Genomic DNA, 57,671 nt, shown 5'->3' on the forward strand with positions numbered 1-57,671 from the left:
TGACAACGGTATCTTCCCTGATTAACGGTGGAAATCGTGTGACTCCGCATTTTGGTGTGCGGACGGCAGACGAAAGTGGAAATACTGTGGAAACGTTTTCCTATGAGACAAAGAAGGAGATATGCAGTGAGCAGACCTCAGAGACCATGCGGTATCTCCTGGAAAAAGTAGTGTCAGAAGGAGGTGGAAAAAACTGTAAGATCGAAGGATATGAAATTGGCGGAAAAACAGCAACTTCACAGACGCTTCCAAGATCTGAACATAAATATATCGCATCCTTTTTGGGTTTTGCTCCGGCAGATAATCCACAGGTACTGGTGCTTGTGATCATTCGTAATCCGCAGGGGGTGTATTATGGAGGAACGATCTGTGCACCTGTTGCAAAAACAGTTTTTGAAAATATTCTCCCATATCTGGACATTGAAAAACAGAGTGTGGAGAGCAGTGAAACCGATGAGCAATCCAGATGAAAACAATGCGGTGGAAAACTTGAATTCTATACAGAAATAACGTATACTTAATTAATTGTAGACGGAGGAATAAACATATGAATCTAGCAGAAAAAAATGTTCTGGTTGTAGGAACCGGAATCAGCGGAATTGCCGCATGTGAATTATTATTGGATAAGAAGATCAGGGTCACATTATTTGATGGAAATAAAGACCTTGACCTTGAAAAAGTATACGAAAAAAGTGAGAAATTAAGAACTGTTCCTGTTATTCTTGGAGATCTGACAGAAGAACAGATGGATCAGTTTGATGTGACCGTATTAAGTCCGGGAGTGCCAACGGATATTCCGATGGTAAACCGTATGCGTGAGAAAGGAATTGCCATATGGGGTGAGATCGAACTTGCATATTACTTCTCCAAAGGACGGATTGCCGCAATTACCGGAACAAATGGAAAGACAACAACAACAGCGCTTACCGGCGAGATCATGAAGAACTATTATAAGGATGTAAAAGTTGTTGGTAATATTGGAATTCCATATACATCGGTTGCTGCAGATACAACAGATGAGACAGTAACTGTTGCCGAGATCAGCAGTTTCCAGCTTGAAACGATTCATGAATTTAAGCCGGAAGTTTCCGCAATCTTAAATATTACACCGGATCATCTGAACCGCCATCATACGATGGAATGTTATATCCGAACCAAGGAAGATATTACTAGAAATCAGGGAAAAGATGAGACCTGTGTATTAAATTATGAGGATGAGGTCCTGCGTAAGTTTGGGGAAGGATTAAAGACGAATGTCATCTTCTTCAGCAGTAAAAGAGCACTGGAAAATGGATTCTATCTTTCGGATGAGAATATTTATTATGCAAAGAATGGGGAAGCCTCTCTGGTGATCAATATTCATGAGCTGAACCTTCTTGGTAACCACAATTATGAGAATGTCATGGCAGCCTGCGCGATTGCGACAGCTTTTGGTGTTCCGATGGATAAGATTGTAGAAGTTTTAAAAACATTCACGGCAGTGGAACACCGCATTGAATATGTGTGTGAAAAACGCGGAGTAAAATTCTACAATGACTCCAAGGGAACCAATCCGGATGCTGCAATCCAGGGAATCCGTGCAATGAACCGGCCAACATGGCTGATTGGCGGAGGATATGATAAACAATCCGAATATGACGAATGGATCGAGGCATTTGACGGAAAGGTAAAAGGCCTTGTACTGATTGGCCAGACAAGAGAAAAGATTGCAGAGTGTGCAAAGAAACATGGATTTGAAGATGTAGTCTTATGTGATACATTTGAGGAAGCTATCATGTATTGTTATGATCATTCTGTATCCGGCGACGCGGTATTGTTATCACCGGCATGCGCAAGCTGGGGAATGTTCCCGAATTATGAGGAAAGAGGAAGAATCTTTAAAGATATTGTCCGTGGCTTAAAGGAGTAAATATGAAAAAAAAGACGACGAGCAGAAAGGGCGAAAGACAATCGAGAGATGGCAGGCCGAAAGAAATAAAATATTTTGATTACAATCTGTTGTTTATCATTATCTTTTTGATCTGCTTTGGTCTTGTTATGTTATACAGTACCAGTTCCTATACGGCAGCAAGCAAATTCGGGGATGCGGCATTTTATCTGAAGAAACAGGTCATGGCGATGATGATCGGATTTGTGTTTATGTTTATGCTGGCATCGATCCCGTATACTTTCTGGAAACAGTTTGCGGTACTGGCGTATGCGGCCTCCGTTGCACTTTGTGGAGCGGTTATCGTTGCAGGACGAAATTATAATGGATCCCAGAGATGGCTGCAGATCGGACCGATTTCGTTTCAGCCGTCGGAGTTCGCCAAAATTGCGATGATTGTATTTCTTGCAGCTTTTATTGAACGGATACCGAAACAGATTGCAAAGTTTTCCGCAATTATCAAGGTGCTTGCAATTATTGCTCCGGTACTTATCATTATTGCAATCAGTAACCTGAGTACTGCAATTATTGTAGCCGGAATTGCAGTGTGTATGATGTTTGTTGCGAGTCCGAAGTACAGTCACTTTGTGGCACTTGCACTGCTCGGAATCGGAGCAGTCGCTGTATTTATTATGATCGAAAGTTACCGGCTGGATCGAATCAAGGCATGGCTGCATCCGGAAACCGCAGGGGATGACGGATTCCAGACGCTTCAGGGATTGTATGCGATCGGTTCTGGTGGATTATTTGGAAAAGGACTTGGTCAGAGTATCCAGAAGATGGGATTCGTTCCTGAGGCACAGAATGACATGATCTTTACGATTATTTGTGAAGAACTTGGGTTATTTGGAGGAATCTGTGTAATTTTGCTGTTTCTTCTTATGATCTGGAGAATGATGATCATTGCGAACAATGCAAAAGATCTTTTCGGAGCACTTCTTGTTGTGGGCATTATGTCGCATATTGCATTACAGGTGATTCTGAATATCGCAGTTGTTACCAACACGATTCCAAATACCGGTGTTACGCTGCCGTTTATCAGTTACGGTGGTACGTCAATTATGTTCCTGATGGCGGAGATGGGGCTTGCACTCAGTGTTTCCAAGGGCATCCGTCTTCAGAATATTGAAGGATAAAAGGCTGGAATATTATGATTAAAGAAGAACGCAGAAAAAAGAAAAGAAGGAAGATATCACTTACGGTTATACTGGGAGTCCTTATTGTACTTGCAATTGCTGCGCTGATTATCATGAAAGTGTTTCGGGTCAGGGATGTTGAGGTAGAGGGCAATAAGCTTTATGATTCCAAGATGATTGAAGATACGGTCCTGAATGATGAGTATTCATGGAATTCTCTGTATGTTTTTCTGAAATATCGTTTTACGGACCCGAAAAGTATTCCTTTTGTGGATACTATGGAAATAACACTCAAAAATCCGCATACATTGCACATAACGGTATACGAAAAGGGAATTGTGGGTTATATTTTTATTCCATCCATTAATGAGAATGCATATTTTGATAAAGATGGATTTGTTGTGGAAACTTCGTCTGATGTCATCCCGGATATTCCTATGATTCAGGGAATCAATTGTGATCAGGTTGTTTTGTATGAACAGCTTCCGATAGACGGGGATACATTGAAAGAACTGCTTTCGCTGACACAGACATTAAAGAAATACAACCTTATTCCGGATTCAATTACATACGGCGTTGACAATGCGCCGGTTCTTGCATACGGAAGTATACAGGTCATGATCGGTGATACCACACAGCTTACCCCGAAAATTGAACGCGTAAGTAAGATCATGCCAAATCTTGAAGGACTTAGCGGGGTGCTTCATATGGAGAATTGGACAGAGAATACTACAAATATAGTATTTGACAAGACAGAATGATCAAAATCTTGTGCTATTTCTGATAAAAATAGTATTTTACTGTTGATTATTTCACGGAAAAACTATATTATAGATTATATGGATGTAAAAGAGGAGGAAGAACCTTGCTGGAAATAATGACAAACGAAGCTGATGCCAGTGCAAAAATTATCGTAATTGGCGTAGGCGGGGCTGGAAATAATGCAGTAAACCGAATGATTGATGAGAACATTGGCGGAGTAGAATTCGTCGGTGTTAATACAGATAAACAGGCTTTACAGTTATGTAAAGCACCGACACTGATTCAGATTGGCGAGAAACTTACGAAAGGACTTGGAGCAGGAGCTCAGCCGGAGGTAGGACAGAAAGCTGCTGAAGAAAGTGCAGAAGAATTAGCTGCAGCAGTTAAGGGCGCAGATATGGTATTTGTTACCTGTGGAATGGGTGGCGGAACCGGAACCGGTGCTGCACCTGTTGTTGCCAAGATCGCGAAAGAGCAGGGAATCCTTACTGTTGGAGTAGTGACAAAGCCTTTTAAATTTGAGGCAAAGCAGCGTATGATCAATGCGGTTTCTGGAATTGACCGTTTAAAAGAGAGTGTTGATACACTGATCGTAATTCCAAATGATAAATTATTAGAGATTGTAGACAGACGTACAACAATGCCGGATGCATTAAAGAAGGCAGATGAAGTATTACAGCAGGCAGTTCAGGGAATCACAGACCTGATCAATTTACCTGCACTGATTAACCTTGACTTTGCAGATGTTCAGACTGTTATGAAGGACAAGGGAATGGCTCATATTGGTATTGGTAATGCCAAGGGAGATGATAAGGCAATTGAGGCTGTGAAGTTAGCAGTTGCTTCTCCACTTCTTGAGACAACAATCGAGGGAGCATCTCATGTAATCATTAATATTTCCGGAGATATCTCTCTGATGGATGCAAATGATGCAGCAAGTTATGTACAGGATCTTGCCGGAGATGATGCCAACATCATCTTTGGTGCAAAATATGACGAGACGATGACAGATGAAGCAACAATCACTGTAATCGCAACTGGACTGGAGAATGCTTCAAAGAGTGCACCATCTATGTCTAATATGCTGAAATATCAGTCACAGGGCGCAACTGTAAGACCTACGGTAAGTCCGGTAACAGGACGTACAACAGCAGGATTACATACGGCTCAGCCAAATGTGGCAAGACCAGTTGCACCGGTACAGAATAATACCAATCCGACATTCAGCGGTATTCAGAGACCACCGAAGCCGGAAAGTACGGTAAAACCGGTAGAGATCAGCATTCCTGATTTCTTAAAGAAGAAATAAATTAACGTCATTTGAATGATAAGCAGGACAGACACGAAAGTGTCTGTCCTTTTTTTCTATGAATTCTGTCGATAACTTCTTTTTTTTCTCACACAGTATCTGATAAATTCCTCGCAGATTCCTTTTGTATAATGAACCTGTTCCGGACATGGGAGACAGGGGGGAATAACTTTGTATGTATTTTATGCAGATGTATTTGTAATCCAGAATTTTCTGGTAAATCTGATCGTACTTATGGGAGCAGCACGTTTGCGGAAAATACATGGATTACGTCGGATGGCAGGAATCGGGATCGCGGCACTGATCGGAAGCGTGCTGGAATTGCTGTTGCTGCTTATGAACAATGATCACGTGGTGTTTCTGGGATTGTCCGGTCTGGTTGTTTTGCCTTTTGTTACAATGCTTGCACTGAAGCCACAGAACATACGCGAATGGAGCATAGAGTATGGAATCTGCATGCTTTTTATGATGCTGCTTGGCGGAATTTGTGAAGCGGTCGCAAATATGTTTGGACTGCATAAACTTCCGTTTCTTGTAATCCTTGCAATCGGGTTTTTACTTGTTTCTGGTGTTACATATGCTGCAAGATATCGAAAGCTTCGAACTACTTTATTTCAGGTGATGCTGGAGGATGCAAAAAACCAGGTGGAGGCGTTGGCGTTGTATGATTCCGGCAACCGGTTGAAGGAGCCATACGGAGGAAGAGCAGTGTATATTGTGGCACCGGAGATCGCGGATCAGTTGGGAATCTTTGCATCTGAGGCAAAACATGCACTAGTCATTCCATACTGTTCGCTCGGGGGCTCCGGACTTTTACAGATTTATACCATTGATTGTATCCGGATCAGAGAGCAGAACAGGGAATGTCTGGTTGAACCGGCTGTGATCGGGATTGCACAGCCTGGACTAATGAAAAATAAAACATATCAAATTATATTGAATCAGGAAGTGGACATCGTATGAATATTTCGGAAAAATGGAAGACAGTATTATTTATCTTAAGAGGAATCCGGGGAGAACGGGATGTTTTTTACATAGGTGGATCGGAGGTCCTTCCTCCACCGCTTGAAATGGAGGAAGAACAAAAATGTCTGTCGGCGCTCACAGGAAGAGAGAACAAAGAAGCAAAGGAAAAGCTGATTTCACACAACCTGCGTCTGGTCGTGTATCTTGCAAAAAAATTTGAAAATACAGGGGTTGGAGTGGAGGATCTGATATCGATCGGTACGATCGGACTGATCAAAGGAATCAACACGTTTAACCCGGAAAAGAAGATCAAACTTGCAACATATGCGTCCAGATGCATTGAGAATGAGATTCTTATGTATCTTAGAAGGAATAATAAAACGCGGCTTGAGGTTTCCATAGATGAGCCGTTAAACGTTGACTGGGATGGCAATGAACTTCTGTTGTCGGATATTCTTGGAACGGATGAAGATATTATTTATCGGGACATGGAAACAGAAGTCGAAAAAAGGCTGTTGCGAAAAGCGGTCGAAAAGCTGGATTGCAGAGAGAAAGAAATCATTGAATTAAGATATGGAATCAATCAGCCAAACGGAAAAGAAATGACACAGAAAGAAGTTGCGGATACGCTGGGAATATCGCAGTCTTATATATCGAGACTGGAAAAGAAGATCATGAATCGTCTGAAAAAGGAAATTCAGAAATTTGAATAAAAATAAAGTGATTTTTGTGAAAATATTATACAATATACTCGAAATGTGGTAAAATATAAACATAAAATCAGAACATAAACAGGAGATGAGAGAGTATGGTATTGGAGTTTTTAGGAGCTGACCATGAGGTAACGGGCAGCTGTCATTATGTTACATTTGGGGATATTCATCTTTTGGTGGACTGCGGTATGGAACAGGGACCGGATATGTATGTAAATCAGGAAATTCCGGTGAATGCATCCAATATTGATTATGTTTTTGTGACGCATGCGCACATTGATCACTCGGGACTTCTGCCTCTTTTATATAATCATGGATTCCGTGGACAGATTTTTGCGACAAAAGCGACATCGGAATTATGTGGAATCATGTTGAAAGATTCCGCCCATATTCAGGAGTTTGAAGCAGAATGGAAGAATAGAAAAGCAAGACGTGCAGGCTTGCCGGAAGTTACGCCGTTGTACGATCTGAATGATGCAGTAAATGTTATGCAGCATTTTGTGCCGTGTGAATATCATGATGAGATCCAGGTATGTGAGGGATTGAAAGTCCGCTTTGTGGATGCAGGGCATCTGCTTGGATCTTCTTCCATCGAGATGTGGATCACAGAAGATCATGTGACAAGGAAACTGGTCTTTTCTGGTGATATCGGCAATGGCAACCGCCCACTGATCCGTGATCCGGAATATATAAAAGATGCAGATTATGTGATTATGGAATCCACCTATGGAGATAAGAATCATGATACACCGCCGGATTATGCGGTGGAACTTGCAAAAGTCATGAGTGCGACCTTTACCAAAGGAGGAAATCTTGTCATTCCTGCTTTCTCAGTTGGACGTACGCAGGAGATGCTCTATTTTATGCGACGGATAAAAACAGAGGATCTGCTTCCGGAATTCCGGAATTTTGAAGTATATATTGATAGTCCGCTGGCTGTAGAAGCAACGAATATCTTCCATAAGAATGTATCGGAGTGCTTTAACGAAGATGCAAGGAAGCTTATCAATATGGGAATCAACCCGATTCAGTTCCCGGGACTTAAAGTTGCTGTTACCAGTGATGAATCAAAGAATATCAACTTTATCGAGACGCCAAAAGTAATCATATCTGCATCTGGAATGTGTGATGCCGGACGTATCCGTCATCATCTGAAACATAATCTGTGGAGAGCAGATTCGACGATTCTTTTTGTCGGATACCAGGTGCCGGGTACATTGGGGCATTCTCTTTTGAATGGCGTAAAAGAAGTAAAGCTCTTCGGAGAAACAATCGGGGTTCATGCAACCATCTGCAATCTTCCTGGAATCAGCGGTCATGCAGATATGGATCATCTGACAAAATGGATCCGTGAATTCGAAGAGAAACCTTCTAAGGTATTTATTGTTCATGGAGATGATCAGGTAACCGAATTTTTCGCAAAACATGTGCGGGAGGAAGTCGGACTGGATGCAGTTGCTCCATATAGTGGAGACAGTTATGATCTGATCACAGGTGAGTGCATCAGTCAGGGATCCAGACAGCTCGTGGAGAAGAAGAAACATCAGGCGAAAGCAGCCAATACTGTCTTCGACAGGCTGCTTGCAGCTGGTCAGCGTCTCTTAACGGTAATTCGTCACTGTGAAGGAATGGCCAACAAAGATCTTGCCAGATTTGCAGATCAGATCAATGCACTCTGTGATAAATGGGATCGTTAAAGATCTTCGGAATAAAGATATTTATACATGCTTTTTAAGGCATTTTTCTCAAGTCGGGAGACCTGGGCCTGGGAAATGTGGATTTCGTCGGCAACCTCAATCTGGGTTTTGCCTTCGAAATACCGCAGTTTTATAATCTGTTCATCGCGTTCGTTCAGTCGTTCAAGTGCATCGCTTATGGACAGATCCAGAACCCAGTTCTCCTCCTTGCTTTTTTTGTCAGAGATCTGATCCATAACATAGAGGGTATCGCCGCCCTCAGTATAAATAGGATCAAAGAGACTTAGCGGTGTCTGAATGGCATCAAGAGCATAGACAATGTCTTCTTTTGAGATACCACAGTCGGCAGAAATCTCATCAAGAGTCGGTTCATGCAAGGAAGTGCGGGAGAGGATCTCGCGGGAGTGGATCGCTTTATAGGCAGTATCCCTGAGGGAACGTGGAATGCGGTAAGAACTGTTATCACGCAGATAACGCCGGACTTCGCCGATGATCATGGGAACTGCATAGGTGGAGAATTTTACCTGCATGTCTGGATTAAAGTTATCGATGGATTTCATGAGTCCGATGCAGCCGATCTGAAACAGATCATCGACATTTTCGTTGTGGTTACTGAAGCGTTTGATCACGGACAGTACAAGCCTCAGATTCCCTTTGATATAGCGTTCTCTTGCGGCTTTATCACCTGCCTTTATCTGTTTGAACAGTTCTGCTTTTTCCTCTTCTTTCAGAATGGGAAGCTGTGAAGTGTTGACTCCACAGATTTCGACCTTATATGCTGACATAAGAATACCTCCGGATTTGATAAAGTAAGGATGCCCTGAGGGGCTTTTTTTTATACTGTAAAATCTGGATTTTCTTGACAAGCATCATGGGAATGTGTAAAGTAAATTATTGTCAGTTCGAGACCTTCCTGACAGAAAACAAAACTAAAGGAGAAATGAATATGAGAAACAAAAAGGTATTATTTATCGTCCAGGCTGCTATGATCGCAGCTCTTTATGTGGTGCTTACATACATCACCAATCTGCTCGGACTTGCGTCCGGTTCTATCCAGATCCGTTTTTCGGAGGCTCTTTGTATTCTGCCATTTTTTACACCGGCAGCAATCCCTGGATTATGGCTTGGCTGTCTGCTTGCAAATACGCTGACAGGTGCAATTGTATATGACATTGTTTTCGGAAGTATTGCAACACTGCTTGGCGCAGTTGGAACATATCTTCTTCGCAGACACAAAGTGTTATGCACATTACCTCCGGTAATTGCAAACATGGTCATTGTTCCGTTTGTGCTTCGTTATGGATATGGTTTTAAAACAGTATTCCATGGAACAGACTGGTCAATTCCATTTAATGCGTTAACGGTTGGAATTGGAGAAGTGATCTCAGTATGTATTCTGGGAAGCCTTTTGATGAAAGTGCTCGGTAAATACCGCAATGTGATTTTTAAGTAAAATACGGTTGTGGAAATGCTGATTTGTTGATAAAATGTAGGATAGTTATAGAATACGAGGAGGCAGAAAATGAATAAACTGATTGATATCATCACAGATGAAGTGACAAAGGCATTCGTTGCAGCAGGATATGATGCAAAATACGGAAAAGTTACATTATCAAACAGACCGGATCTGTGTGAATACCAGTGTAATGGAGCCATGGCTGCCGCAAAAGAATATAAATGTGCGCCGTTTATGATTTCTGATAAGATTGCAGAAGCCCTTTCCGGAAATCCGATGTTCGCTATGGCAGAATCTGTAAAGCCAGGATTTTTAAATATTAAGATCTCAAATGAATATCTTGCGGAATACTTAAATTCCATGCAGAAAGATGAAGGCAGATATGGTTGTGAAAAGGCTGCAGAGCCAAAAACAATCATGATTGACTACGGCGGACCAAACGTTGCAAAACCACTTCATGTCGGACATCTGCGTTCGGCAATTATCGGTGAGAGTGTAAAAAGAATCGGTAAATTCATGGGACATCATATGATCGGTGATGTGCATCTTGGAGACTGGGGTCTTCAGATGGGACTGATCATTACAGAGCTTAAGCTCAGAAGACCGGAGCTTGTATATTTTGATGAGAGCTTTGAAGGAGAATATCCAAAAGAGGCACCGTTTACAATAGCCGAACTTGAAGAAATCTATCCGACAGCAAGTGGCAAATCCAAAGAAGATGCAGCATATAAGGAAGCTGCAATGCAGGCAACTTATGAATTACAGCATGGAAGAAGAGGTTATCAGGCACTTTTAAAACACATTTTAGAGGTATCCGTAAGTGACCTTAAGAAAAACTATGAGAATCTGAATGTATCATTTGAGCTGTGGAAGGGAGAATCAGATGCCCAGCCATATATTCCGGATATGGTTCAGAAAATGAAAGATGACGGATATGCATATATCAGTGATGGAGCGCTTGTGGTGGATGTAAAAGAAGACACAGACACCAAAGAGATCCCTCCATGTATGATCTTAAAGTCAGATGGAGCCTCACTGTATAACACAACAGATCTTGCAACCATGGTATGGAGAATGAAAGATTACCATCCGGATGAGTTGATCTATGTTGTTGACAAGCGTCAGGAACTTTATTTTACACAGGTTTTCCGTTGTGCAAGAAAGACCGGTATTGTAAAACCGGAAACCGAATTGAAATTCCTTGGTTTTGGTACAATGAACGGCAAAGATGGCAAGCCATTTAAGACCCGTGAAGGCGGTGTTATGCGTCTGGAATATCTGGTTTCTGCAATCAACGAAGAAATGCTCAAGAAGATCACGGAGAATCAGAAGAGCAAAGAAGATCTTGACATTGACCAGGAAGAAGCAGTACGTACTGCAAAGACAGTAGCGTTATCAGCAATCAAATATGGAGATCTGTCGAACCAGGCAAGCAAGGATTACATTTTTGATATTGACCGTTTCACTTCTTTTGAAGGGAATACAGGACCATATATTTTATACACAATCGTTCGAATCAAATCCATTCTTTCCAAATATGAGGCTATGGGCAAGGATGCGTCAGCATGCAGTTCTGTTATCAAAGCTGCAGACTCTGAGAATGAAAAGAATCTGATGCTTGTGCTGTCCAGATTTAATGCAGTCATGGAGAATGCATTTGAGGAAACTGCACCGCATAAGATCTGTGCATATATTTATGAACTGGCAAATGCATTTAATGGTTTTTATCATGGAACCAAGATTCTTTCGGAAGAGAATGAAGAGATCCAGAAATCCTACATTGCTGTACTCTGCCTGACAAAATGCATTCTTGAGACATGCATTGACGTACTTGGTTTTTCAGCACCAGATCGTATGTAACCGGGTGAAACATTCAGGCATAATTTCATAGACAAGTCATATAAATAAGTCATAGGTAATTTATTTACCTGTGACTTTTTTATTTGAGGTGATGAGTGGTATGGAGTTTGTAAATATTTTTCCAGTGAGAATCCGGCAGACGATTCCGAAAGATAAATGGGATGGCCTGGAGGAGATACGGATCCGGGCAAAGCTTCCAGTGGAATTTCTTTATGCAGACCGGAGAAGCCTGCATTTTGGTGTCGTTGAAAAAGAGGAAATAAGGGAGATGATGAATTATCTCTCCGGATATTCCCTGTATGCAATGGAGAATGAACTGAAAGAGGGATTTTTTACAATGAAAGGAGGCCATCGTGTCGGTGTGGTCGGAAGAGTGGCAAGAGCGGAAGACACACCGAATGGAAAAAAAGGAATCTGTGGGATATATGATTTCAGTGGACTGAATATTCGAATTGCACATGAAAGAAAAGGCTGTGCAAAACAGCTTGTACAGCAGATCCGGCAGGGGGACAGCATACATAATACTCTGATTCTGGCGCCACCTGGTGCTGGAAAGACAACATATCTGAGAGACAGCATACGGATTTTATCCTATGGTGATTCTGAACATATGGGACTTAAGATTGCAGTTGTGGATGAGCGTTCGGAAATAGCTGCGTGTTATCAGGGAATTCCACAGAATGACCTGGGACCGAGGACGGATGTGCTGGATAATTGTCCGAAGGAACGTGGAATATTTATGATGCTGCGGTCAATGTCGCCACAGATCATCGCCGTGGATGAGCTTGGAAAAGAGGAAGACTTTATGGCAGTCTATCAGGCAGTATGCTCTGGAAGCAGAATACTTGGAACTGTCCATGCACAGAGAATACGCGAACTTTCCGAAAAGCCATATATGCGCAAAATCCTGGAGGCGGGAATGATAGACCGGTTTGTGCTGTTAAGCAGGGAACTGGATGGAACAAGAAAAATGCAGATATACGATGAAGCAATGAGAAGGATATGTTAAAGCTGGTTGGAATATGTGTGATATTTGGCGGGATTCTGGGAGGCATTGTAAGCTGGAATGAGAACAGAAGAATGAAGATCGGTGATATGGTCCTGCTGGAACAATTTGTTTCACATGCGGTATACCGGCTGGAAACGGAGAAGGTTTATGTAGCCGAGCTTTTAGAAGTGACAGGAGAAAAAAGCGACAGGCTGAGAGATACATTTCAGGATATTGTAGCCAAAATGCAGAAAAATGACTGTCCTTTCGGAGAACGGATCTGGACAGAAGTATGGAGGAAACACCGGGGAGAATGGAATTTTTCCGAGCAGTTTTTATTCCTTGTGACAGAATGTGCAAAAGGGCTGTTTGGAGATAATCTGAGAGAAAACATTGATGTTTTAAAGCATATCCGGGAGCAGATGCAGATACAGATCCAGGAAGAAAAGGTACAGTGGAGAGAAAAGCAAAAAGTGTTTACACCGGTTGGAATACTTGGTGGAATTATGATCGTAATCATACTTTTATAGGAGAGGAATGCTATGGGCATAACAATTATTTTTAAAATTGCGGCAGTTGGGATCATTGTTACGGTTTTAAGCCAGGTACTCAAACACAGCGGAAGAGAGGAACATGCTTTTTTATTAAGTCTTGCGGGACTGATCATTGTATTATTCTGGATCGTTCCGTATATCAGTGAACTGTTTGAAACAATGGAAACATTATTTTCGTTGTAAAGGGGGCGGGCATATTTTAAAAATCGGACTGATCGGAATTGTAAGTGTATTTCTGGGAATGATTCTTCGAAAGGAAAAAGGGGAGTTTGCCATATTGGTCGGACTTGCAGCAGGTATCGTAATATTCGTATATGCACTGGCACAATTTTCCGCCATTTCTCAATTTATCGGGGGCATCTGGGAACAACTTCCGGTGGAACATTCATTTATGATCCAGCTTTTAAAAATGTTAGGGATTACTTACGTGGCTGACTTCTCCGCCGGAATCTGTAAGGACAATGGGTATCAGGCTGTTGGCGGACAGATTGAACTGTTCGCAAAGCTTTCCATTCTCGCACTTAGTATCCCCGGACTTGCCTATCTTACGGATGTATTGGAGCAGTTCTTATGAGTGGGAAAAGGAAAGTTTGGCTGATCCTGCTCTTGTGTCTGATGTGCCTTGGAATTGAAATGCCGGCAAAAGAGATCTGTTATGCTGCAGATACCAGGGAAGAAACACAAAAAGAACTGGAAACAGAAAGTGAACAGCAATATCTGGATGAGATCCTTAAGCATCTTGATTTTTCGAAAGCGGATGCATTTACCGGGCAGCAGCTGCCGGAGAAATACAGCTTTTCCGGGCTGGTGGAAGATCTGATTAATGAATATAAAATAAGTTTTGACGCAAACGGAAGCGGTCAAAAAGAGCATGACTGGCTGCTTGATATTGGAACCTATGTATTAGATCTTTTTTTCTATGAGATTGCGGCAGCAAGACCGATGTTTGTACAGATGCTTCTTCTTGCAATTTTGTTTGCTGTAACAAACCGGGTATGCATGACCTGCAGCGGATATGTATCAAATATGAGCTTTCTGGTTGTGTATGGGGCAATGATGCTTCTTTTGATGCAGTCATTTTTATTGCTGCATCAGGTGCTGCAGGATGGAATGCAGATGGTCATTGATTTTCTAGAAGCGCTGGTCCCCGCATATGCAACAACCCTGATGTTATCCGGAAATGCAGCTTCGGCAGGGATTTTCTATGAGATGACATTTGGAATGGTGCTTTTACTCGAATCAGCACTCAAATTATTTCTTGTTCCGGCAATCCATGTGTTTGTGCTTTTGGAATTTGTGGATCATCTGTTTGAAGAAGAAAAGCTTTCGAAACTTGCGGAACTGATCGAATCCGGAATCGGAATCTGTATAAAAATTGCAGTCGGAAGTGTCATCGGGATCAGCACGGTTCAGTCCTTTCTTACGACTGCAAAAGACCGTCTATCCGGAAATATGATTTTAAAATCCGTATCTATGCTTCCGGGAGTGGGAAATACGATCGGATCGGCGGGGGAAATCGTGCTTGGATGTGGGATTCTGATCAAAAACAGTGTAGGAGTGGCAGCAGTGATCGTACTGCTTGTTGTCTGTCTGCTTCCGCTTGTGAAGATCTTCAGCTTTACTTTTTTGTACAGGCTGATCGTGGCACTTTTGCAGCCGGTGGCAGATCAAAGACTGGTGGAATGTGTGCATGGTGTAGCGAGGGGAAGCACCCTGTATCTTAAGATTATGGTAAATACGATGCTGTTATTTATGATCGTTATATCCATGGTGACAACATCGACAAGTTTTATATACTGAGTGGGGAAAATGGAAACGGTTACATCTTTTATAAAAAATTTTTTTGTACTTATGCTGATTCTTTTTGTTTTTACGTATCTCGTTCCAAAGGACAGATATCAGAAGTATTTTCAGTTTTTTATCGGAATATTTATGGCGGTGATCCTGCTTGCACCGGTTGTGAAATGGATCATGAGGGATGATTCGCAGGCAGCATACCGCAATCTGGAACAGATCACGGATCGATTAAATGAAATTGAATTCAATGAAGAAAATGAGGAGGATATTTTTGAAATTTTCTACATGGACAATAATACGGAATAAGATCCGGCATATGAAGGGACAGGACTGGCTGATTGTCATATTAATTGGTATGCTGATCCTGATTGTTGCAATTCCATCGGGAAGTGGATCAAAGATAGGAAAACAGGATACAAAAGAAACCAGTGACGAAAAAAACGGAAAAACAGACGGGAGTCTGGAGGACAATGAACGGGAATATGCAGCACAATTGGAAAAAAAACTGGAAAATATACTGGAAAAGATGGAAGGTGTGGGAAATGTTGATGTCATGATCACATTGAAGGACGAAGGAGAGACGGTTTTGGACAAAGATGTTTCGTCAAATTCTGAGTCTTATCAGGAAAATACGGTTATTTTTGACTCGGGGAATCAGAACAGTCCGTATGTAACGAAAGAGACCGCACCGCAGATTGAGGGGGTTGTGGTCGTAGCTGAAGGCGGAAAAAATGCGGCAGTACAGAGCAGTATCATGGATGCTGTGACGGCATTGTTTGGTGTGGAGGCACATAAGATAAAGGTCGTGCCAATGCAAAATGTGGAATAATCATGATTTGTGAGGCATATTTTGATGAGGCGGAATATAAAATGATAATAGTTGAATAGTCCATACAGGAGGAACCACAATGAAGAAAATTTTTCACAAAAATCAGGTGATCATTACCGCACTTGCATTTCTGATCGCAATCGCAGGATACATAAGTTATGACAGAAGCGGCCTGGCAGATAACGGAGCGACGAGCGCCAGCGCAGATTCGGTAAAAGATGGATATAAGATTGATAACTCTGATCACGAGATCTACCCGGAAATCGAAAATACGGAGGCCGCTGGAGAGGATGTCGCGATGGAGACAGGAACAGAAGAAATCATAAACCCTGGGGAGACGGTGCTGACGGGGGCGCTGGCAAACAGCGTTGATTATGCAGCGGAAGTGAAATTGAACCGGGAACAGGTCCGGTCAAAAAATAAGGAAACGTTACTCGGAATTATCAATAATGAGAATATTACCGATGAACAGAAACAGGTCGCTGTGGATCAGATGGTCCAGCTCACGGATGTAGCAGAGAAGGAAGCGAATGCAGAAATGATGCTGGAATCCAAAGGATTTACGAATGTGGTTGTGAGTATGAGCGGGGAAGAATGTGATGTTGTCCTTGATATGGGAGATGTTACCGATGCAAAACGGGCTCAGGTGGAGGATATTGTGAAAAGAAAGACCGGTGTAGAAGGACAGAACATTGTGATCACTACGATCAGTTCGGATGGCAGTAAGCAGGAGAGTACGGAAGGAACAGAGCAAAAGGCAGAATAAAATGGACATGGAAATTGTGAATTTTATTGAAATACAGAGGATTTTGGGATATACTACAAAATAGTATGCTAAAATAGCAAGAAATAAATAGACATATAGCTGAAACACGAAGAATCAGTTTGAGTTTGGAGGATATATTTGTGAGCGACTTAAGAAAAGAAATTGAAAAAAGACGTACATTTGCCATTATTTCCCATCCGGATGCCGGAAAAACAACACTGACAGAAAAGTTCCTGTTATACGGAGGAGCAATCAATCTTGCAGGATCGGTAAAAGGAAAAGCAACCGCCCGTCATGCGGTTTCTGACTGGATGGAGATTGAAAAACAAAGAGGTATTTCCGTTACATCTTCTGTTCTTCAGTTCAATTATGGTGGTTATTGTATCAATATTCTGGATACACCGGGACATCAGGACTTCTCAGAGGATACTTATCGTACACTGATGGCAGCAGATTCTGCGGTTATGGTAATCGATGGAAGCAAGGGAGTTGAGGCGCAGACACGTAAACTCTTTAAGGTCTGCGTAATGCGCCATATCCCGATCTTTACATTTATCAATAAGATGGATCGTGATGCCAATGATACCTTTGAACTTTTGCAGGATATTGAGAATGAGCTTGGAATCGAGACGTGTCCGATCAACTGGCCGATCGGTTCCGGAAAAGAGTTTAAGGGTGTGTATGACCGGAATACAAAGAAGGTCATGACCTTTTCGGACACTTTAAAGGGAACGAAGGAAGGATCGGAAAAAATCATTGATATTGATGATCCGGCGCTGGTCGATGAGATCGGAGAGGACTTCAGGGCACAGCTTCTGGATGAGATCGAGCTTCTGGATGGAGCAAGTGCAGAGTTTGACCAGGAGCTGGTTTCCAAAGGAGAACTTTCTCCTGTATTTTTTGGATCTGCGCTTACTAACTTTGGTGTTGAGACATTTTTGCAGCATTTCTTACAGATGACTTATGCGCCGTTGGCACGTCAGTCAGATCAGGGAGAGATCGATCCATTTAGTGAGGATTTTTCAGCATTCGTCTTTAAAATCCAGGCAAATATGAATAAAAATCATCGTGACCGTATCGCTTTTATGCGTATCTGTTCCGGAAAATTTGAAGCAGGAATGGAAGTATATCATGTGCAGGGTGGAAAGAATATTAAATTATCCCAGCCACAGCAGATGATGGCAGACGAGCGTAAAATTGTGGAAGAGGCATATGCGGGAGATATCATTGGTATTTTCGACCCGGGAATCTTTTCAATCGGAGATACGCTGACGACGGCAAAAGACAAGTTCCGTTTCGAGGGTATTCCGACATTTGCACCGGAGCATTTTGCGAGGGTACGTCTTGTGGACTCCATGAAGAGAAAACAGTTCGTGAAAGGTGTTACACAGATTGCCCAGGAGGGTGCAATCCAGATATTCCAGGAATATAAGGGCGGAATGGAAGAGATTATTGTCGGGGTTGTCGGCGTCCTTCAGTTTGATGTGTTAAAATTCCGTCTTGAAAAGGAATATAACGTGGAAATCCGTCTTGAGAATCTTCCATATGAACATATCCGCTGGATTGCAAATAAAGAGGAAGTGGATATGGACAACCTGACAGGAACTTCGGATATGAAGAAGGTCATCGACATGAAGGGCAACCCATTGCTTCTCTTTATCAATGCATGGAGCGTAGGCATGGTTCTGGATCGTAATGAGGGTCTGAAACTGGAAGAATTCAGCAGAAATTAAAGAAAAGGTGCGGAAGAAAAATGGTTGAGCTTACAAAGAAAATATTTGAAGAACAGGTTTTAATGTCAAAGATTCCGGTTATGATCCTGTTTTACCGGAAAGAGGATGCGGAATGTACAAAATTGCTGGAGTCAGCAGAAAGAATTGCGGATAAAATGCAGGATAAGGCAAAGATCTGTAAAGTTGATGTGGATCAGGAGATCGCACTGGCACTGAATTATCAGGTTATGGATCTTCCTCTTGTTGTTTTTATGAATTATGGAATTTTTCAGGAGCGCATTCAGGGGAACACCGAAGAAGAAATCCTTCTGGAAAAATTACAGAAACTGTGTGATTGTCAGGGAACACAGCAGATTCATTTTTAAAAGCAGTTGACGGATAAAATAGACACAGATATAATGAAGACAGTTGATTCGTCAGCTGTCTTTTTTCTGATCTGATCGAATGTTTCCCGTATAAGAAAACAAAATTACATTTTATTTTTATGGTTGACAAGAAAAGCAAAGTATACTACTATAATAACAGTGAAACGAACATAAGTTCGTATATGTTGAAGGAGAACTATAATGGCAAAAGAAGATAAATTAAAAGCTCTGGATGCTGCGATTGCGCAGATCGAGAAGCAGTATGGCAAGGGATCTGTAATGAAGCTTGGGGATAATGCGACCAACATGAATGTTGAGTCTGTTCCAACCGGCTCTTTAAGTCTTGATATTGCATTGGGAATCGGAGGACTTCCGAAGGGAAGAATTATTGAGATCTATGGACCTGAGTCCAGTGGTAAGACAACCGTTGCGCTTCACTGTGTGGCTGAAGTACAAAAGAGGGGTGGAATTGCAGGATTTATTGATGCAGAGCATGCGTTAGATCCGGTTTATGCGAAGAATATTGGCGTAGATATCGACAATCTTTACATTTCTCAGCCGGATTGCGGTGAGCAGGCGCTTGAGATTACAGAGACAATGGTACGTTCCGGTGCAGTTGATATTGTTATCGTTGACTCAGTAGCAGCACTTGTTCCGAAAGCAGAGATTGATGGAGACATGGGAGATTCCCATGTCGGATTACAGGCGCGTCTGATGAGCCAGGCACTTCGTAAGCTGACAGGTGTTATCAGTAAATCGAACTGTGTTGTAATCTTTATCAACCAGCTGCGTGAGAAAGTTGGCGTTATGTTTGGTAATCCTGAGACAACGACCGGAGGACGTGCACTGAAATTCTATTCTTCCGTACGTCTGGATGTCCGTCGTGTAGAGGCTTTGAAACAGGCTGGAGAAGTGATTGGTAACCATACAAGGGTTAAGATTGTTAAGAATAAAGTAGCACCGCCATTCCGTGAAGCAGAGTTTGATATCATGTTTGGAAAAGGAATATCCAAAGAGGGTGATATTTTGGATCTGGCTGCAAATGTGAACATCATTAATAAATCCGGAGCATGGTATGCATATGAGGGAGATAAGATTGGGCAGGGACGTGAGAATGCCAAGAATTATCTCAGAGAGAATCCGGAATTCTGTGCAATGATCGAACAGCAGGTGCGTGACTATTACTTTGCGCAGGAGGAACCTGAAGAGGAAGACAATACCGAGTCTGTTTCAGAGGGAGAGAATCAGGAGTAATCAATGAATGAAATTACAGTTATAAAATGTGAGACTGTAGGAAAGGGAAAGATCCGTGTCAGTTTTGATACGGGTCTTTCCTGTCTTTTATACAGGGGAGAAATGAAAAGCCTGGATATATGCGAAGGCGGGATGATAGATGCCTTGACTTATCAGAGAATGATAGAAGAAGTTCTGTGCAAGCGTGCCAGAAGAAGAGCTATGCATTTACTGGAACAGATGGATCGGACAGAGGCACAGTTAAGAGATAAATTAAAAGCAGGAGAATATCCCAAAGAGTGTATTGATGATGCGGTTATGTATGTTGCAAAATATCATTATATCGATGATGAGCGATATGCAGCGAATTATGTGAGGAATGCCCAGTCAAAGAAAAGCAGGATGAGAATCCGACAGGATCTGATGCAAAAAGGAGTTGCCAAAGAGACGATTGAGGCTGCGCTGGAAGAAGAGTATGTATCTGACGAGGAGAACCAGATCAGAGAGCTTCTTACAAAGAGAAAATTTGATTATAAAACGGCGGACGAGAAGGAATTCCGGCGCACATACAGTTTCCTTTTAAGGCGGGGATTTAAGGCGAATGATATACTCCGTGTGATGAAATATGAGGAACCATATTACTTGACATAATTATCAATTAAGTATAAAATTTATATGTTGTTAATTATGACATATGAAAAGGTAAACTTTTTGTTATATGTACAATGAAAATTTAATAAAGGAGGTGCTCCTGTGACGCAGGTTATTATTGCGTGTGTAATTTCTGTAATTGTAACTGCCATTGTTGTCTGGTTTATCTCAAGTGCTTATCAGAAAAATGCTGCTAACTCCAAAATTGGAAATGCAGAAGAAAAAGCAAGAGAGATTATAGATGAAGCAGTAAAATCAGCAGAAGACAAAAAGCGTGAGTCTATGCTTGAGATCAAAGAAGAGTCCATTAAAGCAAAGAATGAACTTGACAAAGAGATCAAAGAGCGCAGAAACGAAATCCAGCGTAACGAACGTCGTATTGTACAGAAGGAAGAGAATCTGGACAAGAAGATGGAAGCGATGGAGAGACGCGAAGCAAGTTTTACTGTGAAAGAAGAGAAGTTAAACAAGCAGAAGGAAGAAGTTGCCAAGCTTAATGAACAGCGCGTACAGGAACTGGAGAGAATCTCTGGATTAACCTCTGAACAGGCAAAAGAATACCTCTTAAAAACCATTGAAGAAGATGTGAAACTTGACACGGCCAAGATGGTCAAGGAAATGGAAAACAGGGCCAAAGAAGAAGCAAACAAGAAGGCAAAGGAATACGTTGTAACTGCAATCCAGAAATGTGCAGCTGATCATGTGGCTGAGACCACAATTTCCGTTGTACAGCTTCCAAACGATGAAATGAAAGGACGTATTATCGGACGTGAGGGTCGAAATATTCGTACATTAGAGACTATGACCGGCGTTGATCTGATCATCGATGATACACCGGAAGCAGTTATTCTGTCCGGATTTGATCCGATTCGCAGGGAAGTTGCCAGAATTGCTTTGGAGAAGTTAATTGTCGACGGACGTATTCATCCAGCTCGTATTGAAGAGATGGTTGAGAAAGCCCAGAAGGAAGTTGAGACAATGATCCGAGAAGAAGGTGAAGCTGCTGTATTAGAAGTAGGTATTCACGGAATTCATCCGGAACTCGTTCGTCTGCTTGGAAAGATGAAATTCAGAACAAGCTATGGACAGAATGCATTGAAACATTCCATCGAAGTCGCACAGCTGACCGGACTTTTGGCAGCAGAAATCGGAGAAGATGTCAGAATGGCAAAACGTGCTGGTCTTTTACATGATATTGGTAAGGCAGTCGATCATGATATGGAAGGTTCGCATGTTCAGCTTGGAGCTGATCTTTGTAGAAAATACAAAGAATCTCCGCTGGTTATTAATGCAGTGGAATCACATCATGGGGATGTTGAGCCAGAATCTCTTATCGCTTGTCTGGTACAGGCTGCTGATACAATCAGTGCAGCGCGTCCAGGTGCAAGAAGAGAGACATTGGAGACATATTCTAACCGGTTAAAACAGTTAGAAGATATTACAAATGGTTATAAGGGTGTAGAGAAATCTTTCGCAGTTCAGGCAGGAAGAGAGATTCGAATTATGGTAGTTCCTGAACAGGTCAGTGACGCAGATATGGTTCTTATGGCGCGTGATATTTCAAAACAGATTGAATCTGAATTAGAGTATCCGGGTCAGATTAAAGTAAATGTAATCAGAGAATCTCGCGTTACCGATTACGCAAAATAGCGTTATTATTTAACGTAAAAATAAGGAAAGTATTGAAAAATAAAGGGTTTTCGATACTTTCCTTTTTTATTATTTCCTATAATATCCTATAAATGAGGCAACTGCGAGTGTGAATACGGAAAATGCCGATCAGATCCTTGTTGTGGAGGATAGAAGGTTGGAAAATTCAGTAAAGTCTGATGAAAATAACATTCTGTTGAATATTCTTTCATTTTTGGATATCATAAAAAGAAAGGAGATGACAGAATGGAAATTAAAATGAAGCGGATCAACCGCGAACTTATGTATAAAGGTTCAATTTTAGATGTTTATAAAGATACCATGCAGCTTGCAAACGGTAAGACGGAGGAATGGGATTATATCGCGCACCGGAAAGGTGCAGCTGCCGTTCTTCCGGTTCTTCCGGATGGCAGGATCCTTATGGTTCACCAGTACCGCAATGCGCTCGATCGGGAAACACTTGAGATCCCGGCGGGAAGCAGAGACAGTGTGGATGAAGATACCAAAGTATGTGCTGCAAGGGAATTAGAAGAGGAGACTGGTTATCGGAGCGATAAGATCAGTCTTCTTTTGTCGCTTCGGACAACCGTTGCGTTCTGCAATGAATTTATTGACGTTTATCTGGCAGAAGATTTAAAGCCGGGGAAACAGCATCTGGATGAAGGAGAAGAAATACAGGTGGAAGCATATTCGCTGGAAGAATTGTGCGATATGATCTATCAGGGCAGGATTCAGGATTCAAAAACCGTTTCTGCTATCCTGGCATACAGTAATAAAATCAAAAAATAGGACATATTCTGAATAGAGCTTATTTTTTGAGGAGAGCATGAAAAAACAGATTTTGTTTATAGCAATATGTTTTCTGAGCGGAGTGGCAAGTGCACAGCTTTTTGGAGCAAAATTCCTTACAACATATGGTTTTTTGAACTCTTATCATATCAGGGCTTTCGTTATGGGAAAAACGGAGTATATGCAGATGTTTTGGAATATATTGTGGGAACGTGCAAAGGAGTATTTGTTTCTTGCACTCCTTGGATTTACTCCGGTCAGAAAAGTATTGCCGCAATTTATAAAAAGTGTACTTGCATATACATTTGGCCTTTTTTTGTGGGCGTGTGTCATGAATATGGGGTTATATGGGATAGTGGTGTGTGTTTGCTGTATTTTTCCGCAGGGGATATTGTATCTTACGGCAATCGTACTTCTTATAAAACTGGAAGTACAGCCACGATATGTCGGAGCAGGGTATGAGAAAAGCAGCTGGCTTCGTACATCGGTAACAACACATTTTTTTACGATACTGACAATCGTAATACTTGTTATAATGGGAGCATTGCTTGAAGCTCTGGCTGGAAATGTACTTTTGCACATGGTGTTAAAACAGCTGCTGAAATGATGGAAAAGAGGTACCTATGACAAAAGAATTGGAGCTGTTCGTGGAATATCTGACAATTGAAAAACAGGCATCGCATAATACAGTGATTTCTTATGAGCGCGATCTGAATAAAATGGTAGACTATCTGCAGGCAAATGGATGTCGTGAATTGTCTCAGGTGACACAGATACGTCTGACATCGTACGTTCTGGAACTCGAGAAAGAAGGAATGAAGGCATCAACGATTTCGAGAAATATTGCAGCGATGAAAGCGTTTTTTCATTTTTGCGAGAGAAGAAAATTAAAAGAAGATGATCCTGCTGAGGACTTGAAAGCTCCAAAAATCGAGAAAAAGGAAGCTGCGGTTTTGTCGGCGGATGAACTGGATCGTCTGTTTGAACAGATTGATGGCACGTCTCCAAAGGAATTACGGGACAGGAGCATGCTCTGCCTTTTATGTGCAACCGGGATGAAAGTGGAAGAATTGATGCAGCTGAAACTGGAAGATGTGAATATGCAGATGGAATACGTGGTGTGCAGAGATTCGCACAGAGAAAAAGTGCTTCCGTTTGACCGTGCAACAAAAAAAGCCATGGAACGTTATCTGACTTATGCACGTCCGGCATTTGTTACAGATAATACATGTCCATGGCTTTTTACAAACCGCTCAGGAAAACGCATGAGCAGGCAGGGATTCTGGAAATTAATCAAATATTATGGTGAGCAGGCCGGAATCCAGACGGAGATCACACCATATACGCTTAGGCATTCATCTCAGCAATATCGTAAATAAGAGCCTTTGTATCTTCCCATCCAAGACAAGGATCTGTGATGGATTTACCGTATACATGATTTCCGATTGGCTGGTTGCCTTCTTCAATGTAACTTTCGATCATGAGACCTTTTACGAGGGTATGGATATCGGAAGATAACTTACGGTTGTGCATAACCTCTTTTGCGATACGGATCTGTTCTTTGAATTTCTTTCCGGAGTTTGAGTGGTTGCAGTCGATGATTGCAGCCGGATTGATCAGATCCATTTTTTCGTACATATCATGCAGACGGATCAGATCTTCATAATGGTAATTCTGAGTTGTATTTCCATGTTTGCTGACAGCGCCACGTAAAACAACGTGTGTCAGTGGGTTGCCAGGAGTCTCAACTTCAAAACCACGATATACGAAATGATGTGGATGCTGGGCTGCATAAACGGAATTTAACATAACGGAAAAATCACCACTTGTAGGGTTCTTCATTCCGGAAGCAACATCAAAACCGCTTACAGTAAGACGGTGCTGCTGATCCTCTACAGAACGTGCACCGATGGCAACATAAGAGAGAAGATCTTCTACATATCCCCAGTTTTCCGGATAGAGCATTTCATCTGCACATGTCAGTCCGCTTTCTTCGATCGCGCGGATGTGCATCTTACGCATTGCGATCAGTCCTTCGATCATGTCCGGTGCTTTTTCAGGATCTGGCTGGGAAGCGATACCTTTATAGCCTTCACCGGTGGTACGCGGTTTGTTGGTATATACACGAGGTACGATGACAAGCTGATCTTTAACATCCTCCTGGATTTTGGTCAGGCGGCTGACATAATCGCAAACAGAATCTTCTTTATCAGCGGAACAAGGTCCTATGATCAGGAGAAAACGGTCATCCTTTCCGGTAATAATATCTGTGATCATCTGATCTCTTTCTTTTTTTAATGCGGCAAGCTCTGGTGAAAGTGGAAAACGTTCCTTGATTTCAGAAGGGCTTGGCAGTTTGTTTAAAAATGTGAAACTCATAGCTTACTCCTTATCCTAATTGTACTTAGTTGCTATCTTAATCGACTTTAGAAAGATTGTCAAATTTATAACATTTATAGATGATATAAAAAAACATTATATAACACTGGTGTTCGAAGGTTGACTTTTTCAAAGGCTTTTGTTACACTAAACAAGTTAGCGGCAGCCGTAGTATAATGGATAGAACACAGGACTCCGACTCCTGGGATGCGGGTTCGATTCCCGCCGGGTGCATTTAAGTAGATGGCAAAACATTGAAACTTAGGGGATAGTAGGTGTTTTGCCATGTTTTTTGTATTTGCAGATATTGATTTATTATAGAAGACAGGTCAAATGAAGGAGGAAATTATGCAGTCATTGACAGATAAAATAAAAAAATTACTTGGTGAAGATAATTATGATAAATTCGTTGCTTTCTGGGAGAAGAATAAACGCTATGTTGCAGCAGTGGTTCTGCTGGTTATTGTAGTGGTGATCCTTGCTAAATTCGTAAATACTTCCGGCAATAAGAAAGCGGGAGATACAGAGGCGACAGAAGCAAACGTTGCGTCAACTTTTGAACTGGATTCTGAATTTGAGGAGGACTCCAATGAAGAACTCAGTACACTGATCAGCAATTATCTGACCGCTTATGCAGCAGATGATCTTGATACACTTACAAAGCTTGCAGTTCCGATGTCGGATAATGAGAAGAGCTATATCGGAGTGTTCAGCCAGTATATTGAGGCATATCAGAATGTAAAATGCTATTCCAAAGCTGGATTATCCAAAGGATCCTATCTTGTATCAGTATCTTATGACCTGAAATTTTACGGAGTGGACACCGTTGCTCCTGGATTGGAATTCTACTATGTAGAGACCAATGATGACGGAGAACTCTATATTAATAACTTATACAGCTCTTACAATCTTGGAAGAGGAGAGAATGAGTTAGATACGAATGTTTATTCTGTTATTTTGAAATATGAGCAGCAGGATGATGTTGTAGTTTTACAGAAACAGGTTGAGGATGCATATAACGCTGCAGTGGCAGGAGATGCGAACCTTGCAACTATGCTGACATCAACAATTCCTACCGCTATGAGCCAGTGGGTATCTACTTTAGACACGGAGGATACACAGGATACGGAGTCTGGAACTGAGCAGACAACCGAACAGACCACGGAACAGGGAACCGAACAGCAGCCGGAGCAGAATTCAGAAAGCGCCGAGCAGCAGCCGGAACAGCAACAGGAGACTCCACAGGCAACAGCAGTACAGGTTACCGCAACAGACGTCAGTGTGCGTGAGACTCCGAGCGTAGATGGTGGATTTGTGGCAAAGGCTAATCAGGGTGAGACATATACCAAACTTGGAACTGATGGCGACTGGACACAGATTGATTATAATGGAACACCAGCTTACATCAAAACAGAGTTTGTTCAGGATGTTACAAACTAAATGCAAATAAAGTCAGGATACTGGCAGAAAGGAGCTGTCGCGCTAAGACAACCACGATTTATCCCATGGTGCTTAGTTCGGCAGCTTCTCTTAGTATAGAAAATGGAGAGGAAAGCCAGAATGCAGGAGAACGGAATCCGAATCAATAAATATTTAAGTGAAGCAGGTGTTTGTTCAAGACGGGAAGCTGACCGCCAGGTAGAACTTGGAAATGTTTCCATTGACGGAAAAACAGCAGAAACAGGTGCAAGAGTACTTGAAGGACAGACCGTATGTTACTGCGGAAAACCCATATCCAAAGAGCAGGAAATGATTCTGCTTGCATTTCACAAGCCGGTTGGAATTGTATGTACAGCAGAGAAGCGCGAAAAAAACAATGTGATCGATTATCTGAAGTATCCGAAAAGAATTTATCCGGTGGGACGGCTGGACAAAGATTCGGAAGGCCTTCTTCTTATGACAAATAATGGAGAGATCGTAAATAAGATCATGCGGGCCGGAAACCGTCATGAAAAGGAATATCTTGTAACCGTAAATAAACCGGTGACAGACAGTTTTATCCGGGGAATGGCAGGTGGAGTCCCACTTGTGGAACTTGGTACGCAGACACGCAAATGCAAAGTTGAAAAGACTGGAAAGCGGCAGTTTCGTATCATACTTACACAGGGACTGAACCGGCAGATCCGCAGAATGTGTGAATATTTTGGATATCGTGTGGAGAAGCTGGTCAGAGTAAGGATTATGAATATTGAACTGGGAGACCTTCCGGTTGGAACATACCGTGATGTGACACCGGAAGAATATCAAAAGCTTCAGGAACTGATACAGGATTCCTATAATGATCCGAGAACACGAATAATAGCAGAGGGGAAAAAGGAACATGGAAAGCAATCAGAACGTAACAGATCAGAACGATACAAGAAAAAGAATTGAAGAACTGGTAGCTGCACTGAATCAGGCATCTCAGGCATACTATAATGGTCAGGATGAGATCATGTCAAACTATGAATGGGATCAGATGTTTGACGAACTGCAGATGCTTGAAAAAGAGACCGGATACGTAATGCCAGAAAGCCCGACACAGAACGCCGGATACGAAGAGGCGGGGGGAGAAAAAGAAGCCCACGAATATCCGGCACTTTCCCTGGCTAAGACAAAACAGGTATCAGAACTTCAGAAATGGGCAGAAGATAAGCCAATATGGCTCTCCTGGAAACTGGACGGTCTGACACTTGTGCTGACATACGATGATGGAAAGCTTACCAAGATACTGACCAGAGGAAATGGAACGGTTGGAACGAATATTACATTTTTGAAAAATGCGATCAAAGGCTTCCCATTAAAAATTGATTACACGGGGCATATGGTTGTCCGTGGAGAAGCAACGATTTCCTATACGGATTTTGCACAGATTAACGACATGATTGAAGATGATGATGAAAAATATGCGAATCCAAGAAACCTCGCTTCCGGAACACTGAATCTGGAAGATCCGAATGAAGTCAGGGCAAGACATGTACATTTTAATGCGTTTACACTGGTGCACATTGATGATGAGATCGTCTCCTGGGGAGAACGGATGGACTTTTTAAAGAAAATGAAGTTTACGGTGGTCGACCATGAGGCAGCAACGGCAGATACGCTTCCTGAACTTGTAGAAAAATGGACAAAGCGGGTGGAAAGCGGAGAGATGGACATCCCGGTGGACGGGCTTGTAATCTGCTATGATGATACAGCGTATGCTGCGACCGGAAGTGTTACGGGACATCATGCAACCCGCGCCGGATATGCGTTTAAATGGCAGGATGAATCGGTAGAGACAAAGCTTTGTTATATTGAATGGTCCTGTGCTGTATCAACGATTTCTCCGGTTGCAGTGTTTGAACCCGTGCAGATTGAGGGTACGACTGTATCGCGTGCGTCGCTCTGCAATCTGAGCGAGATTGAACGGCTTGGAGTGGGAAAGGAATGTACGTTAGAGGTTATCAAGGCAAATAAGATTATTCCAAAATGCATTGGTGTGAAGGATGCGAAAGGTGAAGTGGAGATTCCGCAGGAATGTCCGGTCTGCCATGCAAAGACGAGTATCCATGTCAGCTTAAACAGTGGAACCAAAACACTCCACTGTACGAACCCGGACTGTACAGCAAAACACGTGAGAAAATTTACCCGTTTTGTCAGCAAAAATGCCATGGATATCGATGGACTTTCCGCACAAACAATGGTAAAGTTTATTAATGATGGTTATATTCTGGATTTTGCAGATCTGTATCATCTGGACCGGCATTTTGATGAAATCCGTCAGAAAGACGGCTTCGGAGAAAAGTCGGTAGAGAATATGCAGCAGGCAATTGAAAAAAGCCGCGATGTGAATCCAGTGAATTTTATTTATGCACTCTGCATTCCAATGATTGGAACAGATGCAGCAAAAAAGATTGTTCATACGCTTGGGTTTGATGAGTTTTACCGGAGACTGCGGGAAGGAAACGAATTTGAGGACATTGAAGGAATCGGTCTCGAGAAATCCAATTCGATTCTTAAGTGGTATGAGAATCCGAAGAACAGGGAAACATTGGAAAAAATGCTTCCAGAGATCAGACTGGAGAAGACGATACAGCCGGATCAGGAAAATGGAAAATGTAAAGGAATTACGTTCGTAATTACAGGGGATGTACATCATTATAAGAACCGGGATGAATTTAAAGCATATGTGGAAGCACAAGGCGGAAAAGTTGCAGGTTCAGTCTCGAAAAAGACCGGATACCTGGTGAACAATGATGTGGAATCGACATCTTCGAAGAACCGAAAAGCAAAGGAACTTGGCGTACCGATCATATCGGAAGATCAGTTTCTTGAATTGTTCGGGGAATAAATGGAGGAACAAAAATGCCAATCAGAACACAAAGTGATCTCCCGGCCAAGGAGATTCTGGAACATGAAAATATATTTGTAATGGATGAGAGCAGGGCATCGCATCAGGATATTCGACCGATCAGCATTGCAATCGTGAATCTGATGCCGCTTAAGGAGGATACAGAACTTCAGATTTTGCGTTCTCTTTCCAATTCACCATTGCAGGTGGATGTATCATTTGTGGCACTTTCATCGCATGAATCTACACATACATCACTCAGTCATCTGAATAAATTTTATGTAACATTTGAGGATATCCGTTATCAGAATTTTGATGGATTGATCATCACCGGAGCACCGGTGGAGCAGATGCAATATGAAGAGGTTGATTACTGGGAAGAGATCTGTTCGATCATGGAATGGTCCAAAACGCATGTGACATCAACATTGCATCTTTGCTGGGGCGCGCAGGCTGGACTTTATTACCATTATGGAATTCCGAAACATATGCTGGAAAAGAAGATGTTTGGAGTATATAAGCATCATGTGATGAACCGTAAGATCCCGCTTGTCAGAGGATTTGATGATTATTTCTGGGCTCCGCATTCCAGACACACCGAAGTGCGGAAAGAGGATATTGAGAAGATTGAAGATCTGACAATCCTTGCAGAATCGGAAGAAGCAGGGGTGTTTCTTGTGATTGCAAAGGATGGAAGGCAGATATTTGTTATGGGTCATCCGGAGTATGATCGTTATACTTTACATAATGAGTATAAGAGAGACAAGGAAAAAGGTCTTCCAATCGAGATGCCGGTAAATTATTATCCGGACAATGACGACACCAGGCGCCCAAGCCTTCAGTGGCGTTCCCACGGAAACATCCTGTATTCCAACTGGCTTAATTATTACGTCTACCAGACTACACCGTACTCATTTATCAATACGGCTGAAATTATTGGAAAATAAGAGGATGTATAAAATGCCCTCTGTCAGACATGACAGGGGGCATTTTGTATGGGAAAGATGTTTGGCTTTTATTTTGTTGCTTTTATAAAGTCAGCCATCATATTTTCACCATAACATTCTTCGAGAGTTTCGTAAGTGTTAGGCATATAGCGCACAGAAAACTCGCTGACATAATCGTAATATTCGTTGGACTCTTTTTTAACACCAGAACATTCAAAAACATATGCAGATACGGAATAATCTTTAAATTTCCATCCGATGCAGTATGATGCAACATTTACGTTGTTGTCGTTCGTTTCCGGATGCTTTAATTTCTCCAGATAGTCACTTACCGTTTTATCGTCACCTTTAAAGAACCATATATAGTTTGGCGCACCGAATTCATCATATAATTCGCGGATGCAGACATCTTCTTTTTTCTCAAGGTTGAGTGCGTTCTTTTTCTTAAGTCCTTCCTCATCGGTAAGTCCAAAGGTGTCATAATCCGGATATCTTTCTTCAATATACCACAGACCCTGATCAAGAGCTTCTTTTAAGGTACGCTCGGTTTCGCCCTCTTTGTTATAGTAGAGAGAGTGGACCAGGGTACCATTTGTTGTTGAAGTAGTGTCTTCTGTATATAACGGTTCAGTTGATTCGCGGGAATCGGATTTGGTGTTTTCTGCAATTTTTTGAGAGAAAGGCTCTGTTAAGAATCCACCCTCCTCTGATTTTTCACCAGAACTTACCTGATAGTTCATAAGATTATTAAGGTCGATCGGCAGTGTCTGCCGGTCTGAAAACAGCTGCGCATTTCCTGAATCTGGGAGTACGTCATCGGAAGAGGTCTCCATATTCAGAATCAGTGATAGGTTTCTGTCATCATCCTTTGATTCAGTTTCTTCAGATTCGGATTCTTCGGCCTGATCTTTGCCGGAACTAACGGATTCTTTTGAGGAATCTTTTGGTGTGGCTGTTTTTTCTGAGTTACCACAGGCTGCCAGACTGAGAGTTAAGGTAACACACAGTATTGTACATAATAATTTTCTTTTCATAACAATCTCCTTTTTACAAACATAGACATAAGCGTATAGAATTATGAAAAAAATTACAATAAGACTTTGGTACTGAATAAGAAATTGCAAAATATTGTTTCCAAAAAGATGATAGTCTGTTATAATAAGTGAAGAAAATTACCGAGGAGGCATATACATGGCTGATAGTAGAAAGACTTTTAAGATAAAAGAAGATCATTTAGGCGAAGTTAAGATTGCAGACGAAGTAGTGGCTATCATTGCAGGACTTGCAGCAACAGAAGTAGAAGGCGTAAGTTCTATGGCTGGTAACATCACAAATGAGATTGTCAGCAAGCTTGGAATGAAGAATCTCTCCAAGGGGATTTTTGTAGAAGTGCTTGACAATGAGGTGAAAGTTGACGTAGCAATCAATATTGCATACGGATACAGTATTCCGGAAGTTTCCAAGAAAGTTCAGGATCGTGTCAAGAGCGCAATTGAGAATATGACAGGACTCAATGTTGCTGTTGTGAATGTACGTATTGCAACGGTCGACATGAGCAGCGATAAATAGTGCTTTTTTATTATCTGGAATTGTAGTATAATTAAGGATGTCTTATAGACATCCTTAATTTTTTCGAATACAATTCAGAGTTTATTTTATAGACAGAGAGGAATCAGTTATGACCAGAAGAGAACAGAGAGAGAATGTATTTAAAATATTATTTCGTGCAGAATTTCATCCATCGGAGGAAATGAAAGACCAGATTTCCGGTATTTCGGATGAGATCGAGAATATGTCAGAGAAAGAACAGACATATATTACAGGCAAATGTGAAGATATTCTTGGACATCTGACCGAGATTGACAATGCCATCAATGAAGTGACAAAGGGCTGGAAGACGACCCGTATGGGTAAGGTAGATCTCAGCCTGATCCGTCTTGCAGTTTATGAGATCCGCTATGAGGAGGATATTCCGACAAAAGTAGCGATCAATGAAGCAATTGAGCTTGCCAAGAAGTATGGAACCGATGAGTCTCCTGCATTTATCAATGGTGTGCTGGCTAAATTTGCATGAATAAGAACGTTTATTCCGTAGGACAGGTAAATAATTACATTAAGAATATGTTTGCCCAGGATTTTATGCTGCATCATATCAGCATAAAGGGAGAGGTGTCGAATTGCAAATACCATTCCACCGGGCATATTTATTTTACGATCAAAGATGCCCAGGGCACTATGAATGCGATTATGTTTGCAGGAAACCGGCGTGGACTGAAGTTCACAATGAAAGAGGGCGACAAGGTGATCGTGACAGGTTCGGTCGAAGTGTATGAGCGTGATGGCAAATATCAGATCTATGCGAGGGAGATCGAACTGGATGGTGCGGGGAATTTATATTTAAAGTTTGAAGCACTGAAACGGGAACTTGAGGAGATGGGAATGTTTGCACAGGAGTACAAACTTCCAATTCCAAAATATATCCGCACACTTGGAATTGTGACGGCTCCGACAGGTGCAGCGATTCAGGATATCCGCAATATTGCATCGAGAAGGAATCCAGGAGTTCAGTTGATTTTGTACCCTGCGCTTGTTCAGGGAGACGGAGCAGCAGAAAGCATTGTAAATGGAATTCGTGCGTTAGAACAGTTGGGCGTTGACACGATCATAGTTGGACGTGGAGGTGGATCAATTGAAGATCTCTGGGCATTTAATGAAGAGATTGTTGCACGGGCGATATTCGAATGCCGCATACCGGTGATCTCAGCAGTTGGTCATGAAACAGATTGGACAATTGCAGATTTTGTGGCAGATCTTAGAGCACCAACTCCGTCGGCTGCTGCGGAACTGGCAGTGTTTGACAGAAAACAGGCAGCTGCAGAGATCCAGTCCCAAAAGCAGCGTATGGAGCAGCTTCTGCGACAGAAAATTGCATTTTCAAGACAGAAACTGTTACATGATCAGACAAGATTACGTTATCTGAGTCCGATGAATCAGCTGAATGAGAAACGCAGACGTACACTGGAGTATGAGGAAAAGCTGTCTGCGCAAATGGAGCGCCAGATCAAAGATAAGAAACACAAGCTGATGCTTCTTGCGGGAACATTGGATGCGTATTCGCCAATGAAAAAGCTGGGAAACGGTTATGCTTATGTGGAAGGACCGGAAGGAAAAGCCCTGCTTCACAGCGATGATGTGAAAACATCGGATGCGATTGCGGTACATTTGCTGGATGGAACCGTGAAAGCCGTAGTTTCGGAGGTTGTTAAGAATGAGTGAAGAGAATAAGATGACACTGGAAGAACGTTTTGAATGTCTGGAAGACATTCTTGAGAAAATGGAAGAAAGCGGTGTGACATTGGATCAGTCATTTGAATTATATAAATCAGGTGTTGAGCAGGTGAAGGCATGTAATGCAATGCTGGATCAGATGGAAAAGGCAATGCTTGTTCTGAATGAGGATGGAGAACTGGAGGAATTCTAATGGATATCGAACAGAAAATTGCAACAAGGGTAACGCATATTGAAGAGATCATCAGACAGTATCTTCCAAAAGAAGAAGGATTTCAAAAGACCATTCTCGAAGCGATGAATTACAGCATTCTTGCAGGTGGAAAAAGACTTCGTCCGATGATGATGGAAGAAACGTACCATATGTTTGGCGGAACATCCAGAGTGATCGAGCCGTTTATGGCAGCGATCGAGATGATCCACACATATTCGCTGGTTCACGATGATCTTCCTGCAATGGACAATGATGAATACCGCAGAGGAAAGAAGACGACGCATGCGGTATATGGAGAAGCCATGGGAATCCTTGCAGGAGATGCACTTTTAAATTATGCATTTGAAACTGCAACACTGGCATTTGAAATAGAACCTGGGAATCCGGCTGTTGGACGCGCACTTCGCAAGCTTGCAGTCAAATCTGGAATTTACGGTATGGTCGGCGGCCAGGTTGTGGATGTGGAATCGGAAAAGAAACCGGATGAGACGATCACCCGGGAAAAACTGAATTTTATTTACCACCTGAAGACAGGTGCTTTGATGGAAGCAGCAATGAGTGTCGGAGCTATTCTTGCAGGTGCTTCGGAAGAAGAAGCAGCAAGATTAGAAGAGGTTGCTGCCAGGGTTGGACTTGCGTTTCAGATTCAGGATGACATTCTGGATGTAACAAGTACATTAGAGGTGCTTGGCAAGCCAATTGGAAGCGATGAGAAGAACAATAAGGCAACTTACGTTACTTTTGAAGGAATCGAGAAGTCCAAAGAAGATGTGAAGAAACTTTCAGAGGAAGCGGTGGAGGCACTTTCTTCGTTCCAGAAGAAAGATGAATTTTTACAGGAATTGTTCATCTATCTGATCCATCGCAATAAATAAAGAGGACATTACCATGAGGTATTGGATATGGTATTAGATAAAATTCAAAAAGAAAATGATATAAAGAAGCTGACAACTGAAGAATTAGATCAGCTGCGGCGGGAGATCCGGGCTTTTTTAATAAAAAGCATTTCGAAGACTGGAGGTCATCTTGCATCCAATCTTGGTGTTGTGGAGCTTACCATGGCCCTGCATTTATCATTTGATCTTCCGAAGGACAAGATTATCTGGGATGTCGGACATCAGTCTTATACACATAAAATACTAACAGGGCGCAAAGAAGGCTTTGAAAATTTAAGACAATACGGTGGAATGAGCGGCTTTCCAAAGACCTGTGAGAGCCCATGTGACTGTTTTAACACCGGCCACAGTTCCACTTCTATTTCAGCCGGACTTGGTCTTGCAGCGGCAAGGGACATTACAGGAGAAGATTACTCGGTTGTGTCCGTGATCGGAGATGGATCCCTGACAGGTGGAATGGCATATGAAGCAATGAATAATGCAGCATTGCTGAAATCCAACTTCATTATTGTATTGAATGACAATAACATGTCGATTTCCGAAAATGTTGGTGGAATGAGCAAGTATCTTGGAGAGTTCAGAACCGCAGATGCATATCGTGATCTGAAAAACGGCATTATGAATTCCTTAAATAAGATTCCGGTGTATGGAGAACGTGTTGTAAAACGGATTCGCAGGACAAAGAGCGGAATCAAACAGCTGTTCATTCCTGGAATGTTATTTGAAGAAATGGGGCTTATTTATCTTGGACCCGTAGATGGAAATGATATCCAGGCGATGTGCAAGACTTTTGCCGAAGCAAAACGTGTCGACGGTGCAGTGATCGTGCATGTGCTTACGAAGAAGGGCGCCGGATATTCACCAGCAGAAAGACATCCGGCAAGATTTCACGGGGCAGAGCCATTTGACATTGCAACAGGACTTCCTTCCAAACCAAGAACAAAAGCCAATTATACGGATATTTTTTCAACGGTTATGAAGAAGATGGGAGAAAGAGATCCGAAGGTTGTTGCAATCACAGCAGCGATGGCAGACGGAACCGGACTAAAACGTTTCCACAATGTGTATCCGGAACGTTTCTTTGATGTGGGCATTGCAGAACAGCATGCGGTTACATTTGCAGCCGGTCTCGCAAAAGCTGGCCTAAAACCGGTTTTTGCGGTGTATTCGTCTTTCCTTCAGAGAGCGTACGATCAGATATTGCATGATGTGTGTATTCAGAATCTTCCGGTCGTTTTTGCAATTGACCGGGCTGGCTTAGTTGGAAGTGACGGAGAAACGCATCAGGGAATCTTTGATCTGTCTTATCTGTCGACGATACCGAATATGACGGTGATGGCTCCGAAAAATAAATGGGAATTATCTGATATGATAAAATATGCAATTGCATTTGACGCTCCGATTGCAGTACGGTATCCGCGTGGCGAGGCTTATGACGGACTGCGTGATTACAGAGCACCGGTCGCTTATGGCCGGAGTGAGATTATCTATCTGGAGAAGGGCGTGGTTCTTTTCGCACTCGGAAATATGGTCAGGATTGCGGAACAGGTTCGAAACAGACTGAAAGAGCAGGGTGTTTCATGTACTTTAATCAATGCAAGGTTTGCAATGCCGTTTGACCGGGAGTGTATCCGTGAGATGGCAGAAAAACATTCCATTTTTGTGACGATGGAAGAAAATGTAAGAAGCGGCGGATTTGGAGAGCATGTGGAAAGCTTTATTCTGGAGGAAGAACTTCCAATGAATGTTGTAAATATTTCGATTCCTGACTGTTATGTCGAACATGGCAACGTAGAATTACTGAAACAGGAAGTTGGAATTGATGCGGACACCGTTTATCGCCGGGTCATGGACGAGATCAAGAAACAGGAGAACGAAGAAGTATGAAAGAACGTTTAGATATTTTATTAGTCAATCGCGGACTGGCGCCTTCCAGAGAGAAGGCGAAGACCATGATTATGGAAGGGAATGTATTTGTAAATAATAACCGTGAAGACAAAGCAGGATCAACATTTCCGGATGACTGTAAAATTGAGATCCACGGAACAACGTTAAAATATGTAAGCCGGGGTGGGCTGAAGTTAGAAAAGGCAATGACACACTTTGGCATTACACTGGAAGGCAAAGTATGTATGGATATCGGAGCTTCGACGGGGGGATTTACAGACTGTATGCTTCAGAATGGTGCGGTAAAAGTATATTCTGTAGATGTTGGATATGGACAGTTCGCCTGGAAACTGAGACAGGACCCAAGAGTCGTGTGTATGGAGAAGACAAATATCCGTTATGTGACACCGGAAGATATCGATGATAAACTCGATTTTGCTTCCGTGGATGTTTCTTTTATATCGCTGACAAAAGTGCTTGGACCAGCAAGAGCACTTCTTACCGATCATGGACAGATGGTCTGCCTGATCAAACCTCAGTTTGAAGCCGGAAGAGAGAAGGTTGGAAAGAAAGGGGTAGTCAGAGACAAGAAGGTTCATGAGGAAGTAATCCAGAAGATTGAAGATTTTTGCCTTTCCAATGGATTTTCAATCCATAATCTGGAATATTCGCCGATTAAGGGACCGGAAGGAAACATTGAATATCTGATCTATATTGAGAAAGCTGACGAACCAGTGAAGGAGGAGTCCGTAGATCTGCATAAAGTGGTTGAAGCCGCACATGGAGAACTGGATAAATAATCATGCGCAATTTTGTACTGATCACAAATGAACATAAAGATGAAAATTTAAAATTGAGCAAAAAAATGGTGGATTATATTGTATCACATGGCGGACAGGCAAGGATTCTTGTCAGCAAGGTGGAGCGTGCCGATGAGGGTGATTTTGAAATTGACGAGATCCCGGAAGAGACCGAGTGCATTTTTGTTCTTGGCGGGGATGGAACGCTGATACGGGCCGCAACAAAAGTTGAGTCCAGACAGATCCCACTGATCGGCGTGAATCTCGGAACTCTGGGGTATTTATGCGAACTGGAAGAGTCAACGGTCATGAGTGCAATCGATCGTGTTATGCATGATGAATATATGATGGAAGAACGTATGATGCTGACGGGACACAAGTCCGGAGACAGCGATTGCAGGATGGCTTTGAATGACATTGTCATTCATCGGACCGGAGATCTTTCCATTCTGAGCCTTAATGTATATGTTAACGGAGAACTGCTGACAACTTATCATGCGGATGGTGTGATTGTTGCAACTCCGACCGGATCTACCGGGTATAACATGTCTGCCGGAGGACCGATCGTGGATCCGAAAGCGAAAATGCTTCTTTTGACACCGATCAATGCACATAATCTGAATTCCAAGAGTATTGTACTTGGAGCCGATGACGTGATCGAGATCGAGATAGGACCAAGAAGATCACAGAAGGATGAACGGGCGGGGGTCAGCTTTGATGGAGATTCCGTGGAAAAGCTTTGTGTGGGGGAAAGATTTGTAGTTTCCCAGGCTCACCACTTTACCAGAATATGCAAACTGAGTAACAAGAGTTTTTTGGAAATATTGCGTAAAAAAATGGAAACATATACATAGGAGGTACTATGAAAACAAGAAGACAATCCAAGATACTTGAACTGATTCAGAAGAATGACATTGAGACCCAGGAAGAATTATCAGCGTATCTGGTGAAAGAAGGATATAAGGTGACACAGGCGACGGTTTCCAGAGATATCCGAGAAATGAAGCTTACTAAGGTGGCACTCAGTAATGGAAGACAGAAATATGTTGCATTAAATGATGCGAGAGAGGATATGTCGGAGAAATATGTCCGCGTTTTCCGTGATGGATTTGTATCAATGGATATGGCACAGAATATTCTTGTGATCAAAACCGTGTCCGGAATGGCAAGTGCTGTGTGTGCAGCGATTGATGCAATGCAGATCCATGAGATTGTTGGTTCCATTGCAGGAGATGATACCATTATGTGTGCGATCCGAACAGTGGACGATACGGTTTCGATCATGAAAAAGCTTCGAAAAATTGTAGAACAGTAGTGGGATGATATGCGGCTGAATGCAGGCAGCATTTTTCGTAAAACGGTCATGAATTGGGAGAGTAGAAGGAGAGGCTATGTTACAAAATCTGCATGTTAAAAATCTTGCTTTAATTGATGAGACAGAGGTAGAATTTACCAATGGTCTGAACATTTTATCCGGAGAGACAGGGGCTGGTAAATCAATCATTATCGGTTCGATCAATCTTGCCCTTGGTGAGAAGGTGTCGAAAGAAATGTTGAGAGACAATGGAGAGACTGCATTTGTTGAACTGATCTTCCATGTGGAAAATGAGAATACGATTGCAAAATTAAAAGCACTGGATGTTGACCCGGAGGATGGAACTGTGATTTTAAGCCGTAAGATCACATCAGGAAGAGCCGTTGGTCGTGTGAATGGGGAAGCAGTATCGGTATCACGTATGAAGGAGATTGCTTCACTTTTGATTGATATTCATGGACAGCATGAACATCAGTCACTGTTATCCAAACGAAAACATTTAGAGATTCTGGATGCTTATGCCAAAGATGCGATTGGTGATAAAAAGGACAAGACCGCAGAGGCTTACCGCAGATATCGTGCCTTGAAGGATGAGTGGGAACATTCGAATGTGGATGCGGAAGAACGGAAAAGAGAACTTTCATTTCTGGAATACGAAGTAAAAGAGATCGAGGATGCTCAGCTTCATAATGGAGAAGATGAGGAACTGGAACAGCAGTATCGCCGGTTTTCCAATGGCAAGAAGATCATGGAAGGGGTAAACGGAGCCTATGCGATTACCGGAGGAGAGATGGAGAATGCCTCCGAAATGATCGGACGTGCAGTCCGGGAATTGTCGGCAGTTTCTTCTTATGATGAAGCGGTTGCAGGTCTCGAGGGGCAGCTTGCAGAAGTTGACAATCTGCTTAGTGACTTTAATCATGAGATTTCTTCCTATATTTCAGGTGCGGATTTCGATGATGAGGCGTTTTATCAGATTGAAAAAAGGCTGGATCTTATCAATCATCTCAAATCAAAATACGGTAACACAATTACAGAGATCTTAAATGAGTATGAGAAGAAACAAAAACGCATACAGGTGCTCAGTGATTATGATTCGTATCTTGCAGATATGGAGAGAGAACTAAAGAAAAGCAAAGAAGAACTTGAGCAGTTCTGCAGTGAATTATCTGAGATCAGAAAGAAAGAAGCGGTAACGCTCACGAAAGCGATTCGCAGAGCACTTCTGGATCTGAATTTTTTAGATGTTACGTTTGAGATGAAGTTTGACCGGACCGAGGACTATACGGCATCTGGATACGATGCTCCGGAGTTTTTGATCTCCACGAATCCAGGAGAAACGGTAAAACCGCTTGGAAAAGTAGTGTCCGGAGGAGAATTGTCACGTATTATGCTCGGAATCAAGACCGTTATGGCAGAAACCGATGAGATTGAGTCGTTGATTTTTGATGAGATCGACAGTGGAATCAGTGGACGGACGGCACAGATGGTTTCGGAAAAGATGAATCTGCTTGGAAAAAATCATCAGATTATCTGTATTACGCATTTGCCGCAGATCGCAGCAATGGCAGACAGCCATTATCTGATTGAAAAGTCTGTTGAAAACCAGTCAACACATTCCAGAATCCACAAGCTGGATCAGGAACAATCGGTAAAAGAACTTGCACGAATGCTTGGTGGCGTTGAAATTACCGATACCGTTATTCAAAATGCCCGTGAGATGAAAGAGATGGCACATCAGAAAAAAGTGGATTTATAAGAAATAAGAAAGAAGGAGTTACGAATGTCCGTAGCTCCTTTTTTGTGTGTATTTTTGTTACAAGTATTTACTGCTTAAGGAAAGCAGCATATTTCAAAATGAAATACAATACATGAAAAGTGCCGGAACATCGCATACTACCATAAAAAAGCGCTAAGAAATGGAGTGAAAGTATGCGTATGTGGGATCGAAGAGACCGTTGGAAAAGAAAAAAATTAAAAAGACAGATATTTTGCAATATGATAGGATTGTATTTGTGCGGAATCGTATATTTTGCCTACAGTACATTTATGCAGAAAATCCCGGATCACGTATATCTGGAAGAGGGAAGCAGACTGGATGACCAGTTTTCTTTTCCGTTCTCCATCGATCAGGTGTCAGAAGCGGAAGGGCAGGAGGAAGCGGTATCCTGCTGCAGACTGTTTGGAGTGTTTCCGGCCAAGGAAGTTACGGTTTCTGTAGTCCCAGAGACAAAATTATATGTATCGGGCAAGATTATAGGAATCTATGGGCAGACAAACGGTGTACTAGTCCTTGGGACGAGTTCCGTGGAAGCGGTAAACGGATTAAGCTATACGCCTGCAGAGAACAAAATTAATGCAGGGGATTACATTATTTCTGTCAATCAGAAGAAGGTAGAAAAAAAAGAAGAACTGATTAAATACCTGAATCAGTATGGCGCTGATCCGATCGATCTTGGAATTGTACGTGATGGAGAGTACATCGATGTGGGAGTGACACCAGTTCCGGCAGATGATGACCGCTATATGATCGGAGTGTGGGTCAAAGATGATATGGCAGGAATCGGGACAATGACATACTATTCACAGGACAAAGCCTTTGGAGCACTGGGGCATGGTGTCGGAGATGGAGAAAACGGAGCACTTTTATCACTCTCCGGTGGCAATATATACGGAACCCAGCTTACAGGAATCCAGAAAGGGGAAAAGGGCCAACCGGGAGAACTCGAAGGACTCATCTATTACAGCAATGATAACAAACTCGGTGCAGTGGACAGTAATTCGGATTTTGGCATTTTCGGTCAGCTTGAGGAAGAAGAGTTTTCAAAGGATGAACAGGGGGATTCGCTGTATGAGGTTGGTTATAAGCAGGATTTGAAAGAAGGTCCGGCACAGATTATTTCGAATCTGTCCGGAGAAAAAACTTCTTATAGTATTGAGATCACATCTGTGGATTATACAGCCTCTGAGACAAACCGTGGAATTACCTTTAAAGTTACCGATGAGAGCCTGCTCGAGCAGACCGGGGGAATTGTGCAGGGGATGAGTGGAAGTCCGATCATTCAGAACGGAAAGTTTATTGGCGCAGTGACACATGTATTTGTAAATGATCCAACGAAGGGATATGGGATCTTTGCAGAGACAATGTTGGAAGAAAAGTAAAATTTTTGTATAAAAATACATTTCTTTATTGAAAACTATTTACAAATATGAAAGGAAGTGGTAACATTCTAAGAAATGTATATAATTCATATCGCAATAGTAGGAAATAAGGAAAGGCGGAGCGGACTATGGCAAAGATTGCAAAACAATTAACAGAATTGATCGGAAACACTCCAATGCTTGAATTAACAAATTATGAGAAAGAACTTGGACTTCAGGCAAAGCTGATTGCAAAGCTGGAATATTTTAATCCGCTTGGAAGCGTAAAAGACCGTGTAGCAGCAGCCATGATCGAACAGGGAATCAAAGATGGACAGATCAACAGCCAGACGGTCATCATTGAACCGACCAGCGGCAATACCGGAATTGGTCTGGCTTTTGTAGCAGCGGCAAAAGGACTTCACCTGATACTGACAATGCCGGATACGATGAGTGTGGAAAGAAGAAAGATTGTAACTGCGCTTGGCGCAGAAATTGTACTGACACCGGGAAGAGAAGGCATGAAAGGTGCGATCGCAACCGCACAGAAATTAAAGGAAGAATACGGAAATGCATTTATTCCGCAGCAGTTCGAGAATGAAGCAAACCCGGAGATCCACAGAGTAACAACCGCTGAAGAAATCTGGAGAGATACGGATGGAAAAGTTGATATTTTTGTTTCTTCTGTAGGAACCGGAGGAACCATTACTGGAACCGGTCAGGGACTGAAGGATAAGAACCCGGATATTCAGGTGGTTGCCGTAGAACCGGCAAGCTCGGCAGTATTGTCCGGTGGTAAGCCTGGACCACATAAAATACAGGGAATTGGAGCCGGATTTATTCCAAAGGTGCTCCGAAGGGAACTTTTAGATGAGATCATTCCGGTTGAGAATGAAGCTGCATTTGAACTGGCAAGAAAGGTTGCAAAAAGTGATGGACTTTTAGTTGGAATTTCATCCGGAGCTGCTTTGTATGCAGCGACAGAACTGGCAAAGAGACCAGAAAATGCAGGAAAGAATATTGTGGTTCTTTTACCGGATACAGGAGAACGTTATTTGTCTACTCCATTGTTTACGGTATAACAGGCATAAGGGATTGACTATGAAAAGAAGATATCTGATCGTTGGACTCATCGCAGTGATGTGCTTGATCACTGGATGCGGCAGAGGGCAGGGAGACGGAACGATTACAATCACGAACGTTTCCTATGACCCGACGAGAGAGTTCTATGAGAAATACAATGAAATATTTGAACAATATTATCTGGATACATATGGCGAAAAAGTAAACGTAATACAGTCACACGGTGGTTCGGGCAGTCAGGCGAGATCTGTTGTAGAAGGATGTAACGCGGATGTTGTTACACTTGCTCTGGAACATGATATTGATCTGATCGCAAATACAGGGCTGATCGATGACGGATGGGTGGATGAATTCCCGAATGATTCCGCACCGTATACATCAACGATCGTGTTTCTTGTCCGGAAAGGCAATCCAAAGGCAATTGCTGACTGGGATGATCTGGTCAAAGACGGCGTGGATGTCATTACACCAGATCCGAAAAGCAGTGGTGGAGCGTGCTGGAATTTTCTGGCAGCCTACAGCTATGCAAAAGAGAACTTTCAGGATGAAAAATCACAGAAGAATTTTATGAAGAAACTTTATTCCAATGTGACGGTTATGGATTCCGGAGCAAGAGGGTCTACAACAACATTTGTAGAAAACGGACAGGGAGATGTCCTGATTGCCTGGGAGAATGAAGCACTTGCAACACTTCAGTCGTATCCGGGACAGTATGAACTGGTCAATCCTTCGGTAAGCATTCTGGCACAGCCGAGTGTGGCAGTTGTGGATGACAATGCAAGAAGTAATGGAACAGAAGAGGTCAGTGAGCGCTATCTGGATTATTTATACAGTGAAGATGCACAGCGGCTGATCGGAGAAAGCGGATACCGCCCGACGGATGAAAATATTTTAAACGAGTTTTCTGATAAATTTGATCTTTCCATATCCATGTGGTCCATTGCGGATTATGGTGGATGGGAGAAAGCATATCAGGATTTCTTCGATGATGGCGCGATGTTTGATGAAATATATAATTAAAAGAAAGGGATAAAGAGATGGATGATACGGTAAAAAATATGGCAAAATCGAAAAATACCAGGGTGATTCCGGGATATCATCTTACTCTTGGAATTGTGGTCACAATGCTTTCGGTTATCGTATTGATTCCTCTGGCTTCCGTTTTTATGTATTCCATCCGGATATCTCCACGTGAGTTTTTGGAACTGATCACCAAAGAAAATGTCCGGAATGCATTTGTTACAAGTATTGGAAGTTCTTTTCTGGCAGCTGTTTTTAATACTGTTTTTGGTCTTATCGTAGCATGGACACTGGTGAAATATGAGTTTCCGGGGAAATGGCTTCTGGACGGACTGATCGAGCTTCCGTTTGCACTTCCGACAGCAGTTGCCGGAATTACTTTGTCAAAACTGTATTCCGACAGTGGATTTTTTGGAAAAGCACTTGCAAAAGCCGGTATCCATGTTGCGTATACACAGACAGGAATTGTGATTGCACTTATCTTTGTCGGACTTCCATTTGTGATCCGTGCGGTACAGCCGGTTCTTGAAAAAATGGATGGACAGTATGAGGAAGCGGCATTTATGCTGGGAGCCAGTCCGAAAAAAACATTTTTTAAAGTGATACTTCCGGAACTCAGACCGGCTCTTTTGACAGGATTCGGGCTTGCTTTTGCAAGAGGAATCGGAGAATATGGAAGTGTAATTTACATATCGGGAAACAGTGCCAAAAACCATACACAGGTAGTTTCCTACGTAATCATGCAGAAACTGAGTTATATTGATTATGCCAGTGCAACCGCGATCGCGCTTGTCATGCTGGTAATATCTTTCGTACTTTTATTATTCGTAAACATTGTACAAATGAAACAGTCACAGAGAACAAATCTTTTATAGTGGAGAAAACAGCAATGAGTGAACAGCAGAAAATGGAAAAAAGTAAAAAAAGAACAAAGATCTGCCTGATTACGATTACAGTGGCGTTTCTGGTACTTATGCTTGTAGTGCCGCTTGTATCAGTGCTTGCAAGTTCCCTGAGAGAAGGCTTTGGATTTTATATTCAGGCGATCACAACGGAATATGTACGATCAGCACTTAAGGTGACAATCCTTGCGACTGTGATCGCAGTGCTCATCAATACGTTTTTTGGAATCTGTGCTGCATGGCTGCTTACAAGGTTCTCGTTTAAAGGAAAACAGGTCCTTGCAACACTCATTGATATTCCGTTTTCTATTTCACCGGTTATCGTTGGTCTTGCGTATCTGATGACATTTGGCCGTCTTGGCTGGTTCTATCCGGTCATAAGAGCATTTAATCAGTTTTTTGGAACGAACATCCGTATTACATTTGCGATTCCTGGTGTCGTGCTTGCCACAGTTTTTGTGACATTTCCTTATGTATCAAGAGAAATCATACCGGTTCTGAATGCAGAAGGAAAAGATGAAGAGGAAGCGGCAGCGCTCATGGGAGCTGGTGGATTTACCATCTTTAGAAAGATCACACTTCCTCAGATGAAATGGAGCCTAATCTATGGAATCATTCTTTGTACGGCAAGAGCGTTAGGAGAATTTGGTGCGGTCAATGCACTTTCCAAGACAAGAGGAGAGACATTTACACTGCCACTCGAAATCGACGCACTGTATATGTCCGGAACAGAAACTTCGATCACAGCAGCATTTGCGGTATCATCCATTCTTGTAATCATCGCACTTATCATTTTGTTTGCAAGAAACTTTATTGAACACCGCTATAAAAATAAAAATTAACGCACAGGGAGGAAAAACAATGTATGTTGAAATGAAAAATATCTACAAAAAATACGGCGACTTCCTGGCGTCTGACAATGTCAGCTTCGGAGTTGAAAAAGGAAAACTTGTTGCACTTCTCGGACCGTCCGGAAGCGGAAAAACGACGCTTCTTCGAATGATCGCCGGGTTAGAGACTCCAAATTCCGGTGATATCTATATTGATGGAAAGCGGGTTAACGATATACCGGCAGCAAAAAGAGGAATTGGTTTTGTATTTCAGAATTATGCATTATTCCGTTATATGACAGTGTATGATAATATAGCATTTGGACTGGAACTTCAGAAGATGCCAAAAAAAGAGATAAAAAAACGTGTGACAGAGCTTTTGGAGATGACAGGGCTGTCCGGCATGGAAAAAAGATATCCGAATCAGTTGTCCGGAGGTCAGCGGCAAAGAGTTGCGTTTGCAAGGGCACTTGCTCCGAAGCCGCAGGTACTGCTTTTGGATGAACCGTTTGCAGCGATTGATGCAAAGGTAAGAACGGAACTTCGTACCTGGTTAAAAGAGATGGTGGAAAAGCTTGGAATTACCAGCATTTTTGTGACACATGACCAGGATGAAGCGGTCGAAGTTGCGGATGAGATCATCATCACCAACCATGGCACGATCGAACAGATGGGGACACCGCTTGAAATATATAAGACTCCGGATACTCCGTTTGTTGCCCAGTTTATTGGTCATTCTTCGGTTGTAGAAGAATATGACAGATTAAAAGGATTTGAGAGAATCGAAAATGCAGACCGGGCAGTCATCCGACCGGAATTTATCAAAATATCGAAAAGTGGCAATCTGAACCGCTACATGAGCGCGGCAGAAGAAGGAGTTGTTACAGACGTTGTATTTCGTGGAAACCGGATGGATGTCACAGTGAACATTAACGGCATTGAAGTTGTCGGGGAACGGTCACTGGAAAAAGATCTGATCGAAGTCGGAGAGACCGTTCATGTGTTAATCTACCGTTTGTACATATTTGACGACCATAAGACATATCTGATGGAAAACGGAGAGATGCAGGAAGAGGATGTATTCTATATTTAGAAAATGAGGAAGAAAATGATGCAGATAGAGAAAAGACAAATACTTCACACAGACATACTGATCATTGGCGGTGGAACAGCAGGCTGTTATGCAGCACTTACGATACGGGAGCATTCCGATTATTCCATAATCATTGCAGAAAAAGCCAATATTAAGAGAAGCGGATGCCTGGCTGCCGGTGTAAATGCGATCAATGCTTATATTGTAAAAGGAAACAAACCAGAGGATTATGTAAATTATGCCAAAAAAGATGCCGATGGAATCGTAAGAGAAGATCTGCTTATGACAATGTCTGAGGGACTGAACCGTGTAACCGATAAAATGGAGAAGCTTGGACTTGTCATTTTAAAAGATGAAAACGGAGAATATGTAGCCAGAGGAAACCGGAATATAAAGATCAACGGAGAAAATATGAAACCGCTTCTTGCCGATGCTGTTTCTAAGCTTCCGGATGTTACGGTATTAAACCGGATTAATATCACAGATTACATTGTGGAAGACAATGTGATCCGGGGAGCGTATGGATTTTCCATTGAGGATGCATGTGCTTATGAGATCCGGGCAAGAAAGGTATTGTGTGCAACCGGTGGGGCTGCTGGCTTATACCGCCCGAACAATCCTGGATTTTCCAGACATAAGATGTGGTATCCGCCATTTAATACCGGAGCTGGATATGCAATGGGAATCAAAAGTGGAGCTGAGATGACGACTTTTGAAATGCGTTTTATCGCACTGCGCTGTAAAGACACGATTGCGCCGACCGGAACAATCGCACAGGGAGTTGGAGCAAAGCAGGTAAATGCTAAAGGAGAAGTATATGAGAACAAATATGGTCTTACAACTTCGGAACGTGTTTATGGAACGGTGATGGAGAATCTGCAGGGAAGAGGTCCTTGTTATCTTCGAACAGAAGGCATCAGCAAAGAACAGGATGAATCGTTAAGAAAAGCATATCTGAATATGGCACCAAGCCAGACACTTAAATGGGTGGAGGCAGGCAGGAATCCAAGCCAGCAGAATGTCGAAATCGAAGGAACAGAACCATATATTGTTGGTGGACACACCGCCAGTGGTTACTGGGTTGATACAAACAGACAGACCACGATCCATGGCCTGTATGCAGCAGGAGATGTTGCCGGAGGATGCCCTCAGAAGTATGTGACAGGTGCAATGGTGGAAGGTGAGATCGCAGCACTTGATATGATCCGTCATCTGAAGAAAGAGGCAGATGAGCCACAGAAAGAGGAAAAAGAGGCATTCGATAAAAAGATTGCGGAATATGATCATTTCCTGAGCAATCAGAGCGGAATGTTTACAACAGAAGCGCTCGAAGAGGCAATGCAGAAGGTGATGGATAATTATGCTGGTGGAATATCCACACATTACCAGTTTAATGAGAAACAGCTGGAGCTTGCAAAAGAGAAGATCACACAGCTAACTGCACTTGTGGATGAGCTGCATGCCGAAGATATGCATGAGCTGATGTTTATTTATGAATTAAAAGAAAGACTGACTGTGTGCCTGTCGGTAATTGCCCATCTGGGGGCAAGAAAAGAGACCAGATGGCACAGCTTTGCAGAGAATCTGGATTATCCAGAGAAAAGCGATGCATGGATGAAATATGTGAATTCCAGATATACAGATGGAAAACTTCAGATCATCTACCGGGATCTGGTAGGAAGGGAGGAACATTATGAGCATCATAATTAATCCGGAAAAATGTAAAGGATGCGGACTTTGTACGGATGTATGTCCGGGAAGCCTGATCGCACAAAAAGATCATGGAACCGCATATATCAAATATCCGAAAGACTGCTGGGGCTGCGCTTCCTGCATCAAAGAATGCCACTTTGGAGCGATTGCACTGTATCTTGGAGCAGATATTGGAGGAATGGGAAGTCAGATGACCGTAAGTGCAACAGAAGATACGCTGACCTGGAACATCCAGAAAAGAGATGGAACAAAGGATCAGATCATTATAAATAAAAAAGAATCCAACAAATATTAGAGAAAAGGATGGTAACAAACATGGGTGAATTATCACATCTTGATGAACTGGAAGCAGAAGCAATCTATATAATCCGTGAAGTAGCTGCTGAATGTGAAAAGCCGGTAATGCTTTATTCAATCGGAAAGGACAGTTCCGTTATGCTTCATCTTGCGATGAAAGCATTCTATCCGGAAAAGCCGCCATTTCCATTTTTACATGTGAATACAACATGGAAGTTTCATGAAATGATCGAATTCCGTGACCGTGTTGCGAAAGAAATGGGAATTGAAATGATCGAATATATCAATGAGGAAGGGGTAAAAGCCGGAATCAATCCGTTTGATCACGGATCAGCATATACAGACATTATGAAAACACAGGCATTAAAACAGGCACTGGACAAATATGGATTTACGGCGGCCTTTGGTGGTGGTCGAAGAGACGAGGAGAAATCAAGAGCCAAAGAGCGAATTTTCTCTTTCCGTAATGAGAACCATGCATGGGACCCGAAAAAACAGAGACCGGAAATGTGGAAACTTTATAACTCCAAGATCCAGAAGAATCAGGAAGTCCGTGTATTCCCATTATCAAACTGGACCGAGAAGGATATCTGGCAGTACATAAAAAGAGAAAATATTGAGATCCCGTCTCTGTATTTTGCAAAAGTAAGACCGGTGGTATACCGTGATGGAAATATCATTATGGTGGATGATGACCGTATGAAGCTTCGTCCGGGCGAAAAGATCGAGATGAAGAGTGTACGTTTTAGAACACTTGGATGTTACCCGCTGACTGGTGGATGCGAGTCAACCGCGGATACGCTCGATGCAATCATTGAAGAAACTTTAAGTGCAGTTTCCTCAGAGCGTACGACCAGAGTTATTGATAATGAGGCAGCAGGAAGCATGGAACGAAGAAAGAGAGAGGGGTATTTTTAAAGATGAGTGGATTATTAAAATTTATCACATGCGGAAGTGTGGATGACGGAAAATCAACCCTGATCGGTCATATTTTATATGATTCCAAGCTGCTTTATGCAGATCAGGAAAAGGCACTTGAATTAGACAGTAAAGTGGGAAGCCGTGGCGGTGCGATCGATTATTCACTGCTTTTAGATGGTCTGATGGCAGAAAGAGAGCAGGGAATCACAATTGATGTTGCGTACCGTTACTTTACGACAGATAAGAGAAGCTTTATCGTTGCAGATACACCGGGACATGAAGAATATACAAGAAACATGGCCGTTGGAGCATCATTTGCAGATCTTGCAGTAATCTTGATCGATGCAAAACAGGGTGTGCTTGTTCAGACAAGAAGACATGCGAGAATCTGTGCACTTATGGGAATCCGGTATTTTGTTTTTGCGGTAAATAAGATGGATCTGGTTGGATATGACGAAAAGCGCTTCCGTGAAATTGAAGCACAGATCCGTGAACTTGCAGGAGAGTTATCGTTATCCAATGTTACGATCATTCCGGTATCTGCAACAGAGGGTGACAATGTAACGAAGAAATCAGAGAATATTCCATGGTATACAGGAAAAGCTTTACTTCCTTATCTGGAGGACATTGATATTACAGAGGAAAACGAAGAGGAAGGCTTTTACATGCCGGTACAGAGAGTATGTCGTCCGGATCATACCTTCCGTGGTTTCCAGGGACAGATCGAGGCTGGTACGATCAAAGTTGGAGATGAGATCACAACACTTCCAAGTAATGAGACTGCAAAAGTCAAGCTGATCTATGTCGGAGATAAAGAAAGTACAGAAGCCAAAAAAGGACAGCCTGTGACAATTCAGCTGAACCGTGAGGTGGATGTATCCAGAGGATGCGTGCTTACGGTTGCTTCGGGAGCAAAGGTTGCATCATCGATTACTGCAACACTGCTCTGGATGGATGATGAAGAACTGTATAAGGGAAAGAACTTCTTCTTTAAACTCGGAACCAAGACGATTCCTGGAATTGTTACCGATATTCTCTATGCGATCGATGTGAATACAGGAGATAAGAAAACGGTTACAACTCTGAGTAAAAATGAAATCGCAGTATGTAAGATTTCATTTGCAGACAAGATCGTTGTAGATACCTTCCAGAACCATAAAACACTTGGAGAATTCATACTGATCGACCGTGTTACAGATATGACATCAGCCTGTGGTGTCGTTGATGAGGTACATGATGAGGAAACCGGACTTTATGAAGGAAGAGTTGACCGGAATGTCCGTGCTGCAATGAAAGGCCAGAAAGCAATTACAGCAGTATTTGTAGATGGACGAAATGGAGTAAACAGAGGATTTGCTGAGGATGTGGAAAAGGCCCTGAATCTGGATGGAAGACATACGTATCTGTATGCACCAAAGGAAGGCGAAGATTTTGTGACGGTTGCAGAACATCTGAACCGTGCAGGACTTGTGGTTCTTCTTCTCATTAGTCCAAAACAGGAGAAAATATTAACAGACAGCAAGATTGAATTCACAACAGACTGGAATACAGATGGCGCAGACGTAGAGGATGCAGCAAAATTCATCAAAAAACAGTCGGTATATGATGGTGCTACCGTAAATGGCAGTGAGTACATTTAATGGAGGAACCGGATGAGATTTAACACAGAACTTTTACATAGTGAGAAAATGGGAGACGAGGTGACAGGGGCAACCCTGACGCCGGTCTACCAGAGCAGTGCCTTTTATCAGACATCGGCAGAACAGCATGAAAAGCTGTTTCATAATAAAGCGAACGGATTTTCCTATACGAGGATCAACAATCCGACGATTGCAGCATTTGAGAACCGCATGACGAAGCTGGAGCATGGAATTTCATCCATTGCCTGTTCTTCAGGTATGGCAGCAATCACCAATGCACTGTTAAACATTGTACGGACAGGGGAAGAGATCATCGCAAGTACCAGCCTGTATGGAGGCTCCATAGATGTTTTCCATGATTTTGAAGCGTTTGGAATTCAGACAAAATTTGTGGATATCGCAGATGATAAGGCTGTGGAAGCAGCAATTACAGACAAGACCAGAGTAATCTTTGCAGAGACGATCGGTAATCCGAAACTCGATGTTGTGGATATTGCACATCTGGCTGAGCTTGCACATGCACATGGACTTCCACTTGTGATGGACAATACCGTGGCAACAGCCTATCTGGTAAGACCGATTGAACTCGGGGCGGATGTTGTTGTAAATTCAACATCCAAATATATCAATGGAAACAGCAACGCAATCAGTGGTGTGATTACAGATTCAGGAAAATTCAAATGGGATAAGACAAAGTATCCGGGAATGGCAGAATATGCAAAATTCGGACCGTTTGCATATACAGCAAAATTAAGAAACGGTCTGTTCCGGAATACAGGAGCCTGTATGGCTCCACAGACAGCATTTTATAATCTGATCGGTATGGAGACACTTGGACTTCGTATGGAGCGCGCATGCGCTAATGCAAAAAAACTGGCCGAGTTCTTGGACAGTTATGAGGATATTATGGTAAACTATCCAGGGATACCATCCAGTCCGTGGCATGAAGTCGCAGACAGAGTACTTGAGCGTGGATATGGCGCCATTCTCACAATCCGGGTGGGTTCCAAAGAACGCGCGTTTCAGATGATGAACCGCTTAAAAATCCCAAAGATTGTATCGAATATTGGCGATACGAAAACACTGATCATCCATCCGGAATCGACTTTGAATGCACACAGTACCGAACAGGAAAAAGAGGCAGCTGGTGTATTTGATGATCTGATCCGAATCAGCGTCGGAATTGAAGATGTAGAGGATCTTATCGAAGATTTTCGTTCTGCGATGGAATAATAAGGAGGAAAACTATGGCAGTTGATTATGCAACATTGAAAAAGGGTGGCTTCATGAGACAGAAGCAGAAAAATAACTTTTCGCTTCGTCTGCAGGTCGTTGGTGGTAATCTTACCGCAGAAAATCTTACAAAAATTGCAGAGGTGGCAGAAAAATACGGAGACGGATATGTGCATCTGACATCAAGACAGAGTGTCGAGATTCCGTTTATTAAACTGGCAGATATTGACGAAGTAAAGGAAGAACTTGCAAAAGGCGGATGTAAACCTGGTGTGTGCGGACCACGTGTTCGTACGATAACAGCATGCCAGGGAAATCAGATCTGCCCAAGTGGAAATATTGATTCCTATCGTATCGCACAGGCACTGGATGAAAGATACTATGCAAGAGAACTTCCTCATAAATTCAAATTTGGTGTTACAGGATGCCAGAATAACTGCTTAAAAGCAGAAGAGAATGATGTCGGAATTAAAGGAGCATGTATTCCGGAATACGAAGAATCCAGCTGCATTATGTGTGGAGTCTGTGCAAAAGCCTGCCGTGAAGATGCAATTACGATCCAGGATGGCAAGCTGACATTAGATACCACAAAATGTAATTACTGCGGACGTTGTGTGAAATCCTGTCCGACAGAAGCATGGAAAGGCGAAAGCGGATATCTGGTATCTTTTGGAGGATTATTTGGTAATCATATTCACCGTGGAGAACAACTGCTTCCGGTTATTACATCCGAGGAACAGCTGTTTCGTGTAACGGATGCGGCGATCCAGTTTTTCGATGATAATGCAAACCCAAGTGAGCGTTTCCAGTTTACGCTTGAGAGGGTTGGAATAGATAAATTTAAAGAAGTATTAAAGGAGGCATATGATGGCTGATTTTGAAATCGATGAAAGAGTAGACATTACAGATGTTGTCTGCCCGATGACATTTGTAAAGGCAAAAGTTGCCATGGAAGAACTTGAAGTAGGCCAGATCCTTGCGGTTACCATGAATGATGGAGAACCGGTACAGAACGTACCACGCAGCTTCAAGGAGGAAGGTCAGCAGATTTTAAAGCTGATCGACAACGAGAACGGAACCTATGATCTGATCGTGAAAAAGTTAGAAGATTAGAGATAAGGTGTCAGGAGGTGTAAGATGGCAAAACGTGTAAGTGGTGAAGAATTTCAAACAGAAGTATTAAGCGCCGCACTTCCGGTGCTGGTTGAATTCTATTCGGACAGCTGTATTCCTTGCAAACAGTTATCCCCGATTCTGGGAGGAATTGAAGATGACTACGAGGATAAAATCAAAGTTGTTAAAGTAAATGTGAATTTTGACGCAGATCTTGCGGCAGAATATAAAGTGATGGCTTCTCCGACAATTCTTTTTTTCAAAGAAGGGAAAGAAGTGGAGCGAATCCGTGGTCTGGTAAAAAGACCGGAGTTGGAAAATGTTGTAAAGAATTTCATTTAGGAGGAAAGAAAAATGGTTGTAACAATTGCAGGAGAAAAGAAGGATATCGCAGAAAAGACGACAGTCGCAAAGCTGATCGTAGATGAAAATGTAGATAATCCACAGTACGTTACAGTAACAGTAAACGATGAGTTTGTAGACAGGGATGCATTCGAGACAACAGAGATCAAAGAGAATGATACAATCGAGTTCCTGTATTTCATGGGAGGAGGACAGTTCTAGTGGCATTTACAAATGAACAGATGGAACGCTACTCCAGACATATTATTTTGCAGGAAGTTGGCGTGAAAGGACAGAAAAAATTATTAAACGGTAAAGTTCTGATCATTGGTGCAGGCGGACTTGGCGCTCCAGCTGCAATGTATCTTGCAGCAGCCGGTGTCGGAACAATCGGTATCGTTGATGCGGATGAAGTAGATCTTTCCAATTTACAGCGTCAGATCATTCATGGAACCGCAGATGTAGGAAAAGCAAAAGTAAAATCTGCAAAAGAAACCATGAATGCAATGAACCCGGATGTAACGGTAAATACATACCGTGAATTTGTAACATCCGAAAATATTATGGATCTGATCAAGGATTATGATTTTATCATTGATGGAACTGATAATTTCCCGGCAAAATTCCTGATCAACGATGCATGTGTCATGGCGAAAAAACCATTTTCCCATGCAGGAATTATCCGTTTCAAGGGACAGCTTATGACCTATGTTCCGGGAGAAGGACCATGCTACCGTTGTGTATTCAAAAATCCACCACCAAAGGATGCAGTTCCGACCTGCAAACAGGCCGGTGTAATCGGTGCGATGGGCGGCGTAATCGGAAGTCTTCAGGCAATGGAGGCAATTAAATATCTGATCGGTGTTGGCGATCTTCTGACTGGAAAATTACTGACATTTGATGCTTTGAAGATGGAATTCCATACGGTAAAACTTCCAAAGGCAAACGGTGGCTGTGCAGTCTGCGGAGATCATCCGACAATTACAGAACTGATTGACTATGAACAGATCGAATGTGATGGAAAGTAGGTTTTGGCATGCTGAAAATGAAAAAAGAGGATTACACAAAAATCCTGGAATTTTGTAAAGAAGGTCTTCCAAATGAGTCCTGTGGTCTGCTTGGCGGAACCAAAGAGGGCGATGTGAAAACAATCGAGAAGGTGTATCTTCTGACTAATATCGATGCAAGCAATGAGCATTTTTCAATGGATCCGAAAGAGCAGTTTGCAGCGGTAAAGGATATGCGTGCGAACGGATATCAGCTTCTTGGCAATTTTCATTCGCATCCGGAATCTCCATCAAGACCTTCAGAAGAGGATAAAAGACTTGCGTTTGATCCAAAGATCAATTATCTGATCTTATCTCTGATGGACATGGAGAATCCAGTACTCAATGCGTTTGTGATCGATGCGGAGAAAAACGTCAGCAAAGAAGAACTTGTGATTGAATAATTATTTTTCTGTATCTGTAATGGAGAAGCAGTCGAATATTTAAGAATAGGAATTGGAATAAGATGGATAAAAAGTATAAGGATCTTGTAATTATTGGAAGTGGACCGGCAGGACTGGCAGCAGCAGTTTATGGAAAACGAGCCATGCTGGATGAGGTCGTTCTGGAACGGGAGATGATCGGTGGCGGTCAGATCGTTACAACGGAACGCGTAGATAATTATCTGGGATTATACGGAATCGGTGGCTATGAACTGGCAGAGAAATTTAAGGAACATGCGGATGCACTTCAGGTTCCATTTCTTGAGACCGGTGCAGAAACAATCACAGATTGCGGTGCATATAAAGAGATAAAGCTCGAAAACGGAGATACGATTGAGGCAAAGGCGGTACTTCTTGCAACCGGAGCAACCCATAAAAAGCTGGGGGCAAAGGGCGAAGAGGCGTTTGCCGGAGCAGGTGTGTCCTATTGTGCGACATGCGATGGAGCATTTTTCGCAGGAAAAACAGTCGCTGTTGCAGGTGGCGGAGATGTTGCGCTCGAGGATGCATTGTATCTTTCCGGAGTTTGTGAAAAAATTTATCTGGTTCACCGCAGAGATGAATTCCGGGCTGCAAAAACATTACAGGAAAAGGTAAAAAATACGACGAATATTGAGTTTCTTCCGTTTTACGAGATCCGGGAGATTGGTGGAACAGAGACTGTAGAGTATATCGTACTTCAGAATAATCAGAGCAGGGAAGAAAGAAAGCTTGAAGTTTCGGGAGTATTTATTGCAATCGGAATGGAACCGCAGAGTGAAATCCTGAAAGGAATCGCAGAAATGGATGAGAGAGGCTATGTCAAAGCCACAGAGGATTGCCGTACCAGTGCAAAAGGAATTTATGTTGCCGGAGATGTGAGAACAAAATCATTACGGCAGATCATCACTGCTGTTTCAGATGGTGCCAATGCGGTGGCATCGATCGAACAGGATCGTTAAATGGAATAAGAAAAGGGAAACCGGTGTGTTATCCGGTTTCCCTTTTTGCTGTTATCGATTCACAGTCGCTGCATTGTCTGGGGGCAGTCTGATATACTAGAAAGTAAGATCCGTCCTGTTTTTTAAAAGTCTTGCACCGTTTACAATCAGAAGTATTCCGGATGCAATTCCTCCGATCAGAATGCAGATACCAAGTACCAGATTAGCGGCACCGGCAGATCCCATGGTTTTATATGCTTTCTCTTCCATTTATGAAAACCTCCTTGCTGAATATATACGTATCATGTATTGTATCTATTATATCAGATTCCAGATATTTTGGCGAGAGAAGAATGGACCGGGGATTGCTATTTTATTATGAAAATCATATAATGGGAAAGACACAAAACTAAGAAAGAGAGTACTATCATGGAGATTATTGAGATTTTAAAAGCGATTCTGTTTGGAATCGTAGAGGGAATTACAGAATGGCTTCCAATCAGCAGTACAGGACATATGATCCTGTTGAATGATATTGTGAAGCTGGATGTATCCAAGGAGTTCTACAGTATGTTTCAGGTTGTGATCCAGCTTGGAGCGATTCTTGCCGTTGTTGTTTTGTTCTGGAACGATATCTGGCCATTTGGACGACAGAACAATGCAGAACCTTTGGCACAACATGGCGCAGGGGCATGGATCAAAACGGATATTTTTA

At 42.4% G+C, this 57,671-nt stretch carries 63 protein-coding genes (2 of these 63 only partly in view); 59 read left to right on the top strand and 4 right to left on the bottom strand.

The annotated features are described in order from the left end of the window. The 8 genes from FYJ75_RS00890 to FYJ75_RS00925 all read left to right on the top strand — a co-directional run. Positions 1-470: the end of a peptidoglycan D,D-transpeptidase FtsI family protein gene (locus FYJ75_RS00890; protein ID WP_154427890.1), read on the top strand. It extends 1,291 nt beyond the left edge of the window; 470 of the gene's 1,761 nt are visible here — the last part of the coding sequence; the start codon falls outside the window, past its left edge; its stop codon occupies positions 468-470. 77 nt (positions 471-547) lie between these two features. Then, a complete protein-coding gene (gene murD / locus FYJ75_RS00895; protein WP_154427892.1) occupies positions 548-1,909 on the top strand; it encodes a UDP-N-acetylmuramoyl-L-alanine--D-glutamate ligase in 1,362 nt (453 codons plus the stop codon). Positions 1,910-1,911: 2 nt separating this feature from the next. Next, the gene (ftsW, locus tag FYJ75_RS00900) at positions 1,912-3,063 is read left to right on the top strand and encodes a putative lipid II flippase FtsW (protein ID WP_154427894.1); all 1,152 of its coding nucleotides are present in this window, start codon (positions 1,912-1,914) and stop codon (positions 3,061-3,063) included. 14 nt (positions 3,064-3,077) lie between these two features. Further along, positions 3,078-3,824, top strand: coding sequence for a cell division protein FtsQ/DivIB (locus tag FYJ75_RS00905; protein ID WP_154427896.1), 747 nt, complete (start codon positions 3,078-3,080; stop codon positions 3,822-3,824). A 104-nt stretch (positions 3,825-3,928) separates the two neighbouring features. After that, a complete protein-coding gene (ftsZ, locus tag FYJ75_RS00910; protein ID WP_154427898.1) occupies positions 3,929-5,134 on the top strand; it encodes a cell division protein FtsZ in 1,206 nt (401 codons plus the stop codon). 171 nt (positions 5,135-5,305) lie between these two features. Further along, positions 5,306-6,097, top strand: coding sequence for a sigma-E processing peptidase SpoIIGA (locus FYJ75_RS00915; RefSeq protein WP_154427900.1), 792 nt, complete (start codon positions 5,306-5,308; stop codon positions 6,095-6,097). Then, positions 6,094-6,813 carry an RNA polymerase sporulation sigma factor SigE gene (gene sigE, locus FYJ75_RS00920; RefSeq protein WP_154427902.1) on the top strand — a complete coding sequence of 240 codons (720 nt, stop codon included), beginning with the start codon at positions 6,094-6,096 and terminating at the stop codon, positions 6,811-6,813. The genes FYJ75_RS00915 and sigE overlap by 4 nt, the downstream gene beginning before the upstream one ends. Before the next feature lie 95 nt (positions 6,814-6,908). Then, positions 6,909-8,510, top strand: coding sequence for an MBL fold metallo-hydrolase RNA specificity domain-containing protein (locus tag FYJ75_RS00925; RefSeq protein ID WP_154427904.1), 1,602 nt, complete (start codon positions 6,909-6,911; stop codon positions 8,508-8,510). On the opposite strand, the gene sigG is transcribed toward FYJ75_RS00925, so the two are convergent. Beyond that, positions 8,507-9,295: an RNA polymerase sporulation sigma factor SigG gene (sigG, locus tag FYJ75_RS00930; RefSeq protein WP_154427907.1), complete on the bottom strand. Its 789-nt coding sequence runs from the start codon at positions 9,293-9,295 to the stop codon at positions 8,507-8,509. The two genes, FYJ75_RS00925 and sigG, sit on opposite strands and share 4 nt — an antisense overlap. A 161-nt stretch (positions 9,296-9,456) precedes the next feature. On the opposite strand from sigG, the gene FYJ75_RS00935 reads away from it, so the two are divergent. From FYJ75_RS00935 to FYJ75_RS01020, 18 genes are all read left to right on the top strand, one after another. Further along, positions 9,457-9,963, top strand: coding sequence for a QueT transporter family protein (locus tag FYJ75_RS00935; RefSeq protein WP_154427909.1), 507 nt, complete (start codon positions 9,457-9,459; stop codon positions 9,961-9,963). Positions 9,964-10,032: 69 nt separating this feature from the next. Beyond that, entirely contained in the window at positions 10,033-11,826 is a 1,794-nt protein-coding gene (argS, locus tag FYJ75_RS00940; RefSeq protein ID WP_154427911.1) for an arginine--tRNA ligase, read from the top strand. Positions 11,827-11,926: 100 nt separating this feature from the next. Further along, positions 11,927-12,835 carry a stage III sporulation protein AA gene (gene spoIIIAA, locus FYJ75_RS00945; RefSeq protein WP_154427913.1) on the top strand — a complete coding sequence of 303 codons (909 nt, stop codon included), beginning with the start codon at positions 11,927-11,929 and terminating at the stop codon, positions 12,833-12,835. Further along, positions 12,829-13,344 carry a stage III sporulation protein AB gene (locus FYJ75_RS00950; protein WP_154427915.1) on the top strand — a complete coding sequence of 172 codons (516 nt, stop codon included), beginning with the start codon at positions 12,829-12,831 and terminating at the stop codon, positions 13,342-13,344. The genes spoIIIAA and FYJ75_RS00950 overlap by 7 nt, the downstream gene beginning before the upstream one ends. A 12-nt stretch (positions 13,345-13,356) precedes the next feature. Continuing rightward, complete coding sequence (spoIIIAC, locus tag FYJ75_RS00955) at positions 13,357-13,551, top strand: stage III sporulation protein AC (RefSeq protein WP_154427917.1); 195 nt, start codon at positions 13,357-13,359, stop codon at positions 13,549-13,551. After that, the gene (locus FYJ75_RS00960) at positions 13,520-13,942 is read left to right on the top strand and encodes a SpoIIIAC/SpoIIIAD family protein (protein ID WP_154427919.1); all 423 of its coding nucleotides are present in this window, start codon (positions 13,520-13,522) and stop codon (positions 13,940-13,942) included. Before spoIIIAC ends, FYJ75_RS00960 begins: the two co-directional genes overlap by 32 nt. After that, a complete protein-coding gene (locus tag FYJ75_RS00965) occupies positions 13,939-15,168 on the top strand; it encodes a stage III sporulation protein AE (RefSeq protein ID WP_154427921.1) in 1,230 nt (409 codons plus the stop codon). Before FYJ75_RS00960 ends, FYJ75_RS00965 begins: the two co-directional genes overlap by 4 nt. A gap of 9 nt (positions 15,169-15,177) precedes the next feature. Continuing rightward, the gene (locus FYJ75_RS00970; RefSeq protein WP_154427923.1) at positions 15,178-15,471 is read left to right on the top strand and encodes a stage III sporulation protein AF; all 294 of its coding nucleotides are present in this window, start codon (positions 15,178-15,180) and stop codon (positions 15,469-15,471) included. Beyond that, positions 15,437-15,994 (top strand): stage III sporulation protein AG, encoded by a 558-nt coding sequence (locus tag FYJ75_RS00975; RefSeq protein ID WP_154427925.1) that lies wholly within the window; start codon positions 15,437-15,439, stop codon positions 15,992-15,994. Before FYJ75_RS00970 ends, FYJ75_RS00975 begins: the two co-directional genes overlap by 35 nt. 79 nt (positions 15,995-16,073) lie before the next feature. Beyond that, positions 16,074-16,760 carry a SpoIIIAH-like family protein gene (locus tag FYJ75_RS00980; RefSeq protein ID WP_154427927.1) on the top strand — a complete coding sequence of 229 codons (687 nt, stop codon included), beginning with the start codon at positions 16,074-16,076 and terminating at the stop codon, positions 16,758-16,760. 140 nt (positions 16,761-16,900) lie between these two features. After that, positions 16,901-18,493 (top strand): peptide chain release factor 3, encoded by a 1,593-nt coding sequence (locus tag FYJ75_RS00985; RefSeq protein WP_328596805.1) that lies wholly within the window; start codon positions 16,901-16,903, stop codon positions 18,491-18,493. Beyond that, entirely contained in the window at positions 18,478-18,858 is a 381-nt protein-coding gene (locus tag FYJ75_RS00990; RefSeq protein WP_328596813.1) for a thioredoxin family protein, read from the top strand. Before FYJ75_RS00985 ends, FYJ75_RS00990 begins: the two co-directional genes overlap by 16 nt. A gap of 201 nt (positions 18,859-19,059) precedes the next feature. Beyond that, positions 19,060-20,112 carry a recombinase RecA gene (gene recA, locus FYJ75_RS00995; protein ID WP_154427931.1) on the top strand — a complete coding sequence of 351 codons (1,053 nt, stop codon included), beginning with the start codon at positions 19,060-19,062 and terminating at the stop codon, positions 20,110-20,112. Positions 20,113-20,115: 3 nt separating this feature from the next. Beyond that, complete coding sequence (locus FYJ75_RS01000) at positions 20,116-20,742, top strand: regulatory protein RecX (protein WP_154427933.1); 627 nt, start codon at positions 20,116-20,118, stop codon at positions 20,740-20,742. Between the two features lie 138 nt (positions 20,743-20,880). Next, positions 20,881-22,392, top strand: coding sequence for a ribonuclease Y (gene rny / locus FYJ75_RS01005; RefSeq protein ID WP_456300122.1), 1,512 nt, complete (start codon positions 20,881-20,883; stop codon positions 22,390-22,392). Positions 22,393-22,638: 246 nt separating this feature from the next. Next, entirely contained in the window at positions 22,639-23,181 is a 543-nt protein-coding gene (locus tag FYJ75_RS01010) for an NUDIX hydrolase (protein ID WP_154427935.1), read from the top strand. 37 nt (positions 23,182-23,218) lie between these two features. Beyond that, complete coding sequence (locus tag FYJ75_RS01015; protein ID WP_154427937.1) at positions 23,219-23,788, top strand: hypothetical protein; 570 nt, start codon at positions 23,219-23,221, stop codon at positions 23,786-23,788. Between the two features lie 16 nt (positions 23,789-23,804). Continuing rightward, positions 23,805-24,560 carry a tyrosine-type recombinase/integrase gene (locus tag FYJ75_RS01020; protein WP_154427939.1) on the top strand — a complete coding sequence of 252 codons (756 nt, stop codon included), beginning with the start codon at positions 23,805-23,807 and terminating at the stop codon, positions 24,558-24,560. Here FYJ75_RS01020 and FYJ75_RS01025 read toward each other — a convergent pair. Continuing rightward, positions 24,529-25,560, bottom strand: a complete 1,032-nt coding sequence (locus FYJ75_RS01025; RefSeq protein WP_154427941.1) for a 3-deoxy-7-phosphoheptulonate synthase — start codon at positions 25,558-25,560, stop codon at positions 24,529-24,531. The two genes, FYJ75_RS01020 and FYJ75_RS01025, sit on opposite strands and share 32 nt — an antisense overlap. Positions 25,561-25,908: 348 nt before the next feature. Here FYJ75_RS01025 and FYJ75_RS01030 point away from each other — a divergent pair, with 348 nt between their 5' ends. The 4 genes from FYJ75_RS01030 (at position 25,909) to metA (ending at position 30,819) form a co-directional block, all read left to right on the top strand. Further along, a complete protein-coding gene (locus FYJ75_RS01030; RefSeq protein ID WP_154427943.1) occupies positions 25,909-27,000 on the top strand; it encodes an SH3 domain-containing protein in 1,092 nt (363 codons plus the stop codon). Positions 27,001-27,120: 120 nt separating this feature from the next. Next, positions 27,121-27,933, top strand: a complete 813-nt coding sequence (rluF, locus tag FYJ75_RS01035) for a 23S rRNA pseudouridine(2604) synthase RluF (protein ID WP_154427945.1) — start codon at positions 27,121-27,123, stop codon at positions 27,931-27,933. Continuing rightward, entirely contained in the window at positions 27,881-29,872 is a 1,992-nt protein-coding gene (gene ligA / locus FYJ75_RS01040) for an NAD-dependent DNA ligase LigA (RefSeq protein ID WP_154427947.1), read from the top strand. Before rluF ends, ligA begins: the two co-directional genes overlap by 53 nt. A 14-nt stretch (positions 29,873-29,886) precedes the next feature. Beyond that, positions 29,887-30,819, top strand: a complete 933-nt coding sequence (gene metA, locus FYJ75_RS01045) for a homoserine O-acetyltransferase MetA (RefSeq protein WP_154427949.1) — start codon at positions 29,887-29,889, stop codon at positions 30,817-30,819. 68 nt (positions 30,820-30,887) lie between these two features. On the opposite strand, the gene FYJ75_RS01050 is transcribed toward metA, so the two are convergent. Next, positions 30,888-31,853 (bottom strand): hypothetical protein, encoded by a 966-nt coding sequence (locus tag FYJ75_RS01050; protein WP_154427951.1) that lies wholly within the window; start codon positions 31,851-31,853, stop codon positions 30,888-30,890. A gap of 157 nt (positions 31,854-32,010) precedes the next feature. Here FYJ75_RS01050 and FYJ75_RS01055 point away from each other — a divergent pair, with 157 nt between their 5' ends. From FYJ75_RS01055 to FYJ75_RS01190, 28 genes are all read left to right on the top strand, one after another. Then, positions 32,011-32,388 carry an Asp23/Gls24 family envelope stress response protein gene (locus FYJ75_RS01055; protein WP_154427953.1) on the top strand — a complete coding sequence of 126 codons (378 nt, stop codon included), beginning with the start codon at positions 32,011-32,013 and terminating at the stop codon, positions 32,386-32,388. A 109-nt stretch (positions 32,389-32,497) separates the two neighbouring features. Continuing rightward, positions 32,498-32,893, top strand: a complete 396-nt coding sequence (nusB, locus tag FYJ75_RS01060) for a transcription antitermination factor NusB (protein ID WP_154427955.1) — start codon at positions 32,498-32,500, stop codon at positions 32,891-32,893. After that, positions 32,890-34,095, top strand: coding sequence for an exodeoxyribonuclease VII large subunit (xseA, locus tag FYJ75_RS01065; protein WP_154427957.1), 1,206 nt, complete (start codon positions 32,890-32,892; stop codon positions 34,093-34,095). The genes nusB and xseA overlap by 4 nt, the downstream gene beginning before the upstream one ends. Further along, entirely contained in the window at positions 34,088-34,300 is a 213-nt protein-coding gene (gene xseB / locus FYJ75_RS01070) for an exodeoxyribonuclease VII small subunit (RefSeq protein WP_154427959.1), read from the top strand. The genes xseA and xseB overlap by 8 nt, the downstream gene beginning before the upstream one ends. Then, entirely contained in the window at positions 34,300-35,196 is an 897-nt protein-coding gene (locus FYJ75_RS01075; protein WP_154427961.1) for a polyprenyl synthetase family protein, read from the top strand. Before xseB ends, FYJ75_RS01075 begins: the two co-directional genes overlap by 1 nt. 27 nt (positions 35,197-35,223) lie before the next feature. Further along, positions 35,224-37,104, top strand: coding sequence for a 1-deoxy-D-xylulose-5-phosphate synthase (gene dxs / locus FYJ75_RS01080; protein WP_154427963.1), 1,881 nt, complete (start codon positions 35,224-35,226; stop codon positions 37,102-37,104). After that, entirely contained in the window at positions 37,101-37,904 is an 804-nt protein-coding gene (locus FYJ75_RS01085) for a TlyA family RNA methyltransferase (protein ID WP_154427965.1), read from the top strand. Before dxs ends, FYJ75_RS01085 begins: the two co-directional genes overlap by 4 nt. 2 nt (positions 37,905-37,906) lie before the next feature. Beyond that, positions 37,907-38,758: an NAD(+)/NADH kinase gene (locus tag FYJ75_RS01090; protein ID WP_154427966.1), complete on the top strand. Its 852-nt coding sequence runs from the start codon at positions 37,907-37,909 to the stop codon at positions 38,756-38,758. Positions 38,759-38,766: 8 nt separating this feature from the next. Continuing rightward, positions 38,767-39,219, top strand: coding sequence for an arginine repressor (argR, locus tag FYJ75_RS01095; RefSeq protein WP_154427968.1), 453 nt, complete (start codon positions 38,767-38,769; stop codon positions 39,217-39,219). A gap of 76 nt (positions 39,220-39,295) precedes the next feature. Further along, positions 39,296-40,978, top strand: a complete 1,683-nt coding sequence (recN, locus tag FYJ75_RS01100) for a DNA repair protein RecN (RefSeq protein ID WP_154427970.1) — start codon at positions 39,296-39,298, stop codon at positions 40,976-40,978. Positions 40,979-41,151: 173 nt separating this feature from the next. Next, entirely contained in the window at positions 41,152-42,381 is a 1,230-nt protein-coding gene (spoIVB, locus tag FYJ75_RS01105) for a SpoIVB peptidase (protein ID WP_154427972.1), read from the top strand. 128 nt (positions 42,382-42,509) lie between these two features. Further along, the gene (gene cysK / locus FYJ75_RS01110) at positions 42,510-43,442 is read left to right on the top strand and encodes a cysteine synthase A (RefSeq protein ID WP_154427974.1); all 933 of its coding nucleotides are present in this window, start codon (positions 42,510-42,512) and stop codon (positions 43,440-43,442) included. A 19-nt stretch (positions 43,443-43,461) separates the two neighbouring features. Continuing rightward, positions 43,462-44,463, top strand: a complete 1,002-nt coding sequence (locus FYJ75_RS01115) for a sulfate ABC transporter substrate-binding protein (protein ID WP_154427976.1) — start codon at positions 43,462-43,464, stop codon at positions 44,461-44,463. A gap of 17 nt (positions 44,464-44,480) precedes the next feature. After that, positions 44,481-45,338 (top strand): sulfate ABC transporter permease subunit CysT, encoded by an 858-nt coding sequence (gene cysT / locus FYJ75_RS01120; RefSeq protein ID WP_154427978.1) that lies wholly within the window; start codon positions 44,481-44,483, stop codon positions 45,336-45,338. A gap of 14 nt (positions 45,339-45,352) precedes the next feature. Then, entirely contained in the window at positions 45,353-46,207 is an 855-nt protein-coding gene (locus FYJ75_RS01125) for a sulfate ABC transporter permease (protein ID WP_154427980.1), read from the top strand. A gap of 19 nt (positions 46,208-46,226) precedes the next feature. Beyond that, positions 46,227-47,288, top strand: a complete 1,062-nt coding sequence (locus tag FYJ75_RS01130) for an ABC transporter ATP-binding protein (RefSeq protein WP_154427982.1) — start codon at positions 46,227-46,229, stop codon at positions 47,286-47,288. An 18-nt stretch (positions 47,289-47,306) separates the two neighbouring features. Beyond that, positions 47,307-48,998 (top strand): adenylyl-sulfate reductase subunit alpha, encoded by a 1,692-nt coding sequence (locus FYJ75_RS01135; RefSeq protein ID WP_154428058.1) that lies wholly within the window; start codon positions 47,307-47,309, stop codon positions 48,996-48,998. Further along, entirely contained in the window at positions 48,982-49,296 is a 315-nt protein-coding gene (locus tag FYJ75_RS01140) for a 4Fe-4S dicluster domain-containing protein (RefSeq protein WP_154427984.1), read from the top strand. Before FYJ75_RS01135 ends, FYJ75_RS01140 begins: the two co-directional genes overlap by 17 nt. Before the next feature lie 20 nt (positions 49,297-49,316). Continuing rightward, on the top strand, positions 49,317-50,216 hold the full coding sequence (cysD, locus tag FYJ75_RS01145; protein ID WP_154427986.1) for a sulfate adenylyltransferase subunit CysD: 900 nt from the start codon (positions 49,317-49,319) through the stop codon (positions 50,214-50,216). Positions 50,217-50,218: 2 nt separating this feature from the next. Further along, positions 50,219-51,859, top strand: a complete 1,641-nt coding sequence (locus FYJ75_RS01150) for a sulfate adenylyltransferase subunit 1 (RefSeq protein ID WP_154427988.1) — start codon at positions 50,219-50,221, stop codon at positions 51,857-51,859. 12 nt (positions 51,860-51,871) lie between these two features. Then, on the top strand, positions 51,872-53,092 hold the full coding sequence (locus FYJ75_RS01155) for an O-acetylhomoserine aminocarboxypropyltransferase/cysteine synthase family protein (protein WP_154427990.1): 1,221 nt from the start codon (positions 51,872-51,874) through the stop codon (positions 53,090-53,092). Positions 53,093-53,106: 14 nt separating this feature from the next. Continuing rightward, positions 53,107-53,967, top strand: a complete 861-nt coding sequence (locus FYJ75_RS01160; protein ID WP_154427992.1) for a 4Fe-4S binding protein — start codon at positions 53,107-53,109, stop codon at positions 53,965-53,967. After that, a complete protein-coding gene (locus FYJ75_RS01165; RefSeq protein ID WP_154427994.1) occupies positions 53,960-54,205 on the top strand; it encodes a sulfurtransferase TusA family protein in 246 nt (81 codons plus the stop codon). The genes FYJ75_RS01160 and FYJ75_RS01165 overlap by 8 nt, the downstream gene beginning before the upstream one ends. Positions 54,206-54,229: 24 nt before the next feature. Further along, positions 54,230-54,547 (top strand): thioredoxin family protein, encoded by a 318-nt coding sequence (locus tag FYJ75_RS01170; RefSeq protein WP_154427996.1) that lies wholly within the window; start codon positions 54,230-54,232, stop codon positions 54,545-54,547. Positions 54,548-54,559: 12 nt separating this feature from the next. Beyond that, positions 54,560-54,769 carry a sulfur carrier protein ThiS gene (thiS, locus tag FYJ75_RS01175; RefSeq protein ID WP_154427998.1) on the top strand — a complete coding sequence of 70 codons (210 nt, stop codon included), beginning with the start codon at positions 54,560-54,562 and terminating at the stop codon, positions 54,767-54,769. Then, complete coding sequence (thiF, locus tag FYJ75_RS01180) at positions 54,769-55,575, top strand: thiazole biosynthesis adenylyltransferase ThiF (RefSeq protein WP_328596809.1); 807 nt, start codon at positions 54,769-54,771, stop codon at positions 55,573-55,575. Before thiS ends, thiF begins: the two co-directional genes overlap by 1 nt. Before the next feature lie 8 nt (positions 55,576-55,583). After that, a complete protein-coding gene (locus tag FYJ75_RS01185; RefSeq protein WP_154428000.1) occupies positions 55,584-55,997 on the top strand; it encodes a M67 family metallopeptidase in 414 nt (137 codons plus the stop codon). Positions 55,998-56,059: 62 nt separating this feature from the next. After that, positions 56,060-56,977, top strand: coding sequence for an NAD(P)/FAD-dependent oxidoreductase (locus FYJ75_RS01190; protein WP_154428002.1), 918 nt, complete (start codon positions 56,060-56,062; stop codon positions 56,975-56,977). Between the two features lie 96 nt (positions 56,978-57,073). Here the strand turns inward: FYJ75_RS01190 and FYJ75_RS14280 are convergent, their stop codons facing one another. Then, positions 57,074-57,226 (bottom strand): hypothetical protein, encoded by a 153-nt coding sequence (locus FYJ75_RS14280; protein WP_195838917.1) that lies wholly within the window; start codon positions 57,224-57,226, stop codon positions 57,074-57,076. A 159-nt stretch (positions 57,227-57,385) separates the two neighbouring features. Here FYJ75_RS14280 and FYJ75_RS01195 point away from each other — a divergent pair, with 159 nt between their 5' ends. Next, a protein-coding gene (locus FYJ75_RS01195; RefSeq protein ID WP_154428004.1) for an undecaprenyl-diphosphate phosphatase crosses the window boundary here: on the top strand, positions 57,386-57,671 show its 5' end (the start). 578 nt of this gene lie beyond the right edge of the window; the window shows 286 of its 864 coding nt (coding positions 1-286); its start codon is at positions 57,386-57,388; the stop codon falls past the right edge of the window.

The sequence above is a fragment of the Roseburia porci genome (assembly GCF_009695765.1).
GTDB lineage: Bacteria > Bacillota > Clostridia > Lachnospirales > Lachnospiraceae > Roseburia > Roseburia porci.

Coding starts and splice junctions, on each gene's coding strand:
- murD (WP_154427892.1), top strand. CDS start 548: ATGAATCTAGCAGAAAAAAATGTTCTGGTTGTAGGAACCGGAATCAGC.
- ftsW (WP_154427894.1), top strand. CDS start 1,912: ATGAAAAAAAAGACGACGAGCAGAAAGGGCGAAAGACAATCGAGAGAT.
- FYJ75_RS00905 (WP_154427896.1), top strand. CDS start 3,078: ATGATTAAAGAAGAACGCAGAAAAAAGAAAAGAAGGAAGATATCACTT.
- sigE (WP_154427902.1), top strand. CDS start 6,094: ATGAATATTTCGGAAAAATGGAAGACAGTATTATTTATCTTAAGAGGA.
- FYJ75_RS00925 (WP_154427904.1), top strand. CDS start 6,909: ATGGTATTGGAGTTTTTAGGAGCTGACCATGAGGTAACGGGCAGCTGT.
- sigG (WP_154427907.1), bottom strand. CDS start 9,295: ATGTCAGCATATAAGGTCGAAATCTGTGGAGTCAACACTTCACAGCTT.
- FYJ75_RS00935 (WP_154427909.1), top strand. CDS start 9,457: ATGAGAAACAAAAAGGTATTATTTATCGTCCAGGCTGCTATGATCGCA.
- argS (WP_154427911.1), top strand. CDS start 10,033: ATGAATAAACTGATTGATATCATCACAGATGAAGTGACAAAGGCATTC.
- spoIIIAA (WP_154427913.1), top strand. CDS start 11,927: ATGGAGTTTGTAAATATTTTTCCAGTGAGAATCCGGCAGACGATTCCG.
- FYJ75_RS00950 (WP_154427915.1), top strand. CDS start 12,829: ATGTTAAAGCTGGTTGGAATATGTGTGATATTTGGCGGGATTCTGGGA.
- spoIIIAC (WP_154427917.1), top strand. CDS start 13,357: ATGGGCATAACAATTATTTTTAAAATTGCGGCAGTTGGGATCATTGTT.
- FYJ75_RS00965 (WP_154427921.1), top strand. CDS start 13,939: ATGAGTGGGAAAAGGAAAGTTTGGCTGATCCTGCTCTTGTGTCTGATG.
- FYJ75_RS00970 (WP_154427923.1), top strand. CDS start 15,178: ATGGAAACGGTTACATCTTTTATAAAAAATTTTTTTGTACTTATGCTG.
- FYJ75_RS00980 (WP_154427927.1), top strand. CDS start 16,074: ATGAAGAAAATTTTTCACAAAAATCAGGTGATCATTACCGCACTTGCA.
- recA (WP_154427931.1), top strand. CDS start 19,060: ATGGCAAAAGAAGATAAATTAAAAGCTCTGGATGCTGCGATTGCGCAG.
- FYJ75_RS01000 (WP_154427933.1), top strand. CDS start 20,116: ATGAATGAAATTACAGTTATAAAATGTGAGACTGTAGGAAAGGGAAAG.
- FYJ75_RS01010 (WP_154427935.1), top strand. CDS start 22,639: ATGGAAATTAAAATGAAGCGGATCAACCGCGAACTTATGTATAAAGGT.
- FYJ75_RS01015 (WP_154427937.1), top strand. CDS start 23,219: ATGAAAAAACAGATTTTGTTTATAGCAATATGTTTTCTGAGCGGAGTG.
- FYJ75_RS01020 (WP_154427939.1), top strand. CDS start 23,805: ATGACAAAAGAATTGGAGCTGTTCGTGGAATATCTGACAATTGAAAAA.
- FYJ75_RS01025 (WP_154427941.1), bottom strand. CDS start 25,560: ATGAGTTTCACATTTTTAAACAAACTGCCAAGCCCTTCTGAAATCAAG.
- FYJ75_RS01030 (WP_154427943.1), top strand. CDS start 25,909: ATGCAGTCATTGACAGATAAAATAAAAAAATTACTTGGTGAAGATAAT.
- rluF (WP_154427945.1), top strand. CDS start 27,121: ATGCAGGAGAACGGAATCCGAATCAATAAATATTTAAGTGAAGCAGGT.
- ligA (WP_154427947.1), top strand. CDS start 27,881: ATGGAAAGCAATCAGAACGTAACAGATCAGAACGATACAAGAAAAAGA.
- metA (WP_154427949.1), top strand. CDS start 29,887: ATGCCAATCAGAACACAAAGTGATCTCCCGGCCAAGGAGATTCTGGAA.
- FYJ75_RS01050 (WP_154427951.1), bottom strand. CDS start 31,853: ATGAAAAGAAAATTATTATGTACAATACTGTGTGTTACCTTAACTCTC.
- FYJ75_RS01055 (WP_154427953.1), top strand. CDS start 32,011: ATGGCTGATAGTAGAAAGACTTTTAAGATAAAAGAAGATCATTTAGGC.
- nusB (WP_154427955.1), top strand. CDS start 32,498: ATGACCAGAAGAGAACAGAGAGAGAATGTATTTAAAATATTATTTCGT.
- xseA (WP_154427957.1), top strand. CDS start 32,890: ATGAATAAGAACGTTTATTCCGTAGGACAGGTAAATAATTACATTAAG.
- xseB (WP_154427959.1), top strand. CDS start 34,088: ATGAGTGAAGAGAATAAGATGACACTGGAAGAACGTTTTGAATGTCTG.
- FYJ75_RS01075 (WP_154427961.1), top strand. CDS start 34,300: ATGGATATCGAACAGAAAATTGCAACAAGGGTAACGCATATTGAAGAG.
- dxs (WP_154427963.1), top strand. CDS start 35,224: ATGGTATTAGATAAAATTCAAAAAGAAAATGATATAAAGAAGCTGACA.
- FYJ75_RS01085 (WP_154427965.1), top strand. CDS start 37,101: ATGAAAGAACGTTTAGATATTTTATTAGTCAATCGCGGACTGGCGCCT.
- FYJ75_RS01090 (WP_154427966.1), top strand. CDS start 37,907: ATGCGCAATTTTGTACTGATCACAAATGAACATAAAGATGAAAATTTA.
- argR (WP_154427968.1), top strand. CDS start 38,767: ATGAAAACAAGAAGACAATCCAAGATACTTGAACTGATTCAGAAGAAT.
- recN (WP_154427970.1), top strand. CDS start 39,296: ATGTTACAAAATCTGCATGTTAAAAATCTTGCTTTAATTGATGAGACA.
- spoIVB (WP_154427972.1), top strand. CDS start 41,152: ATGCGTATGTGGGATCGAAGAGACCGTTGGAAAAGAAAAAAATTAAAA.
- cysK (WP_154427974.1), top strand. CDS start 42,510: ATGGCAAAGATTGCAAAACAATTAACAGAATTGATCGGAAACACTCCA.
- FYJ75_RS01115 (WP_154427976.1), top strand. CDS start 43,462: ATGAAAAGAAGATATCTGATCGTTGGACTCATCGCAGTGATGTGCTTG.
- cysT (WP_154427978.1), top strand. CDS start 44,481: ATGGATGATACGGTAAAAAATATGGCAAAATCGAAAAATACCAGGGTG.
- FYJ75_RS01125 (WP_154427980.1), top strand. CDS start 45,353: ATGAGTGAACAGCAGAAAATGGAAAAAAGTAAAAAAAGAACAAAGATC.
- FYJ75_RS01130 (WP_154427982.1), top strand. CDS start 46,227: ATGTATGTTGAAATGAAAAATATCTACAAAAAATACGGCGACTTCCTG.
- FYJ75_RS01135 (WP_154428058.1), top strand. CDS start 47,307: ATGCAGATAGAGAAAAGACAAATACTTCACACAGACATACTGATCATT.
- FYJ75_RS01140 (WP_154427984.1), top strand. CDS start 48,982: ATGAGCATCATAATTAATCCGGAAAAATGTAAAGGATGCGGACTTTGT.
- cysD (WP_154427986.1), top strand. CDS start 49,317: ATGGGTGAATTATCACATCTTGATGAACTGGAAGCAGAAGCAATCTAT.
- FYJ75_RS01150 (WP_154427988.1), top strand. CDS start 50,219: ATGAGTGGATTATTAAAATTTATCACATGCGGAAGTGTGGATGACGGA.
- FYJ75_RS01155 (WP_154427990.1), top strand. CDS start 51,872: ATGAGATTTAACACAGAACTTTTACATAGTGAGAAAATGGGAGACGAG.
- FYJ75_RS01160 (WP_154427992.1), top strand. CDS start 53,107: ATGGCAGTTGATTATGCAACATTGAAAAAGGGTGGCTTCATGAGACAG.
- FYJ75_RS01165 (WP_154427994.1), top strand. CDS start 53,960: ATGGCTGATTTTGAAATCGATGAAAGAGTAGACATTACAGATGTTGTC.
- FYJ75_RS01170 (WP_154427996.1), top strand. CDS start 54,230: ATGGCAAAACGTGTAAGTGGTGAAGAATTTCAAACAGAAGTATTAAGC.
- thiS (WP_154427998.1), top strand. CDS start 54,560: ATGGTTGTAACAATTGCAGGAGAAAAGAAGGATATCGCAGAAAAGACG.
- FYJ75_RS01185 (WP_154428000.1), top strand. CDS start 55,584: ATGCTGAAAATGAAAAAAGAGGATTACACAAAAATCCTGGAATTTTGT.
- FYJ75_RS01190 (WP_154428002.1), top strand. CDS start 56,060: ATGGATAAAAAGTATAAGGATCTTGTAATTATTGGAAGTGGACCGGCA.
- FYJ75_RS14280 (WP_195838917.1), bottom strand. CDS start 57,226: ATGGAAGAGAAAGCATATAAAACCATGGGATCTGCCGGTGCCGCTAAT.